We start from the raw sequence: 41,657 nt of genomic DNA on the forward strand, positions 1-41,657 counted from the left end.
AACCAGCGAGTCGCAGCGCGAACGAAGTGAGCGACCGTCTCGCGCGGTGAGTGGTGGCGCAGCCACCCGAACGCAAAAAAAGTGGGTGTTAGTCCAACAGTCCGAGTTCGGACAACCGGGAGACGATCTTGTCCACGGCCTCTTCGGCGTCTTGTGGCTGTTTGCCCCCCGTGATGACGAGCTTCCCCGAACCGAACAACAGCGCAACGACATCCGGATTGTCGAGCCGGTACACCAGCCCCGGGAACTGCTCGGGTTCGTACTCGATGTTCTCCAGTCCGAGACCGATCGCAATAGCATTGAGATTCAGCGTTCGACCGAGATCGGCACTAGTGACAATATTCTGAACAACGATCTCCGGATCCTCATCCACCTGAATGTTGAGATCACGAAGCTTATCGAAAACGATACGGAGACTCTCGTGAACGTCGTCGGTCGATTTCGCGCCCGTGCAGACGATCTTTCCCGACCGGAAGATGAGTGCTGCCGACTTCGGACTCTGTGTCCGGTACACCAGTCCCGGGAACTGCTCAGGATCGTAGTCCGCCCCCTCCAAATCCATGGCGACACTCTGCAGATCAAGCTCCTGGCCGATGCCCGTCGACGCAACGACGTTCTCGATATTGATTGTTTCCTTTGGATCGGTCATCGTTCGACTTAAAGAACGTATTTAAGGCTTATAAAGGTACGGGGGTTGTACTGATAGATCCAGTTGTCGAGAGATCGGTGTGCTCATGCGTTCGGAGCGGTGAGCATCCGTGTGTACGTCCTTGAGCTCGCCGGCGAAGACGACGCGTTAGCCGCTTGTGAGGCGGCGAGTGGCTGCTCCGGCGTTGCTCGACTGGCACCCGGATTGGCGAGTGCGACCAACATCGATCGGATCGAGTCGTTGGCGTTCACCCGTCGCGCGAGTGTGTTGTTGGGTCACACGGACGCCGCTGTCGAAGCTGCGCGGACACGCTTGACGGAGGCCGCCATCGATCGGCGCGGGACGGTTGCTGTTCGTGCGCGGGACGTTCGCGGAACGGCCGGCGTCGACACCCAGCGCGCAGAGCGCGAGTTGGGCGCTGTGCTCACCCGACGCGGGTTCGATGTCGACCTCGACGATCCCGACCACGAACTTCGAGCACTGTTTTCGGACGACAGCTGTGCGTTGGGGTGGCTCGTCGCGCGCAGCGTCCGCGACTTCGGGGACCGGATGCCGTCGAAGCGGCCGTTCTTCCAACCGGGCAGCATGGGACCGCTGCTCGCCCGTGCACTAGCTAACATTGCGGGAGCGCGTCCGGGTGCGCGGGTACTCGATCCGATGTGTGGCACCGGCGGGCTGCTCATCGAGTCCGGACTAGCCGGTGCGGACGTGATCGGACTCGACGCACAACCCAAGATGACGCAGGGAACTCGGGACAATCTCACAGAGTATCTCGGTCCCGACGCCGGAACGGTGCTCACCGGCACCGCGACGCGGTTGCCGTTCGAAGCTGATACGATCGACGGCGTCGTCTTCGACGCGCCGTACGGTCGCCAATCGAAGATCGTCGACGAACACTCCGACGGCAGTCTCTCCCGACTCGTCTCCGCCACGCTCGAAGAAGCCAATCGCGTCGCCCCCCGTGCGGTGCTCGTGGCCGATCGACCGTGGGAGGAGGCTGCCACGTCGGCGGGGTGGACTGTTGAAACCACGCTGACGCGGCGCGTTCACGCGTCGCTGACGCGCCGTATTCTCGTTCTTACAACAAACGATCGATCAGGCGAGTAACGGTTATATACGTTGAATTCATAGTTCAATTATGGTGGGTGTTCTCGTCCCGCAAGACGGGACGACCGTCTTGAGGCTAATTCGGTGATTTGGTAGTGTTTTCGTCGCTGTGCTCCCGTTTCGAAGCCGTTTTGTTCGGTGGTCGGGTGGAGGCAGATATGCAACCGTGGGAGGACTGGGATCACGTCGTCAAGATCGATCCCGACAAAACACTTCTCAATGATGAATCCGTTACGGATGTTGGCGAGACAGGGACTGACGCCATCATCGTCGGCGGGACGATGGGGATGACCGAAGAGAAGATGACTCGCGTCATCGAGGCGTGTCGCAACGTTTCCGTTCCGGTGTTCATCGAACCGAGCGGCACAGGTGTGGTCGTTCATTCGGACGCGCTCGATGGCTATCTCATTCCAGTGGTGATGAACGCCGGCGACATCTCCTGGTTAACTGGTATGCACAAAGAGTGGGTGCGCCTCGACGACAGCATCGACTGGACACACACGTTTCCGGAGGCGTACGTCGTGTTGAATCCCGACTCTTCAGTTGGAGAGTTGACAGCAGCCGACTGTGATCTCGATTCCGACGACATCGCTGCCTACGCAGAAGTCGCAGAGCAACTGTTCGGACAATCCATCATCTACCTTGAATATTCAGGAATGCTAGGCGAGCCATCGTTCGTGAAATCCACGGCTGACGCGCTCGATTCAGCGACCCTATTCTACGGCGGTGGGATCCACGATTACGACTCGGCCTACGAGATGGGACAGTACGCCGACACGATCATCGTTGGCGATCTCGTCCACGACGAAGGGATCGAGGCGGTCCGTGAGACCGTCCGCGGCGTTCACGACGCGAAATGACGAGTCCGTGATTCGTGGTTTTATCGTGGCCGTCGTTCCGGTGGATCGAAATTGACCGGGCTTAAGACGCCCGACCGCCAGATCCGGATATGGACGATCGAACGCACACAGCAGACGCCGAACCGGGCGAGCGCATCACGGTCGCCGGGTGGGTACACGAGGTCCGCGATCTCGGAGGGATCGCCTTTCTCATCGTCCGAGACCGGACTGGAAAGATTCAGGTAAAGTTTGCCACCGACGAGATGGACGAGTCGCTTGTCGAGACCGGAACGAACGTGAGTCGTGAGAGCGTCGTCAGCGTGACCGGCACCGTCGAGGAAGAGCCACGCGCACCGACTGGCGTTGAAATCGTGCCGGAATCGGTCGAGGTTCTGGCCCCGGCCGATCCGGAGTTGCCGCTCGATCCGACGGGAAAGGTCGACGCCGATCTTTCGACACGGCTGGACAACCGAACGCTCGATCTCCGAAGCGGGGAGAGCAAGGCGATCTTCGAGATCCGGTCTACGGTGCTGAAAGCCGTTCGAGACTACTTCCGGTCGGTCGGTTGCACCGAAATCAACACCCCGAAGATCGTCGCTACCGGAACAGAAGGCGGGACGGAGCTGTTCCCACTCACGTATTTCGGACAAGAGGCGTTCATGAACCAGTCGCCACAGCTATTCAAACAGCTGATGGTCGGCTCTGGACTCGAACGCGTCTTCGAGGTCGGCCCGATCTTCCGGGCTGAGGAGCACAACACCCCTCGGCACCTCAACGAGGCGACGATGATCGACTTCGAGAGCGCGTTCATCGACCATCACGAAGCGATGGACGTGTGTGAAGGAACGCTCCGGGCGGCGTATGAGGCCGTCGAAGCAAACTGTCACGAACAGCTCGAAACGCTTGATCTCACGGACGCGGTTACGGTCCCCCAACAGGAGTTTCCTCGGCTCACCTACGAGGAGGCGATCGAGCGCATCAACGCCACCGGCGAGCTCGACGAACAGCTGGTTTGGGGCGACGATCTCTCGACTGAGGCCGAGAAAGCCCTCGGGGATGACGTTGGTGGACACTACTTCATCACTGACTGGCCCAGCGAGATCAAGCCGTTCTACATTCAGGATTACGACGACGATCCCGACCTCTCGAAAGGGTTCGATCTCATGCATCCCCGAATGGAACTCGTCTCAGGCGGACAGCGCGAGCACCGCTACGACGAGCTCGTCGCCGGGTTCGAACAGCAAGGGCTGGATCCGGAGGCGTTCGAGTACTACACGAAGATGTTCAGGTACGGGATGCCGCCACACGCCGGCTGGGCTTACGGCGTCGAGCGCCTCGTCATGACGATGCTCGGGCTTCCGAACATTCGTGAAGCCGTTCTCTTCCCGCGGGATCGCCAACGGCTCTCGCCGTAGCGACAACAGGGGTTAGAAAAACGGCCGGGCGAGCCGACGAGCGGCACCCGTGACGATATTCCGAACGAACGCCACCAATCCCACATTCTCCTCTCGAAGCGCGTACCGATCGCCGTTGTGAGCGACGACGCCCGACCGTTCCATGTGATCGAGTGCCTCTTGGACGCGTGACTCCGTCAGATCACACTCGGTGGCGAGCTGTTCGACAGTGTGGGGTCCGTCTTCGAGCGCGGTCGCCACGAGGTGACTGTGGTTCGAAAGGAGCATCACGTCTGCTGAGGAGAGGTCCTCGGACTGCCCGGCGTTTACACCTTCGCCACGACGGAAATCGGCGTACACATCAGCGAGCAGCCACACGCCACCGATCCCCAGAAGCGCCGGAAACCACATCGGCCCGGAACCGCCAGCCACGAGGGAGTAGGCCATGACGGCGCTGCCGCCCGTCACGCCCATCCCGATCGCACCTTTCACGTACCGCTGATCGATCTTGGGCGTGTTCTGAAACACGGTGACGCATTCGGCCACGGTGAGCGCAATGGCAACCCCGATCAGCGTCTCCCGGGACGCGTCGAGAATGAAGGCGAACACCCCGAACAAAACGGCGATACCGAGGAGGTGTCTGAGCGTGAACTGCTCACGTGCAGTTCGATAGAGGGCCAAACGCATACCAGTACGTTGTAGTTGATTGACAATATATGTTACGTTGCTACAAGGATTAGCCCCCGGATGAGTGTCCAAAATGGCATTCGTCTGCCCCGCCCTGTCCGGTCGTGTCGTCCGGTCGATGGGTCGTGCGATATTGTAATAGGATGTAGATGTGTGCGATCAGTATGAGAACGACAAATAATATCACGGCTATCTCCGGAAAGTCTAGGGGTAAACTATTTTAAATGATATGTAATATTATATCATTGTTACAAAATTTTCTGTCACTGTCACCCGGCGGCGTAGTGGTACTACGATTGTTCGGGAACGGCGTTCGATGCATTCGCCACGAACTGTAACGTTCAAGGAAGTGACCCCCTGACTCAGGATCGATGTCAAGGAGTCCGAGCGCGTTCGTCCCTGGTCATATAACCGGCTTTTTCAGCACCCATCCGCACAAGAACCCTGAAAAGGCAGGATCGCGGGGGGCGGGACTCGCGCTCTCGGATGGTGTTTCCGTCAGTATCGAACGTGCTGCGGAGTCCGCTGTGGTGTTAAACGACGAGCAGGTGTCGATGGCTGCAGTCGAGGGTGTGCTTGACCGATTGGGAGTGACTGCGCGGGTGACCATCCGCACCGAGCTGCCGGTGAGTGCCGGCTTTGGCGTCTCCGGGGCGAGCGCGCTCGGAACGGCCCTGACCGCCAACACCATCACCGAAGACGACCGAACCGAAAACGAACTGATCGCGCTTGCTCACGCCGCAGAGGTCGAGGCCGGAACCGGTCTCGGCGACGTGGTCGGGCAGGCCCGTGGTGGCGTCCCGATCCGACGCGAACCCGGCGGACCCCCCCACGGACAGATCGACGGGCTTTTCGTCCGCGATCGGATCGAATACGTCTCCTTCGGCGGCCTGGATACGGCCGCAATCCTCGGTGGAGACACTGCTGCGCTCTCACGAGCCGGGGAGGACGCGCTCACTGGCCTGCTCGAACAGCCCACACTCGAACAGTTCATGGCCGAATCCCGTCGGTTCGCCCGCGAGGCTGGTCTCCTCACCGAGCGCGTCGAAGAGACCATCGCAGCCGTTCAAAACGTCGGTGGCGAGGCGTCGATGGCGATGCTTGGAGAAACGGTGTTCGCACTCGGGGAGGGGCTAACGAAAGCGGGGTACGACCCGACTGTCTGTCACATTGACGGTGGTCCTCGAAACGAATGCAGACAACGCACGACTTTTTTGGACGCTCGGTAAACCCGATTCATGAGCGACATCGAGGTGCCCGAGAGCCACCCCCGGTACCAGTCACTTCTCACCCGACACCGAATCGAAGACGGGGTAGAAAAGGGAATCACCAGTCCACAGGGTCTCATCGCCCAAGGACGCGGCGAAGCGTTCGATTATCTGCTCGGTGAGCGGACGCTACCCAGCGTCGACCGGGCCGAACGCGTCGCTGCTGCCCATCTCCTGCGTGCCCGTCATCCTGTTCTTTCGGTCAACGGTAACGTCGCCGCGCTCGTTCCAGACGAACTCGTCGCGCTCGCAGAGGCGACCGGTGCGGAACTCGAAGTGAATCTCTTCAACCGGACCGACGAGCGGATTCGCGCCATTGTGGATCACCTCCAGGAGCACGGCGCGGGTGCGGTGAAAGGGACCACTGCTGACGAGCGCATCCCCGGTCTCGATCACGAGCGGGCAAAAGTCGACGCTGATGGCATCTATGACGCCGATGTCGTGCTCGTTCCACTCGAAGATGGCGACCGTGCCCAAGCGCTCGCGGAGATGGGCAAAACCGAACTCGTCATCGATCTCAATCCGCTGTCGCGCTCGCCCCAGACCGCAGCCGTGCCGATCATCGACAACGTCATCCGGGCGCTTCCGAACATCACGACTCACGCGCACGATCTCGCTGACACGTCCACCGAGGAACTAACCGCCATCATCGACGCGTTCGATCCGGAAACGGTGTTGACCGAAACCGAACGGGCCATTCGAACCGGCGGTGACTGAGAGCGGTGTTCGATCGACGATACCGGCACAAATCCCTATCAAGCGGTGCTGTCCGTTCGGAACGGCGGTCGAACTCACGCTAAGGTTAACCAGCTGAACGCCGAAGTTCGAACGATATGGTTCCGACCGAGAACGACTCCAAACTCACACGTGAGCTCGGTCTCGCTGCGGTTTTTACCACTGCAGCGGGCACCATGATCGGGGCCGGGATCTTTGTCTTGCCGGGACCAGCTGCGGCAGAGGCGGGACCATCATCGGCGCTTGCGTTCGTGTTTGCAGGAATCATCGCTTTGGTCGCAACGATGTGCGCTGTCGAACTGGCGACAGCCATGCCGCGTGCCGGCGGCCCGTATTTCTTTGTGAGCCGTGCGATGGGTCCGCTGGTCGGAACCATCATCGGTCTAGGTGCCTGGCTCGCGCTCATTTTGAAAGGCTCGTTCGCCCTCGTCGGACTTGGCTGGTACATCACGTATTTCTCTTCCGTTTCCGTTCTCGCTGTCGCTGCCGTCGGTGGGATCTTCCTCATCATCGTCAACTGGCTCGGAGCCGAGCAAAGCGGCCGACTTCAGACGTTCGTGGTGTTGGGACTCCTTATGATCCTCGCGGTGTTCGTTGGTGGGGGAGTTCCCGTCATCGACACCAGCAACTTCGACCCGCTGTTAGAACACGGCTGGAATGGCGTTATCACTGCGACCGGCCTGGTGTTCATCTCCTATCTGGGCGTCGTCAAAGCGACCGCCGTCGCAGGCGAAGTCGAAGATCCGGGAACGACGTTCCCGCGGGCATTGATCGCTGCCGTCGTGTTCGTGACGCTGCTGTATGCAGGGATCATGCTGATCATCACCGGTGTGATGTCGCTCCCGGAAATCGAAGCGAGCACGGCACCGGTCGCTGATGCGGGCGAACTGTTTTTGGGTACCGTGGGTGGAGCCATCATAGCGCTTGCTGGCGTTTTTGCCACTGTCTCGACGGCGAACGCGGCGACGTTGTCGTCATCCCGGTTCCCGTTCGCCATGTCACAGGACGGACTCATGACCCCGAAACTCAGGAAATCTTCGACCCGGTTTGGAACACCGACCCGATCGATCTGGCTGACTGGGTTGATCATGATCGGCTTGGCGCTGCTGTTCGATGCCGAGGGACTGGCGAAACTCGGCGGAACGTTCGGCATTCTCGTGTTCGCGCTGTTGAACGTGACCGTCGTGTTGCTCCGCGGTGCACAGCCGGAGTGGTACGATCCGGACTTTCGGACGCCCTTCTCGCCGTGGCTTCCCCTTCTCGGAGCGACTGCCGCGTTGCTGTTGATTCCGTTCATGGGGTTGCTCTCGCAGGTGAGCGCCATCGTCCTGATCGTCCTCGGGATTGCGTGGTACTACGTCCAAACGCAGATCGGTGAGACGGTACAGCCGGACCACACCATCGGAGACCAACTCCAGCGGGTCCAGTACCGGCAAGCAATTGACGATAAAGCAGAACGTCTCGGCACCGAGGTCGACACCCACTCGAAGATCGTTGTCGAAGTTCTCCAAGAACGGCCAAACAGGGATCTGTTGGCGATCGTCGCCGCGTTCGCCCGACGGTACGACGCCACACTCGACGTTGTCGTGATCTCCGAAGTCCCTGCACAGCTTCCCCTGTCGGAGTACGACCCGCGTCTCGACCGGGCGTGGGTCGATACGCTCGAACGCCGATTAGAATCGACTGATTGTGATGTCAACTTCGAGCACGTCCTCGCCCGCGACCGCACCGACGCGCTGTTCGATCAGATCGACGACCGGACAGAACTAGTGGTCATCGATTGGTACGCGCCGATCGAGAAACAGTACCTTCGGGGGAGCCACGTCGATAAGATCCTCCATTCCGATATTCCCGTCCAGATCGCAGTGCTGAAACACCGGGGAATGGCGAAGTTGCAGGACATCGTTGTCGCCACCGAAGAGAAACCGTACGACCGTACCGAAGTCGAACTCGCTGATGCGATTGCTGCTTCAACGAATAGTTCGCTCACGCTGATGAAAGTCATCCCCGCGGACGCTTCCCAAGAGATGATCACCACGGCGAAGGAGTACTTAGACAATCTACAGGAGTTGGTGTCGAGTCCGACAGAAACCGAGATCGTCCTCGGAGACGATGTTCGAACGGCGCTGATCGAACGCGGCGACGCCGCTGACCTGTTGATTCTCGGATCCTCGTCTCACCCCGTCCCCGGCTTTTTCGGCCCAACCACCGACATCGTCGCCGCCGAGACGGAGTCGTCCGTCCTCCTCGCAAAAGATCCCGAAACGATGATCCCGTGGTATCGCCGGATAAAGCGCCGACTCTTCGACTGAATCCGAATCCGAACCCGCCTGTCTCGAACCGTTATCCGGTCCCGTGCCTACGAACACACAGATTAACATAATGAAAAATATGATTATATTCTATTTATGAACAACCGAAACATCCATCACCACTCGGAAATACCACTGTGTTGTATGTCCGAATCCGAGTTCGGCACGTTCAGTGAGGTTGGCGAGGCAGACGTGACGCGTGCGATCGGTCAGGAGTGGACCGACGAGTTCATGGATTTCTCCGACAGCGACGTGATCATCGTCGGTGGCGGTCCATCCGGCCTGATGGCGGCGACGGAGTTGGCGTCTCGCGGCGTGAAGACGATGATCGTCGAGAAGAACAACTATCTGGGTGGTGGCTTTTGGCTTGGCGGCTTCCTGATGAACAAGGTGACCGTCCGGTCGCCCGCCGAAGCGGTGTTCGACGAGTACGATGTCGATTACAAGCCAGCGGCCGACAGCGAGGGGTTGTACGTGGCAAACGGTCCACACGCCTGCTCCGCGATGATCAAGGCGGCGTGTGATGCAGGGGCGAAGATACAGAACATGACTGAGTTCACGGACATCGTGATCCGCGAGGACCATCGCATCGGTGGGATCGTGATGAACTGGACGCCGGTGCACGCGCTGCCCCGTGAACTGACGTGCGTGGATCCGATCGCTGTCGAATCGGATCTGGTGATTGACGCGACGGGCCACGACGCCATGGCAGTGAAAAAGCTCGATCAGCGTGGCGTATTGAACGCGCCCGGCATCGAGGACGCAAAGACGAACACAGGGATGGATCAAACCGAAGACGGACAGTACGGCGCGCCCGGACACGACTCGCCGGGACACGACTCGATGTGGGTCGGCAAGAGCGAGGACGCGGTTGTCGAACACACGGGACTGGTTCATGATGGACTCATCGCCACCGGGATGGCCGTCGCTACGACGTACGGCCTGCCGCGCATGGGTCCGACGTTCGGTGCCATGCTGCTCTCGGGCAAACGGGCGGCGCAGATCGCGCTCAAAGAGCTCGGCGTCGACGCCGAGCCGGTGGAACTGACCGCCAGAACGGCGTCTGCTGACGACTGAGGCCGCATGGTCGAGCAGATATCACTGTATCGCGCACCCACAACGGTCACAGACAGCGAGCGTCTCGCGGCGTGGCTCGATGAGCGCGTGGACGCCGACGTGACGGTTCGAGAGCGGTTTCTCGACCGGCACGCCGATGAGGCACTGCCGTCAGCGTTTGCCCAGGCGCGGGTCCGATCGCCGTACGAACCCGAGACCGGCTCGGAGATGTTCGGTGTCGTTCGGTATGAGAAGCGGGCGCTGTCACACCCCGAACGAGCCGGTGGGGTGCTGTACGACGGCCGATCGTTGCAGGACGCGCTTCGGAAGCGATTGCCGACCGGATCGCTCGATCACGCTCACGTCGTCCTGCTTGATCGGGTGCTCGGCACGTGGGGCGAGCACGACGGCCGCTGGCACAAGCGGGTGAGCGTGCTCGGACAGCCGGCGCTCATCTCCGTGCCCGGTTTGTACGAAGCACCAGCGAAACCCGAGAGCTACTACGAGGCACAACACCGCCACGCGCTACTCTCCGGTGACACCCCACCGCGTGAGGTACTCGAAAACGAGGTTGATGGTGACTTCCTCGTCGAAGACGATCCTCGCACGACTGCGGCGCTACAGGGGTACGTGTTGAGTGCGATCCATTATCTTGCCACTGGTGAAGCGTTCTGTGACGACGAACGATGTCGGCTTTCGAATCCGCACCGACACCCCGGTGTCATCGCTGCCCAACTTCGTGCGCCAGCGTTCTGTCCCGATCACGACGCAATGTACGGGAATAGACGCGAGTGATCGTCAGTTCGTGACAGTCCCGTTCTCATTGAGTGTGATAGTAGTCACTCGAACGGATCGAGATTAGAACAGTTCAGTGGTCGTCCTCTCGCCACCGGTGCTCGCATTCGGTGCAGATGAAAAACCGCGTTTCTGACTCGTCGGCCGATCTAATCTGTTGCATGTACCAGTACGCTCGATCGTTATCACAGTTCGGACAGATGACGGATGTCGTGGGAAGTCCTTTGTCCTCGGCGTCGCTCACGTCGACGATGCCACCGTCCTCTTGGGCTTGCGTGGTCACCATCGCCTCCTCGGCTTCGGCATCGCCCCCTGTTTCATATCCACAGGAGCGACACACCCACGTATCGTCCTCCTTGTGCATGATCGAACCACACTCGTCGCAGAACTTCATACATCCCCGGAATAGGTCAGACTGTATAAACGCCGGGATTGAACGCAAAACATCACAAGTGATATGGTCGTTACACAGCCAGCCTGCTGCCGCGTTATCCCGGGGTTTCTATGCTTCTTTTGTCGAGGATAGCTGTGACCACGATGAATATATAAAAAACAAATCAGCAATCGTCAATCGGGTATTTATGGGCCAAGGCCCTACCCATGATGGGTGGTACCAATGTCCGAGACGACAGACTTCGAATCGGAGTTAAGCCGGAGTGAGGTTGCAGAGTATCTCCACGAGCTCGCGAACGAGTTCGTTGATGAGGAGGCACCGATGACGGTGCCTGTCGGGAACAAGGAGGTAACGCTTCATCCGTCACCGACCGTTTCGTGTGAGACATCGGTGACCGAACGCTCACCAATGCTCGGAACCGACAAAGAGGAAGTGGTGGTGTCGTTGTCGTGGTCACCGTCCAACGAGTGAGCCACCCCGGTGTCGCTTCCGTTTTTCCTCCTGGTTTTTTATTATTCCGCTCATAGCCTGGTGTATGCCAGATCGAGACGACATGATACGTCCGAACAGCACGGTGACCACCATCTGTCAGTTTGTGATTGGATCGGTTGGGACGCTTCTTGTGGCTGCTGGGGGGGTGTTCCTGTTCGTCTGGCTTCCATCGGGAACGAGCGTCTTCGGTGTGTTGCTGGCGGTCATCACGACGGTGCTTGGTGCTCGGATTGCTGGTAGACTCGCAACAACGGTGCTCCCCACCTACAACGTCGCGGAGGTTGCCGTCACGGGACCGATCGCTCGTGATGGCGATTTCGGCCCGGTTCCGGGTCGGGGTCAGTCGATCCCTGTTGATGACATCGTTGAGCAGATCGAACGAGCCGAGGACGATCGCAACGCGGACGCGCTCGTCATGAAACTCAACACGCCCGGCGGCGAGGTTGTCCCGAGTGACGACATCCGAAACGCCGTGCTAGCGTTCGAGGGACCGACGATCGCCTACGCGACGGATACGTGCGCAAGCGGTGGCTACTGGATCGCCAGCGCGTGTGATGAGATCTGGGCGCGGGAGACGAGCGTCATCGGGAGTATCGGCGTGATCGGCTCCCGACTCAACGCGAGTACGCTCGCTGAGGAACTTGGTCTGTCGTACGAACGGTTTGCTGCCGGGCGGTACAAGGACGCCGGCGCGGCGCTAAAGGAGATCGACGACGACGAACGGGCGTATCTTCAGGGGTTGATTGACGACTACTACGAACACTTCATTGAGCGAGTCGCGGCGGGTCGTGATCTCGATCCGGACGCGATCCGTGATACCGAAGCGCGCGTCTATCTGGGTGACGAAGCACAGGATCTCGATCTCATCGACACGGTTGGCACCCATGAGGAGGTGCTTGATCACGTGACTGACCTGCTCGGCACCGAAGCGGTTCACACCGAATTCGAACCGAAACGGGGCTTCCGTCAACGCTTCCAACGCGGTGCGCACGGGCTTGCGTTCGCGTTCGGAGCTGGTGTACGGAGCCACGTGGACGAGCGATTCAACGTCCGACTATAGATTTTTATTTCGGTGGAACATCCGACCCACTGTGACCACGCTGGTACTGTGTGTCGATCGAGCCGGCGATTTCGACCACGGGACGCCAGTCGTCGGCGAAGCGGCGATCATCGATCTCATCACGTCGGCTGGCGTCACTGATCCCGAGGATAGCCGCGTTAACAGTCTCCTCGAAACGCTCCGGGTCGCGCGTAATCTCCGATCGGAGTGTACGGACGCGATCTCGGTGGTCGTCTCTGGATCGGGAGACACCGTCGACATCGATCGGGATATCGCTGCGCAGATCGATACACTGGTCGACGAATACGAGCCCCAGTCGGCGGTCGTCGTCGTCGATAGCGTCGCTGACGAGCAGGCTGTTCCGATCATCGAAAGTCGCCTCCGGGTTGACGCCGTCGATCGCGTCATCGTCCAGCAGGCACGAGACATTGAGTCGACGTACTACCTCCTGAAACGCCTCCTCGTTGATGAGGAGCTTCGTCGCACACTGTTCATTCCGTTGGGAACCGCGCTGCTCGCTATTCCCGTGATCGTCTCGCTCACTGACAACGTGACGGCTGTGGTGGCCGTCATGACTGCCGGCGTCGGGGCGTTCTTGCTGTACAAAGGTCTCGGAATCGACGACGCCGTTGAACAGTTCCCAAGTATCGTTCGGTCGGCGTTTTACTCCGGCCAAGTGTCGCTCGTCACCTACGTCGTTGGTGCCGGACTGGCGCTCAGCGGCGTGTTCGCCGGGGCGATCGGTGTCTCCGGGATGCAGCCTGGCGTGTTGATGGGCATCAAGTTCGTCTTCGTCAGCGTTCCGTGGTTCGCGCTCGCCGCGCTCACGGCTAGTACTGGCCGCCTGTTTGACAGGCTCCTCGCCGATGACCGAGTGCCGACTGCGCTTTTCAACGCTCCGTTCGGTATCGTCGCTTTGGGGCTCGTCGTCAGGGGCTTTGGCGCGTTCGTGCTTGAAAACGCAGCGGTTATCGAACCGATCGAACTCCCAGCGATATCGGTCGGTCCGATCGCTACCGAGGGACTGGTGTTGCTCACCGGCACTCGACTCCTCGCGTTCGTGATTTCTGGCGTGCTCGTCAGCCTGCTCGGTGTGGCGGTTACCTCCCGTATCCGAACGTCCACCGAGGACGCTTCGAATTAACAGTGAGCTGAGCACGGCGTGTGACCGTCGTGGCTGTACATCGATTGGCGTAATTAAAATCCCCCAAAGTCGCAGAATAGTGTAGAGGTACCGCATCGCTCCCTGCCGATCGAAGTATCGTGGATTACCCATCACTGATATTAGACATACTCAGTGACAGATCGGCGTCTGTGTTGCTACAGCGAGATGAATCGATGGACGAGATTATCCAGTACGGTATGAAGGGTAATCTTGAGAAAAACGCAAAGATCCTTACGGAACGCTCACCCAGTACGGTGAGATAACGAATGATCACTTCCTTGGTACGGGGATATGAGATGAAGGCAATTGACGACCGATTCATTATTTTCATATCTGTGACTGTTCGGATCGTAATCACTATCGCATTCAATCGCTGACTTCTTCCCCTTCCACTTCACGGAGGTGTGGACCACAGCCCCGGCCGAGCAGCGAGAAAATCACTATCAGGAGATAGAACGAGACGACCGACGCAATCGCCAGATACAGGATATACGCACCGGGTCCCGACACAAACGCTTGGAAGAGCTGAATGAGCCGGTAGCAAAACCACAGTGGTAGCGATAGGAGCACGGTCTTCACGTACGAGCGGGTCAACGCGGCTCCGACGATATCTCGAACGGCGAACGCTTCGCGCAGTTGGTTCGTGAGAGCGTAATTGGTCCACCCGACAGGAACGAAGAACACGATGACAAACGTGAGCAATCGAGCAACGATGTAGACGGTGGCTCCTGTTTCTGTCATCGTACCACCATCACCCGTGAGAAAAATCACTTCAGTGAAGATCAAAACGATCGGAACGGACAGATACCCGATTGTGATAGCAAAGAATTTGACCCCATTGACGCCCAACTCTTTCCAGTCATCGAACACCGGGAGCGTTGTCTTCTCAGTCGCTGTGGTACGCAGAACCCGGAGATAATACCCCCAGAAGACAGCCGTCAGCGACAGCGAAATGAGTGCGACGAGGACAAAGACCCCGACACTGAACAACGCACCGACGGTGAGAATGATTCCTGCGCTGAACTGCAACGCGCCACCGATCCCAATGGTTTTGAGCCGATGATCGGATTGCAACGGGTACGTCAGGGCTTCTCTCAACATACACCACCTTCTGGGCACCGACACTTGTTATTTTTGAGTTGTTTCTGTGACAGAGTTCTATCAAACCAAACGGCTCGATAGAGCTACTGTGTGAGTGAAATTTAAACTAAGATATCGATATATCAGGCCCCGCTCTGCGACCCTCATGTCACACAAGCTTATTGTATACGGCTACTACCTTCCTCTATGGATGACGGACCCACGCGCGATCGCAGCACGCAACTCGTCGAGGCGCTTACCGACGAGGAGCGCTATCAATTGCTCAGCGGCGATGCAGATCCAACTGGAACAGCGACGGGATATCTGCCGTCGATCGAGCGACTCGGCATCCCCGCCTTTCGTTTGGTTGATGGACCAGCCGGTGTACGGATTCCGGGTGAACCGGCAACGGCGTTTCCGGCCCCGATCGCACTGGCGGCCGCATGGGATCCATCGTTAGCCAACGAACAGGGGGCTGCAATCGCTCGGGAAGCCCTCGCTTACGGACAGGATGCCGTGTTGGGACCTGGCTTGAATCTCATTCGGACACCTCACTGTGGGCGCAACTTCGAGTACTACAGCGAAGATCCGTATCTCACGAGCCGTCTTGGCGTCGCCACTGTAGAGGGCATCCAGTCGGAGGGCGTGATCGCCACCGCGAAACACTACGTCGCCAACAATCAGGAGACAGAACGGTATTCGATCAACGCTGACGTCAGCGAGCGCGCGCTCCGAGAGTGTTACCTTCCGGCATTCCGCGCTGTCGTCGAGGAGGCTGATGTCGGGTCTATTATGACTGCCTATAATCGCGTCAACGATTCACACATGAGCGAACACCGTCGGCTGTTGACGGATGTTCTGCGTGATGAGTTCGGCTTTGAGGGGTACGTTGTCTCTGATTGGTTCGGAACCGAAAGCGCAGTCGACGCCGCTAACGCAGGTTTAGACGTTGAGATGCCCGGCGTGGATCCGGAGCTGTTTCTCTCCGCCGTTGAGGATGATTCGGCGTTGGAGGCAAACGCAGACCTCGACGACGCACTATCGACTGCGGCTCTGCCCACTATTCCCTCCGAACCGTGGTTCGGGGAGCCACTGCGCACAGCAGTGGCTGACGGCCGGATTGATTCAACGACAATCGATACAAAACTCCAGCGGTTGCTCGGAACGATGGAACGGTTCGGCGTGCTCGACGGAGACAGCGAGGGAGCACTCGACACCGCGGGCCACCGCGAGCTTGCTCGTCGTATCGCAACCGAGGGCTCGGTGTTGTTGAAAAACGAGGACGTGCTCCCGCTGTCGACTGCTTCGACGATTGCGCTCTGTGGTCCAAACGCCGACGAAACTAAGCGAGGTGGTGGGAGTTCGGAAGTCATTCCCACTGTCAAAACGTCCCCGCTTGATGGACTCAAAGCACGCGCACCGTCACTGACGTTTGAGCGTGGCGTTGATCCCGTGCCTGAAACCTCGTTGTTCGATGTCTTCAGCACTGCGGATTCTGCGGACACGACAGCACAAACGAGCATTCCAGCCGCAGTCGACGCCGCAACGGCGGCCGACTGTGCGGTCGTCGTCGTCCAAGACGACGCAACGGAAGGGCAAGACCGGGATGATCTCCGGTTGCCCGGCGACCAGAACGATCTCGTCGCGTCGGTGGCCGAGGCAGCGTCCCGGACGGTCGTCGTCGTGCGCGCGAGCGGGCCTGTGGAGTTGCCGTGGCTCGACACCGTCGACGCGGTGCTCGTGACGTGGTATCCCGGTCAAGCTGACGGGACAGCGCTCGCTGACGTGCTGTATGGCGACGCCGATCCTGGCGGGCGGCTTCCGGTCACATTCGCTGAGCAGGCACAGTATCCGACAGCACCCACCGAGCGGTTCCCTGGCAAGGAGGGAACTGTCGCGTACGGAGAGGATGTCTTCGTTGGCTATCCCCACTTCGATTGTGAGTCGATCGAACCATTGTTCCCGTTTGGTCACGGGTTGAGTTACGCCCGGTTCGAGTACGGCGACGTCACTCTCGACTCCGACGAGCACGACGCCAGTGGACAAACCGTGAGCGTCAGCGTACCCGTCGAGAACGTTTCCGACCGCGCTGGCACAGAGGTCGTCCAAGCGTATCTGGGGGGTGACACCCTCGATTCTACCGTCACCCGTCCCGAGCGCGAACTCGCTGCCTTCGAGAAGCTCCATCTCAATCCCGGCGAGCGTCGGATCGTTTCACTGTCGCTCGAAGAACGGTCGTTCGCTCATTACGAGGAATCCGATGGTTGGACAGTCCCGGCTGGCTCGTATACGATCTCAGTCGGGAGATCGTCACGGGATCTGCGCGCTCAAACTTCAGTTACGATCTCCTGACTGCGATGTCAACGGTTCATGGCTCGCACTTGAAACCGTTCGTAGCCGCCGTAGGCAATCGTGAGCGCGCCGATCCACCAGTTCCAGCGGTCAGCGAGCCGATCATCGGGAGCGTCCTGAAGGTTGTCGACGATCACATCGGCCGTGAGTTCGGTGCCCGCGTCTTTCTCGAACCGGTCCGAATCGTACAGGTCGATCGCCTGCCGGATGACGACCCGTCGCTCGTCGGGCGTCGAATCGAACACGTCGAGAGCAGTGTCGAGCCGTTCACGGTCCATACGACAGCTTAGCGTCCGTTGGCTTGGTTCTGTCGGCAGGGGTGGAACGTCGAGTGGCTCGTTTCAGTACGCTTTTGCCTGCTGACCGACTGACGAAGGATATGGCCGAGTTTCAGGTTGACGTTGCCGATCCCGAGGACGGGACGACGCACCAGTTCGAAGTCGATGGACAGACAGCGAACCGATTCGTCGGACGCGAAATCGGAGCCGAGATCGACGCTGGGGCGTTGGGTCTTTCTGGATACACGATCGAAATCACCGGTGGAACCGACAACGCTGGCCGACCGATGCGGTCGGATGTCGCTGGTCAGGATCTGTCGTCGGTGCTTCTCACTGGCGGTGTGGGCTTTAACCCCACCGTTGACGGCGAGCGAAAGCGTGTGACCGTTCGTGGCCGAGAAGTCGGGAGCGACGCCCGGCAGATCAACGCGAAGATCGTCGGTCGTGGCTCCCAGTCGGTTGAGGAACTGATCGAGACGGAGTAACACCGTTCGGCATTCACTCTTTCAGATCTGTGTCTGACCGTATTCCTCACGATCATCCGTCGATTGACACCGTCCGCGCAACGATCGATCGCGCGGGTTCGATGGCCCACCCAAAGCTCGTGCTCCCTGCGGAGCCGTCGCTGTTTCCTGCGGGTATCGTTCACATCACGTTAGACGGCCAGCAGTATCGCGCTCGCATCGAGCGGAGCTTCGATGACACGCCGGAGATCCGAAGCGTGTACGACAACGCTCGCCTCGTCCGTGATGGGGCGCGTGAACAGAGCGTGAACCGACTTCGGGAATGGTTCGACGAGGGCGATCTCGACTACGGTCGGTCGATTCACGTCGACATCATCGAACCCGGTCACCAGTACGCCGTCAGGCGACCAGGCGCGACTGCAGTGTACGCGGTCGTCCCACAACCCGATCAGTCGCTGTCCGATATCGCTGACAGCCTCGAAGATCACTGAGGCGCCACAGTTAGGAGTAGGTCGACTTTTCCGTTCACGGTCGCTATCCGGCGTATGGATCAACGACACCACGCGTTCCTTTCCGGAAAACGCCCGGACGACGTGCTCATCTACCTGAGCGACGCCGCCGTCTCTGACGGCGAGGCACTTGCCGAGCACGGCACTCGCGTTGACGGCGGTACGGTGCTCGTGCTTCCCGGGGATCAAGGACGAAGCGTGTTCGAACAGGCCGTTGGTGTGCCTCCCATGACGTTCGCGGGCACAGCCATGGAGACCGACGGAACCGTTCGCAACGACTGTACCGGTGGCGAGTGTCCCAACGCAGATCCGGAGACCGAGCACCGGGTGCGCGTGCTTCTCGCCTTCGCAGAGGAACAGAACGAGGACGCTGGCGGACTGTACGCCGAGGGCGACGTGATTCACGCTTACGCTGGCTGTACCTGTGACGCGACGTATTCCGACCGGTGGGTAGTCGAACAGTCGGAATCGTAGCGCCGCGTTCACCGAGCTACAGGCCACATTGCGCGCTGATCAGATCTCACAAGCCGACGAAGAACTCGAACAGCAGATACGCCGCGACTGCTGCAAACGAGGGCGTGAGCATCCAGAGAACGACCACCCGAGCGGTCGCTGACGGATCGAACAGCTCTCGGGCCGAAAACGTGTTCGGATCTTGCACGCCGATTTCGGGTACCCCGTCGCCGGTCTCTGCCTCTGCTGTCGACGCCGACGCTGATGGGTTCGAGCGATTCCTGCGGTCGGAACCGACGGCATCGACAGCCGCGTTTGCCAACGTCACGGACCGTGTCGCCCGTCCCCACCCAAGTCCGACGATACACATCGTCGCGCTGACCGCCAATGAGGCCGGGATCCCGAGCTGGGAGAGGAACGTGATGAGCGAGGCACTCACGATCTCGACGATCAAGGCGGCGAGAATCGGCAGATCAGTCAGGTCATTGCCGACCGTATCGAGCGTCCGACGGGCGATAGAGAACGCCCCGATTCCGATGGCGACGCTCGCCAATACGACTCCCGCGTTCATTCCGATGGCTTCGTTTCCAACGAGCGGCGCGACCGCATTCGCGGCGTTTGACGCCCCCGCCGCGAACGCCATATAGCACGCAACCACGATGACCAGCGCGCTCGCCAGTAGCTCTTTGGTCGTCGTTCCGTCTCCGATCGAGACGCGCGGATACGAACCGCTCCAGTCGATGTCGACCAACGATCCGTCGCTCTGATCGACCGGAAACCGAACGGCGAGGTGTGGATACAGATACCGACCGACGACGGCACAGATCCAGAAGGCGAGAATCGGAGCGATCAGCCACCAGACAACGATCCGGCCGAGGACATCCCATCGAAGTGTCCCCGACGCCACGCCCAATCCGGCGACGGCACCGACGGCCGTCATCGACGTTGAGGCCGGAACGCCCGACAGATTCGAGACGAGCAACGCCAACCCGACGAACAACAGAACGCCCGCTGCGGCTTCGAGGGTGTAAACGCTCTGTGGCACGACCTTGACGCTGATCGTTCTGATCACGTTTTTCCCCCACGTAAATCCGCCAGCGAACGCGAACACTGTCATCAGGGCTGCGGCACCGAGTTTCGAGATGGATCTGCTTCCGACTGCGGGACCGAAGGCGACGCCGGTTGATGAGCCGCCGATGTTGATACCAACGAACACCGCTGTTCCCATTGCAAAGAGGAGCAGAACACTCTCCATGTGATGACTACAGAACGCTATTACTTCCGTCGTTTGATAACAGCGGCGGCTTCTTCTGCGGCCTGTCGCCAGCCGTACCCCCGGGTGTAGACGTGGCGCTTATTGTCGACGACCGCCTCGGGATCCGCTTCCTCGAATCCCCCTCGATTCCACGCTCCGGACTCACGGAGCCAGTCCGCGACATACTCGCGCGTTTCGTTCCATGAGAGACCGACCATCTCATAATACGCGATGAGCGCGAAGACAGCGTGATCGTGACAGCCCGGAACGCTCCCTTGCTCGTAGATGAGTCCCAGCGGCTCTTGAGAGGGAACGGCGATCTGCTCTTTGAACTCCGACGGCGTAAGCAACTCCAGCGCACCGCCGGGCGTTTCACGGACGCGCTGGTCGTGCCGGAGCCGACTGAGTATGGCGGAATGCAAGCGATCCCACCGACCGGGTGACTCCTCGCGGAGCCTGCCCTCGCGTTGTGCTCCCTGTGCGAGCGTGCTCAGAATATCGATGTACGCCGCCTCGATGTCGGTCCACGGTGTCCCATCGAACCGACAGTCGGGCGTGTGGAGGTTCGTCGTTGTTCGACACTCCGGACACGGATACTGAAACTGCGCCACGAACGCTGCGTTTGCTCTCGGAGTACAATACCGTTCGGATCCCGACCGCCCAGACAGTGGTACCTTCTTGTCGACCGCCGTGTTTATTCGCTGGCACGGCGAAGCGGGGACATGGACGCCTACCACGCCCGCTACCCGTTTCTCGACGCGGCCCGCGACGCCGTTGCCAACGCGGACGTGGACCTCAGTTCGCTCGTGAGAACCGACAACGCAGTGGTCGAACGAGGCCGAGAACGGGTGATACGCGCGCTCACCGAGGGCACCGTCGAATCCGAGCGTCGTGTTTCGTCCCGAACTGAGCTGTTGTCATACCCCGTCGCGCGGATGCTGGTCTCCGTACTGGAAACCCCCGGTGCGGTGGAAAAATACGCGGCCATCGAGGCAGCGACCGCCCACACACGCATCAGCGAGGAGGTGACAACACGGACGGACCGGCGCACTGATCGGTCGTTCTCGCTTGAAACGGTGTTAGCGGAACTAGGATTGGACGACGATGTCCAGCAATTAGACCGTCGGAACCGCCGTGAGACGGCTGCGTATCGCATTTCTGTCGATCGGTATCTCCAGTTCGTGCCCGAGGAAGACGGATGGTCACTCGTCCAACGCGAACTAGCTGATGGTTCCGTCTCCGTGAGCCAGTCGGAACTCCTCGAACTTCTCCGGAAAGCCATTGAGGCGCGAGTGCTCGATGGACTCCCGTTCGATGTCCCCCCAGAAATCGCAGAACCGCTCCGCCCAGCCGTTCGGGAGATCCGAACTCAACTCGTCGGCGTCGAACATCCCGACGCAATCGATCGCTTCGAACCAGACGCGTTCCCCGACTGCATCGCCACGCTCCTCCGACGGGCCGGTGAGGAACCCCTCGATCAGGTAGAGCGGTTCACGCTCATCACATTCCTCTCCGGCGTCGGCCAGTCGCCCGAGACGATCCCCGAGATCTGTGGTATCGACGACGAACAGTTCCTTTACGCCTCACAACGGTTGGCAGGCCAAGCGATCCCCTTCTCGCCACCGAGCTTCGACACGATGCGCGCGCACGGCGTCTGTGAGGGCGACCACCCTGACTACGATCATCCACTCGAAGCCTACGTCGCAGCACTCCCGGCCGTCTCCGAAGACACCGAGTGATCCACCAGCGGGAACGGGCGTATGGTTCATACTGTTCCAACACCTACGTTTCGTGTGGAACTCAGTTCACGAAACATCATGACGCATCCAGAACACCCACCAGCGTCATCGGCGGTCGCTCTCGCTCCGGACACCCGTCGCCTCCCGCCGCGGGCGGCGCGGGCATGGACGGAAAAAATGCGCGTTAGAGCGCTTGGAGACGGAAGATACGTCGTCGTTGGTCAGAGTGATTCGGCGTACGAAGTCGATCTTCAGTCGGGGTGGTGTACGTGTCCCGACCACCAGTATCGAGGCGAGAGATGTAAGCATCTCCGACGGGTTGCACTCGAAATAACAGGGGGTCGTCTCCCAGATCCTGACCGCCGGGCCACCACCTGTATGGCCTGTGGCCGACGGGCGTTCGTCCGGTCTGAGGAGCCAGCAGTTTGTGAGTCGTGTCGGTTCACACCGGGAACGACCGTTCGTGATCGAGAAACCGACGACCTACTCGTCGTGGTCGAACAGACCGGGGACCGAACGGATTGCGTACTGATCGATGAAGGAACCGTTGCCGACTACCCGACAAACGTCGGGTATCCCCACGGAGATCCGGTCGTTATGTGTGTCTATCCCTTCTCCGGGCCCGCAGACGAACCGTTCGAACAGCAACAGCAGTACGCGTTTCCACACTCACGGCTCAAACGAGAATGGCGGCCCCAGCGGGACGAACGTGATTTTCCGGTAGTGCCCGCTAGTAGTCCGTAATCGTCGTTTTCGTGGATTCGCCCGTGAGTTCGGTGAGATCCGTCCCCGAAGAGAGTGCTGTCTCGCGTTTCACGCGGTAGTTTCCTCCGTCGGTGACGTGGAGATCCCCCGGATGAAAGAAGTACCAGTCTTCCCGGTCGAACCGCACGCCGATACGGGGTTTTGCACCAAAATTCTGCGCGAAGAAAACGAGGCTTTCCACTTCTTCTCCAGAAAGATAGATCGGATTGCCGGCACTCGATTTCGCCTCGATCGCGTAAAACGCCGATCCGTTGCCTGCGAGCACGTCCGGTAGCTCCCGCTCGGTCGCGCTCCCACTCGCGGGCGCGCGCATCACCGCGAATCCGCGCTCGTCGAGTCGGTTGACAAGCTCTCGTTCTCGCCGCTCACCCTTGCGATTCGCCATCATATCCGTCTCTTGGGGGGACACCTAAAGGGGTAGCGGTCGCTTCGAACTCCTTTCGCCCATCAACTCCGTTCCCGTTTCCTGATGATCCTTTAGGAACCTAAGCGAATTTAGTATTATTAATAATTATGTTTATAGTGAAGGGCGTCGTTGTACCGATACGCGCCACACGGTGCAGATCGATCATGACACGCTACACTGACATCGAGAACACAGGAACGCCGACGGTCCCGCTCCTCTACAGCAACGACAGCGCCGAAACGATGCAGGAGTTGGTTTGGAGCCACCGGTTGGAGTGAGTGTCTCCAGTCTGCGTTTCTATCCGCCACAACACAAAGGGCTTGAGCGTTGCGCTGCCAGTTCGGATATGGTATCGAAAGGGAGTGTGTATGCCTAATCCGTTCTCACAATCCCCAGAGTTCCGGAAGTTCGCGTTGTATCGCCACGAAGACGCCTCGGGTGTGTCCGGCACCGGAATCGTCGCTTACGGTGTGCAGTTTCCGCCACCCAACGGGAAATGTGTCGTCGCGTGGATCACTGATGTCGGCAGCGTCAGCGTCTACGACAATATGAATGACGTACAAGCTGTCCACGGCCACGAGGGCGATACCGACGTTATCTGGGAGTGATATTGCTGCCGTTTTAGTTGTGGCGCGCTTCTGGCCGGTCACGACCAGCTGACAGCCGATCGTTGAGTCTCACGCCGTAAACGACGTAGAGGAGCCAATGGTCGTTCACACTCGCTGTTTCTGGTGTGACTCAGTCGTCAGTTGCCATTCCCGAGTCCGAATCTGACCGCCGCTTGTGGGGCACGGTGGTAGTTGACTCGGCGTCGTCATCCTCATCCACATGCTGTTTGGCGATGCGGTAGCTGCCATAGAGGATCACGAGCAAGAACAGCGAGAACGGGAGCGCCATCGTCACGGACAGCGATTCGATGGCACTGAACTCTTCGAATTGGAGCGATATCATACCGAAGACCGCCAGCAGTGCGCCCCACCACGCGCGGTTTCGTGGGTTGGGGTTTTCGGTGCCGAGCGTGATTGCCGATAGCATGTACACGGCCGAATCGAGCGAGGTGATGATGTACCCCGCGATGACGAAGCAGAACAACACCGCCAACACCGTTCCGTACGGTGTGATGTTGAGTGCTGTAGCGATCGCGGCCGGCTCGCCGGCTTCTATTGCTTGCGCGATCGGTTGCTGGTTACCAGGTGCGAGCACCCACCCACCGATGAGCGAGTGCTGGATCCACGTGAACACTGTGGGGACGATCACGAGCACGGCGAACATCTCTCGGAGTGTTCGGCCTTTCGAGACGCGCGCGACGAAGCTCCCGACGAAGATGCTCCATGCAGCCCACCAAGCCCACCAGAATCCAGTCAGCCCGGCCGCGCCGTTGCCGCCGCCGTTCGGTGCGGTGTACAGCGTCAGCCGGAACATCTCGCTGAGCCAAACCCCTGTCGCGTCCAAGCCCAACTCGAACATGTAGAGGGTTGGTCCTACCACGACGAGCATCGCCATCGCAAGCGTGATGCACACGACAGTTGCGCGGGCAGCGTTGCGGATCCCTGAACGGAGTCCGAGCCAGACGTCTAGGAGGAAAATGACGCCGATGAGTCCGAAGACCGCGTAGGTCAGGATCGCCGCTTCGAACCCGAAGACGCGCCCGATGATGGCGGACATCGTCTGTGCGCTGAACCCGAGCGTCGTTGCGATCCCACCAATAATGGCGATGAGCGCCGCTGCGTCAACGATCCAGTAGAGAAGGGATTTCGATCCCTCCGCGTCAGCGAGCCAATCGGGCAGCCACTTCCAGCCACGAATGCCGGTGAGCATTGAGCTGATCTTGTACTCATCAACACCCCACGTGTAGATGGTGATCCCGAACGCCATCGCAACGGGAAGATACCACATCGCTAGCCCGGGAAACACCTCGTGGATGAACATGAACGCCAGCGCCATTGCTTCGGTAGACGCGCCTGAAACCGGTGCGGGTGAGGGTGGCGATTTGACGATCTGGATCGGCTCAGCAACACCCCAGATGAGAATCGACGCACCGAAACCCACCGTAAATACCATCGAAACCCACGAAAACAGCCCGAATTCCGGCTCAGTGTCCGGTCCACCGATCCGGATCTGGCCGTATTTCGAGACCATAAACAGCACTGTGCCGATCAGTAGCACGAATCCGAGCAGAATGAACCACCACTCGAAATACGTGAGTATCCAGCTCTGGGTAGCGGTGAGTGCGCTGCTCAGAAACGCCGGAGCCACAAGCCCAACCCCACCCAACGCGAGCATTATGGTCATCGTGACACCGAACAGTACGCGTTCAGATCTTGAGGTCCCTTCTAGACCCAAAATGTACCACGAGCCCATTATCGGTTATTCGTCGAAACCGCTCGCTCGCTGCTTCTTGAACGATCACGAACACTGCTGTCGCTACTGCTATCGGTGTTTCGGTTCATACACCAACGTACACCCAACCCAATCGATTGTCACTGAAAAGTTCGTTGCTCCCGTGATCCGAAGCAAGAGCTTTTCTCTCGACGGATGTCAACGTGTCACCAGATCGGTTCGATACGTGTGCGCTTACAGGCAAAGCGTCTCCTTCTTCACCGGATCGGAGCTGTGTCCTCCTCACCGATCAGATCAATGTTTGTCCCTTCGATGCGTTTTATACCCTCCTCGATGATGTACTCGATACTGGGGTATCGAACGATACGTCATTGAAACATACTAGTAGCTATGAAGTGTGTTGGTTCAGTGGATGGGGCACTACGGTGTGAAAACAGCGATACGGGCGTATGCATGCCTGTAAATAAGAAAAAGTGCCTCAGACAAATGTTGATTTGCTTGGTATAACACAATACTATGATATGGCGTATACGTTATTAAATTGATTATACTCCAGTAAAGACCAATCATGACATCGAAACTTAAAGCAGCATTGACCGCTGTCCTGTTGTTGAGTCTCGTCGCCGGTGGAATGGGTACCGCTGTGGCTGAAACGACCGATATCGACAGTGGGGAGACCACGATCGTCAACGACGACGATGCCGTCGACGCCGACGAGCTCCTCGACGACGTCAACCTGAACGTTCTGGGCGGTCTGACTGACGGTGACAGCGCAGTTCTCCTCCCCGCCCTCGCTTAATAGCGGCGCGAGCGTACCCATTTTTTATACGACGATCCGGTCGTTTAGCGCCGGTGCCCTCGCGGTATAGCCATCGGACTGGAGTTCGGTTGCAAACGAGACGCAGTCATCGCCGTGATTGACCAAGATCGCCGCGTCTCGATACGATTCGAGGAATTCGAACAGGCCGTTTCGATCCGCGTGGGCTGAGAAATCGAATGATTCGACGCGGGCGCTCACGGGCAGTACGCGCCCATCGATTTCCGCTCGTCCGGTTTCGAGTAGCTCTCGGCCCGGCGTTCCTTCGACTTGGTAACCGGTGAGCGCAACCGCGTTCGTGGGGTTCGATCGAATCGCGGGGAGGTACGTCATCACCGGGCCGCCGGTCACCATGCCAGCGGTCGTAAGTATTGTCGTGTTCGTGTCTGCGACGCGTCTGCGTCGTTCATCACCACCTGAGACGGTTCTGACGGCGGATTTTGCGCGTCGAAACGCGTCTGGATCACGGAGATAGCTCGGATACTGGCTGAGCAGTTCCGTCACGCGCGTGCCCATACCATCCACGTGGCAGTCGATGTCGTTAGCCGTACAGATCATGCTCAACTCCTGTGTCCGGCCAATCGCGAACACCGGAACGACAACCGTGCCACCGTTCCAGACGGTCGTTCGGACGGTTTCGACGAACTGGCGCTCCAGTTCGGAACGGTCGGTGTGTGCTACGTCGGCGTACGTGCTCTCACAGATCACCACGTCCGCCTCCGGCCGGGCGGTCGTGCCAGCAATAAGTCGTTGGTCGTCGGTGTGAAAATCGCCGGTGTACAGCAGGCGCGTCTCCCCGTCGTCGACCAGCACGTGGGCGCTGCCGGGGATGTGGCCCGCGTCGTACAGCGTGATCTCGTGGCCGGCTGCCTCGAACGGCTCCCCATACGCATGGGCGGTTGAGACCTCTCGCATCCGCCGGACCTCCTCTGCGGTGAATGGGCAGTCGTACGTCCCGCCGTGGAGTTTCAGCGTGTCTCGGGCGAGCAGGTGGGTCAGCTCGCGGGTGGGGGGCGTCCAGTGGATCGCAGGGCGGTCGGTGCCCGACAGCAGCGACGGCAGCGCCCCCACGTGGTCAAGGTGGCCGTGGGAGAGCACCACCGCCTCGGGTGTGACCGACCCGACTGGAAAGCGTGGCGGCGTGTCGTTCATCATTCCATAATCGAGCAACAGCGTGTCGTTGACGAGCACTGCGCTCCGTCCCACCTCACGAGCACCGCCCAGAAACCGGAGTTCCATCGTGCGGTGTATCGCGCTACAGCCGTTTGCCTCCACCGGCTCACGGTGCTCAATCGGTGACGCCGACGTAGTACCGCAGCCTATATCATGATCGCTCGAAACAGGTCGGATATGACTCTCTCATTGGATGAACTTGAATCTCATCTGTTCAAGTGTGCCGACATCATCCGGGACGCTGTCGATCCGACGGACTACAAGGAGTACATTCTGCCGCTGGTTTACTACAAGTAGATTATCTTGTCGTTCACGAACTCGCGCATCTAACTGAGCAGCATCACGGACGGGCGTTTTGGCAGCTCGTTGGGGAGTACGTTCCGGACTACAAAGCCACGGCCCACTGGCTCGAAGTGAACAGTGTACAGTTGATTTTTAGCGATGATGATCTATGAAAATCATTGTCAAACTACAGATAACGATCATCAAGGTAAGCGATTGAACGCAGACCTTGCAGGGTATATCGATTAGCGACTAGCTCAAGGGACTTCAGAGTAGTGTTTAACCTTGACTACCTCCTATAGAGATGAAACAACAATGGATGACAACAAAGAGACTGCTGACAAATCGACGGTAACAGTAAAACCGACAGGTTCCGCTGGAGCGTGGGATGCCTATCTCCGTAGAGATGAAACAGAAGCAATGGATGATATTGAGGCCGAACAACGTGATGATGGGCAGTGGCGTGGTCTTCTCGATGGCGAAGTTGTCACAGTTCAATCATCACGAGGAAAAGCCCTCGATATGACCCGAGTAACGAAAGAAGAAGGGAGTGAATAGCATCGGTTGGCTGTTGAATCGCCCAGCGTACAGACAGGTCGCTAAAGTTGCGGATTTTCCCGCCTGTTATCGTATAATAGTCACGATATCGCCAGTATCGCAACAATATTCTGTCAGATTGGTCTGCTCCTGATGACTCCAGTGGCTTAAAGAGCATTCAACAAGGAACTTTATTCATCTCTCATTGCAGGAATTCGGAGGGGTTGGGTCCCATGCTACATCTACTGCGAATAAAACATAGTGCCGCCTCCCGGATTTGAACCGGAGGAAGACGGTCTGGCTCGCTCACTCCGTTCGCTCGTCAGACCGTCTTCCAGGGTTCAGAATCCGCTCGGCGTCGTTTCTTCAGCTGTTCACTCCGTTCACAGCTTCAGAATATGCCGCCTCCCGGATTTGAACCGGGGACAGCTCGATCTTCAGTCGAGTGCTCTCCCAGTCTGAGCTAAGGCGGCTCATGCTGAGCAACGACGAGGAGTTGAAAAAGCGTTTCGAAACGCTCGGCCGAATCACGGGCGTGGACGGCGCTTCCTCCCTCGATGCTCATGGGTCCGGGCGGAGTCGAACCACCGATCTCGTCCTTGTAAGGGACGCGTCATAAACCACTAGACCACGGACCCACACCCGAACACACACCCCCGATCCGAATAACACTTTCCGTTCGTCGGTCGCTCGTTGTCCGCTACTGGCTCCCTGTCGGGACTGTTTAGTTCTCTCCCTTCTAACCGCAGACGAATGGTCTCCAAATGGGTTCGGACCTCTCTTGGCGTGGTTATCGCGTGGCTCATCCTCGTGCTCGTCCTCGTAGGCACGGGCGTGATCTCGCTTCCGATTCCGGCACCGTCGCCGGACAGCTACGATCACGCCACGGTGACGATCCACGACGAGAACGGGACCCGCCTCGGCAGCGTTGACGCCCGCGTTGCCGACACCACCCACAAACAGTACACCGGACTGAGCGACACGGAGCACCTTCCGAAAAACGACGGAATGCTGTTCACCTACGACACTGCCCAGAACCACACCTACGTGATGCGGGAGATGGATTTCGGTATCGACATCGTCTATATCGGACCGAACGAACGGATCACGTCGATCCACCACGCACCGAAACCCCCCGAGGGAACCGATGGGACCGACTACCGCTACCCTGGATACGGCCAGTACGTGCTGGAGGTGAACCACCACTGGACGACCGAACGGGGTATCGACGTCGGTGATCGTGTCCAGATCGAGAACGAATAGAACGGATCCACTACTCGCTGTGCATCGCGATCACGGTCAGACGTGATATGTTGACAGTTTCCACGAAGCCTTTTGCAGAATCCGATTGTATCGTAATGAATGGAACGTACCGTCGACGAAGATGACCCGTTTGAAGAGCAACGGGAGAACGCGACGAGTCCGATGCGGCGGTTGTTCTCGGAGTATGGCCGCAAGAACCCGGTCGCGTTCGTGAGTGGCGTGAGCGCGAGCATCGTTGCACGGATTCTCGATCTACTTCCGCCGTTGCTGCTCGGTCTCGCGGTCGATGCGATCTTCTACGGCGAGAAGGCGTTTTCCCTCTGGATCGTGCCCCAAGCGTGGTTGCCGACGAACGAATCCGATCAGCTCGTCCTGTTGGCGTCTCTCATCGCTGTCTCCTTTTTCGGGGGCGCGGCGTTTCACTGGACGCGCAACTGGGGATGGAACGTGTTCGCCCAGAACATCCAACACGATGTCCGGACGGACACTTACGACAACATGCAGCGGCTGAACATGGACTTTTTCGCGGACAAACAGACTGGCGAACTGATGTCCGTGCTCTCGAACGACGTAAACCGTCTTGAGAAGTTCCTCAACGACGGCATGAACTCCGTGTTTCGGCTGTCGGTGATGGTCGTTGGGATCGGCGTGATCCTCCTCGCCAGCAACTGGCAGCTCGCGCTGATTGCGCTGCTTCCGGTGCCCCTCATCGCCATCTTCACCTACAAGTTCGTGCAGACGATCCAACCAAAATACGCCGAGGTCCGTTCTTCGGTCGGGCAGGTCAACTCCCGACTCGAAAACAACCTCGGTGGCATTCAGGTGATCAAGACCGCCAACACGGAGGGGTATGAGTCCGATCGGGTTGATGACGTTTCACGGGACTACTTCGATGCGAACTGGGACGCCATCGAAACCCGAATCAAGTTCTTCCCCGGACTGCGGGTGATTGCCGGTATCGGGTTCGTGCTCACGTTCGCCATCGGGGGGTACTGGGTGTTCACGTACCAGACGATGGGGACTGCTCCCGGTCCCTTCACCGGTGAACTTCTGGCCGGCGAATTCGTCGTGTTCATCCTCTACACCCAGCGCTTTATCTGGCCGATGGCCCAGTTCGGACAGATAATCAACATGTACCAGCGCGCGTACGCCTCCGCGGCCCGGATCTTCGGGTTGATGGACGAGCCGAGCCGGATCGCTGAGAATCCCGATGCCGAGGAACTCGCCGTTTCTGACGGTGCTGTCGAATATGAGGATGTGACGTTCGGCTACGACGAGGAGACGATCGTCGAAGATGTTTCGTTCACGGTTGACGGTGGGGAGACGGTCGCGCTTGTCGGACCGACGGGTGCAGGGAAGTCAACCGTGTTGAAGCTCCTGCTCCGGATGTACGACGTGAACGAGGGTGCGATCCGGATCGACGGCGAGGACATTCGGAACGTAACCATCCCGAGTCTCCGCCGACACGTGGGCTATGTGAGTCAGGACACGTTCCTGTTCTACGGCTCAGTGGGAGAGAACATCGCGTATGGGGCGTTCGACGCCGACGAAGAAGAGATCGAGGCGGCCGCAAAGGCCGCGGAAGCCCATGAATTCATCACGAACCTTCCAGAGGGCTACGACACCATGGTCGGTGAACGCGGCGTGAAACTCTCGGGTGGCCAGCGCCAGCGCATCTCCATCGCACGGGCGATCCTCAAGGATCCGGAGATCCTCGTGCTTGATGAGGCGACGAGTGACGTTGACACCGAAACCGAGATGCTCATCCAGCGCAGCCTCGACCGACTCACAGCTGACCGAACCACGTTCGCCATCGCACACCGGCTCTCGACGATCAAAGACGCGGACGGCATTCTCGTCCTTGAAGACGGACAGATCGCTGAACGAGGCACACACGAGGACCTGATCGACACTGAGGGGCTGTACGCGCATCTCTGGGGCGTTCAAGCGGGCGAGATCGACGACCTCCCACAGGAATTTATCGATCGGGCCGCGGAGCGACAGGCCCAAACCGGAGCCGACGACTGAGTTGCCTTCACTGCAACGGCTGTTTGTACACGTAGCTCGCCCGCTCCATGTCAGCGCGTTCTTCGTAAAACCGATGGGCGTCCGTCCTCTGCACTCCCGAGGAGAGCGCAACGAGTTCACACCCCTGCTCGTCGGCCCACTCCGCAATGAACGTCAACAGCGCCAGTCCGTGTCCCGATGACCGACGCTCGGCGTCAGTAACCAACTCACACACCCATACGTGACGGCCATAATACATGTTTATTTGAATCTGAACCCCTGCGAGCGCGGCGATCTCGCCGTCTACTAGGCGGGCGAACAGCCGGTAGCCGTCCGCCGTCATCTGTCGCACGTAATCGAGATACGTCTCTTCATCGAGATGGGTCCGTAGTTGGCTCATGACCGGGAACGCCGATCGCCACTCCGCTTCGGTCACCAGCTCCTGAATGTCCGTTTCGGCCATCCGTTGTGCGGAGGAGGGATTGTCACTAACCGGTATCGATCCCAATAGCGACCGGCGAACAGTTTGACGCAGGCGAACAATCGATGCGTCACCACTCGTAGCAGATAACCGAAAGCTACTGTCGAAGAATGATCACTCTGAGAGACGGCCGTCCCATCTGCTTAAATCTATCGTGCCCCCTTGGGGTGATATGCAGCTTTCGGAGAGCACCTGGACAGATGTCGAGAACGCCGACACAGATCTCGCATTGCTTCCCGTCGGCTCGACGGAACAACACGGTCCACACGCCCCGCTCGGGACGGACACCGTGATCGCGTCTGCCGTCGCTGAGACCGCGGATGAGCGGTACGACGGTGATGTCGTCGTGGGACCGACGGTTCCGGTCGGGATAGCGGAGGAACACCGGCATTTCACCGGCACGCTGTGGGTTACCGAGGAGACGTTCCGGCGATACGTTCGAGAGACGATCGAGAGCCTCATCCATCACGGGTTCAACCGCGTCATCGTCGTCAACGGCCACGGGGGCAACGTAGACGCGCTTCGGGAGTGTTGTGCCACAATCTCACGACACGAAGCCGCGTATGCAGTGCCGTTCACGTGGTTCGAGGCCGTCTCCGGCCGAATGGGTCATGGTGGCACGCTCGAAACCTCGCTCATTAGTCACCTGCGCTCGGAACTCATACGCGATGACCGACTTGCGGAAGCAACGGAGAACGGGACCGACCACTGGGGCGAGTGGCAGTCCGGAACGAACCTCGCGTACGATTCTGCGGAGTTCACCGAGAACGGCGTCGTGGGCGATCCCTCACGAGGCGATGGCACGCTCGGCGCGGAGCTGCTGGACGAAGCTGCAGCCGCTCTCGTTGAGCTGATCGAAACGGTTTCGGCGCGAGGGCTGACGCCCCCCGAACGCTGGTGATGGATCGATCCACTCTGATCGGGTCTGTTGCCGTCGGATGCGGATCGAACACCGGACGCCTCTTCTAGTCCGACTCGTCGCGTTCCTCGGTGGTGTCGACTTCATCGAGCATGCTCCGTAGTTCCGGAACTGTGCGTGTGAGATCACCTACCTGCTCGTGTGCGGTTTCGAGATCTTCAACGATGGTTTCGAGCCGTTCGATCTCTGCATCAAGATCCTCGGCGTCATCGAACGCGTCTGCCCGTTTGCCCATCGTATACCACTTCTTGGCGTCCCGGAGGTGCGTCGCAGCGTCTCCCGTTTCAAGCGCCGAGTGGAGGGCGTTGAGCACTCCAAGGCTGTTGTCGGCCTCGACGGTCCAAATCGTCTCGGTGTCGGGGAGCGCCGCCCGGGTCGTCTCCAAACTCGATTCTACGTCGGTCCGGATCTCGTTCGCTGCCTCCCCAAACAGTTCGTCGTCGTCGAGGGTCGTTTGGCTCATGGTAGGCGGTTTATCCCGGGTGAGTATAAACGCCCGCCCGAGACCGAAAGTGAAATAAAGGGTTGTTCTATCCCTGTCGTTGGAGTAGTTTCGTGGCCGTGGCGACCAGCTACTCCTCAACAACGTCGACGACGCGCATGAGCGGATAGCCGTCTTCCATCCCCATCTCGGCGTGGACGATGCAGTCGGCGTACTCGATACGGAGCGTAACGTCCATGTACTCCCCCGTAAGTTCCGTGTACCCACGAGTGGTTTCGAGTTCGTCAGTGTGGATATCGACCGATACGTCGGTACAGCCGGGTTGGTTTTCGATGCTTTCCTCAATCGCGGCTTCGAGACTGTCCGCGTTATCGGCACTAACCGGGGTACCAGCAAACTGGTGATAGAGCGCCCCGAATTTCACGCCTGCCTCGAAACAGGCCGTTTCGCGGTCCGTCGGGTCCATAGGGGGGGTCGTATTCCCGTCACTAAATGCCGCCCGATTTTGATCCACCGGACACGCGCTTGATTCGAATCACGTCTCCCATGTGGCGGTGTATCTCGCAACGGGTTTACGGCTCAAGGTCCTTCTATCATGTATGGATTACGAATCGAGCCTCGACAGAGCCATGGATGCGGTTCCGGACATCCAATCGGAGGGTGAACGGCTTTCGGTACCCAATGCCAACGCACAGAAAGACGGTGCGTTCACCCGGTTGACGAACCTTGAAGACATCGCTGAGACGGTGTCTCGGTCGCCGGACCACCTCCACCGGTTCATCCAGCGCGATCTCGGGACGAACGGTAAGCTCGACGACGGTGTGGGTCGATACAACGGCACCTTCTCGGGGTCCGATTTCGATTCGGCTGTCGACTCCTACGTTGATGTGTACGTCCTCTGTGCGGAGTGTGGGCTGCCTGACACCCGTCTCGTGACTGAGGACGGCACGCCGATGCTCAGATGTGACGCCTGTGGCGCATTCCGTCCGGTTTCGAAACGCCGTCGGAGCACCACTCAAACCCAACAACGCGACGCGATCGAAGAGGGCAACACGTACACGCTTGAGATCGTCAGTACTGGCCGAAAGGGCGATGGGGTCGCTGAGCGCGGGGAGTATACGGTGTTCGTACCAGGGGCTAGCGAAGGTGATGTTGTTGATGCCTACATCGAGAACATCTCCGGCTCGCTCGCGTTCGCACGATTGGTATCGAACTGATACAGCTCGATTCGTTGCTCCCCGCTCGTGAATGTTTCACGTTCTATCGCGGTCATTCGAACCGCACGATTCTTACTGGTAACCCTCGTTTTGTCGTATGAATGGCTACGTCGGTGTTGCTCACGGGGGCCGCGGGGCGGGTCGGGGGTGCCATCCTCGGTGGTCTCGGACAGAAGTACGATTGGCGATTGCTCGATCGGGAGCCACCCCCAACAGAGACGGGCACAAGCTCGGATCTAGAGTACAACGTCACGAATCACGAGTATATCGCGGCCGATCTCTCCGATACCAGTCGTGTCCGTGAGTCGATGTCCGGTATCGATGTCGTGGTCCATCTCGCCGGTGATCCCCGTCCGGAAGCCGGGTGGGACAGCGTGTTGACGAACAATATCGATGGCACACACACCGTTTTCGAGGCTGCGCTTGACGCCGGCGTCGAGAAGGTCGTGTTCGCCTCGTCGAATCACGTCGTTGGACATTACGAAACCGAGCGCAAGCCCGATATATATCGGAGCAGTGATGATTATCGGCTCGATGGCACGGAGCTTCCACGGCCCTCGAACCGGTACGGCGTGAGCAAAGCCACAGGCGAGATCATCGGGCGGTATTTCCACGACGAGCACGATCTGAGCGTTATCTGTGTCCGTATCGGTAATCTCACCAAGGATCATCCTCCTATCGACTACGAGCGCGGACAGGCAATGTGGCTCTCTTACCGGGACTGCGCCCACCTCTTTGATTGTTGCATCACTGCTGATGTCGATTACGAGATCGTGTATGGCATTTCCGATAATGACCGCAAATACTACTCGATCGATCGCGCCCGCGAACGACTCGGCTACAATCCACAAGATAACTCCGCTGACTACGCCGAACTCGAACCTCGGAGCTGAGTCTCACCTGATCACTCGAACAGGCCTTTCACATCCGATTCTTGGGTTGTTCGTCGACGAACGTGGTCGGAAAGCCGTTGCCGTGCGGTGTCGCGTTCGACGCCATCACTCCGGAAGATATCGACGAGCAGCGTGACGAACGGACTCGTCGCCTGCCCTGCTTCGAGATCGGCACGGCCGTACTCGATTGCGCGATCGATGAGTGCCCGATCACCGCCGTGTTCTTCCGTGAGTACGCGGGCCGCGATGGCGATTGCTCCGAACGGGAGTTCCCCAAGGCGCACTCGTTCACCAGCCACGACGATCCCGACTGGCGGCTCGCGCTCGATGCGTGCCGGATCCCGTTCCAACGCTGTGAGATACCCGCGAAGCGGATCGAGAGACACCGCGCGGTGGGTCGAACCCAACCCGGAGAGATACTCCTGCCCGCTCCGTGCAAGCCCCGTTGTACCCGCCCAGTTGCGCTGGTCGGCGTGGTACACCGCTGCGGTGAACTGGATCAGTCCGTTGAGTAGCTCTCGGTCAGGTCCGTCCTTCAAGTCGAGCCACACCGATTCCCACGCGTCGTGGGCCGCGTGGAATTCGCCCGCATTATAGATTGCCGCACCGGCACGGAGATGTGCGCCGAAATCCTCCGCGAGTTCCGATTCCCTCTCCGTCTGTCCGTGCTCGTCGTCCACAGTTGAGTTGGAGTCCATACGATCGAGTTGTTTCTGTGTCCGCAAAACCATCTCGTCGAGGCGAGAGCAGTACGGCAGCGTTATCCTTCTCCTCACCGCAGACCCGGTATGCTGTCCGGTTATTATGAGGACATCGAGATCGGTACAACCCAGGAGTTCGGCAGCTACACCGTCGAGAAAGAGGAACTCGTCTCGTTTGCCGAGCAGTACGATCCCCAACCCTTCCATGTTGACGAATCGGCCGCCGAGGAATCGCTCTTTGGTGAACTCGTCGCCAGCGGGTGGCACACTGCAGCGATGACGATGCGGATGCTCGTCGACAACAGTTCAGCCGATTCGCGCGCGATGGGCGCTGTCGGCGTCGATGAACTGCGATGGAAAGAACCTGTTCGCCCAGGAGACACGCTTTCGGTACGGACCGAAGTCATAGACAAAGAGCCGTGGGATGATGCTCTCGGACTCATCTCCTCGCGTACGACTGTCTTCGCGGGAGATACCGAGGTCATGGCGATGACCGGACGCGTGCTCTATCAGAGGCGGGCGGAGTAGCGCTAGCACCGTAGCGTTAAAGACATCAGCCCGAAAAGAACTATCCAGCGGGCCCTTAGCTTAGTCTGGTCAAAGCGATCCGCTCATAACGGATTGATCGCTGGTTCGAATCCGGCAGGGCCCATCGACACTGACCACGGCCTACTATCAGAACTTATAAACGTACCGGCGAGTACGGTGGTGAACCGTATCTATTATGTTATCGGTTCAGGCGATAATCGGGGACACCGAATCGATACGTAGTGTAGTTTTCTATAAGGTTCTTTCAGCGTTCTCGCCCCGTTTTTGACTGGCAAAGCAACGATGCGCTGATACGGGATGAGTCCAAAAGGGAACCGAATGAGTCGACGACGAGGTCCACGGGGAAGAGAAAGAGACACCACGAGCAACCAGAGCCAACAGATATTACAAGTTGTGCTCATCGGTGCAGGGGTTCTGTTTCTGTTGATCGGGGCTGTCATCGCGGCAGGGATCAACCTCCCCGGCACTGGCGCGCTATCGAACACCGGTGACGACAGCAGCAGTGCATCCACTCCTGACCCGGAACAGACACCGACGGCGACCAGCGAGATGTCTTCTGACACCACGACGGAAGAGTCGACAGAGACAACCACAACGACAGAAGAGCCAACAGAGACAACCACGACGACGGAAGAGCCAACAGAGACAACCACAACGACAGAAGAGCCGACACAAACGTCGTCCCCCACGCAAACGACAACCGAAGCGACCCGAACGGCCACTTCCGGCGGATTGAGCATCGTGGACACCACTGATCAGAACGGCAACGGTTACGTTTCTGATTTCGACATCACGGTCAGGGCAGACACACGGCTGGCGGGCATGGATTCGGGGAAAAACGGCGATCCGTATCTTGCCGTCCAAATTAACGGCCAGCAGTTCGGACGGACGGATATACTGAAGCAACGAACTGCAGACGGCGTATTCTCGATCGATGTCAAGCCGTCGGACCTCGCGCGGTACGATCGGGGACAGTTACAGATAACCGTTCAACTGATGGACAGAGATCCCGGACAGGACGAACAGGTTGATTCGTGGACCCAGACTGTGAATTACGAACCAGAGTGAACGCGGGTTTCATTCCGTCCGAGTTCCGCCAGCAGTCGCGAGAGATGGAGTCGGTCGTTCGTTCCTTCAGTAAGCTCTGCGTCTACTTCCCCAGCGAGCCGGTGAATCTCGGCTCTCTTTTGTCCCGAGTACCGGGAGCGCGCGACCGATAGCACGTCCGACAGCACCTCACTGCCGCTGTAGCCGTCCTCAATGAGGAGATCGTCGAGCGTGTTTCGTGCGTCGGTGAACTGCCCGTCTTCGGCGTCACTGAGCATTTCTTCGACGGTGTCTGTGAGTAAGACGTCCCCGAGTGCTTCATAAGCAGCTGACATGGTTACTTCGCCGTGTTCCTCGAAGGTGGTTTGGGCACCGAGGATTGCCCGGCGGAGATCACCGCTGGCGTAGCCAGCGACGTACTCGACGCCGTCACTGTCGTATTCGACACCTTCGGCGTCGAGTATTTCGGACAGAACCGTCACGGTCTCGCCGTGTGTTGGCGCACGCACGGGGACGGTGAAACACCGCGATCGCAGCGGCCCGATCAGCGTTGCGGGTTGACGAGTGGTGATGACGAACTGGGTGGTGCGGTGGTGCTGTTCCATGATCCGGCGTAACGCCTGTTGGAAATCCTCGCGGATCGATTCGGCGTTGTCGAGGAGGATCGTCTTGTAGGTTCCCGTGACAGGGGCATACCCCGCCGATTCCTTGAGTACATGATTGATCATCTCCCGTTTCGAGAGCCGGCTCCGGCCCGTGAGAAACGGCGCGAACCGCGGATCGTTTTTGATCTCTGTTTTCGTCCGGGAGAACACGTCGTCGACGTTGATCTCGATCAAATCGTTGTCGGGATCCTCGTGAGTTTCGGTAGCGAGCGCCCGAACAGCAGCGGTCTTCCCGACTCCCTTTGGTCCAGCGAGAATGAGGTTCATCGGTTCGTCGACGGCACGAGTGAGTTCCTCGCGCACTCCCTGCTGTGGAAGCGATTCGATGGTGGGTTGGTGGGTCTCGATCCACAGCGGTGCGTCCATACCACTGTCTTGCTCCAAGTGGGTAAGAATCGGTCGATTCCTCGATCGGGCTGCTTTCGACTTTCGAAGCGGCTATCCGGCGGGCATGGCCAATAGATGTATGCACGTGACGTTTCTCGGGACGAGCGGGGCGATCCCGTCGGTCGAGCGCAACACCAGCGCGGTGCTGGTCCGACGCTCGGGCGAGCGGTTTCTCTTTGACTGTGGCGAGGGGACCCAGCGCCAGATGATGCGGTATGAAACCGGGTTCGACGTGTCCCATGTGTTTCTCACACACCTGCACGGCGACCATGTGCTCGGTCTTCCGGGGCTGTGTCAGACGTGGGATTTCAACGATCGAGAATCACCGCTCGCGATCCACACGCCGCCCGGAACGAAACCCGCTATCGAGTCGTTGCTCGGGGTTGCTGGCACGGATCCCGACTATCCGGTGTCCGTTCATGAATCTCGTCCGGGATCCGTCGCCGTACGTGGTGAGGAGTATGAGATCCGCGCGTTCAGAACGAATCATCACACCCAGTCGGTCGGCTACGCGCTCATCGAAGACGAGCGCAAGGGACGGTTTGACCGCGAAACTGCAGAAGCGCTCGGTGTCCCCGTCGGTCCGAAGTTCAGTGCCCTCCACCGTGGGGAATCGGTTGAACTGGAGGACGGAACGGTCGTTCATCCTGAACAGGTTGTTGGTCCGTCTCGGCCCGGCCGTCGGCTCGTCTACACGGGCGACACCCGACCGACTAATGTGACGGTCTCGGAGGCCAGAGACGCTGATCTGCTGATTCACGACGCGACGTTTGCTGACGACAACGCTGGCCGTGCGCGACAGACCGATCACGCCACTGCCCGAGAGGCAGCAGACATAGCTAACCGAGCTGGCGCGAAGCGGCTCGCACTCGTTCATGTCTCGACTCGCTATGGCGGGGCTGTCGATCGACTCGAACGCGAGGCCCGCGAGGCGTTCGACGGCACGGTGTTCGTTCCAGACGACGGCCAAGCGATCGATGTTCCGTTTCCCGAGGAGTGACGTCTGTCCGGTCGTGTGTCTCGACACCGTTCATCACCGGCCATCAATGCTTTTCGTGATCCGACGAGCAGCTTTCGTATGCGCTTTCATATCGTGGACGTGTTCACCCAGCGCCGATACGCCGGCAACCAACTCGCTGTCGTCGAAAGCCGTGGTGAGCTGTCCGATGACGAGATGCAACGGATTGCTGCGGAGATGGACTATTCGGAGACGACGTTCATCGAGTCGTTCGATCCCAGCGGTGGATACGACGTGCGCATTTTCACCCCTTCCGAGGAGATCCCCTTTGCCGGACACCCGACACTGGGCACGGCGGCTGTCCTCCGGGAGCGAACAGGTGCTGATGAGATCGATTTGGAGCTGCCGGTCGGAACGATCCCGGTTCGGACCGAGGGCGACGGTGAACAGGAGACGCTCTGGATGACGCAACGACAGCCCGAGTTCGGTGAGCGGTTGGAGCGGGAGCCGGTTGCGAGGGCGCTCTCGTTGTCGCCGGACGATCTGTCTGGGGACCATCCCGTTCAGATCGTCTCGACGGGGCTTCCGACGATCATTGTGCCGCTCACTGGTCGTGTTGCGCTTGAACGAGCAAGCATCGACCGAGCGGCCTACGACGCACTCGTCGAATCGAGAGACGCAAAGAACGTGTTTATCTTCTGTGCTGAACCGCGCAGCGACGACAACGACCTCGCGGCGCGGATGTTCGCGCCGTACCTCGGCGTGCCTGAAGATCCCGCTACAGGTAGTGCAAACGGCTGTCTCGCGGGTTATCTGGTCGAGCAGAGGGGCGACGACGTGGCGCTCCGGGTCGAACAGGGCTATGAGATGGGTCGTCCGTCGGTGCTCCATCTGCGCGCGGACGAACACAGTAACAGTATCGACGTCGGCGGCTCGGTCGTTCGGGTCGCCACCGGTGAGTTGCTCTAAACCCACCTTTTTTCCGCTCGGGTACGCTCCGCGTACCCTCACGCAAAAAATCTGGACCAAAAAAGGCCGCTCGCTGACGCTCGCGGTGCTGCGTCTTACCCGACCCGCTACCGCCTTTGTGTTCTCAATCGTCGGCGTGGACGACGGGAGCCTCGCTCACGACACGCGCCACCTCTGGATACTGCTGGCGCAACCCATCGAGATCGCCACGCTGGCGATAGTGGCAGTACTCCGCCAGCGTTGCGACCAGTGCAGCTGGGGCACTCATCGCCTCGGGCTGTTCGGTTATCTCGGTCGGGTCCTGACCGTCTTCCGGCGTGTACACTGACTGCACGACGGTGCCGTCACGCTGTTCGTGGTATCGCACCCGGCCGCCGTTCTCGAACCAGCCCGTGACGACCATTTCGCCCGTCGCTTCATAGCGCGTGATGTTCGCAATGCCGGGTAAATCGTCGTAGTTCACCTGTGATCGGCCGAGTCCGGCGGTTGCTAGAATCTCCTCGATCTGGGTGGCGTGGGCGCAGCCTGTACTCCGACACGGCTTGCACCACACTCCTGTGCCTACGTCCATCACGTAATACAGCTCCGCCTTCGAGATCTTTGATCGATCATCAAGAGTCGAGATGTTCACCGACTCACCAAGCCGATCCCAGAACTGAAACACTGGCAGCGTCATCTCCTTCCCCCCGCGAACGAAGTTCCCGTGAGCGCAGCGAGCGGGAGCCAACGAGTCGCAGCGCGAGCGGAGTGAGCGAC

General features: G+C 59.1%; 45 protein-coding genes, 3 tRNA genes and 2 pseudogenes. 32 read left to right on the forward strand and 18 right to left on the reverse strand.

All coding sequences use genetic code 11. The features are described from left to right. Window positions 1-88 precede the first annotated feature (88 nt). The gene (locus EIK79_RS15615) at window positions 89-649 is read right to left on the reverse strand and encodes a TATA-box-binding protein (protein WP_124956347.1); all 561 of its coding nucleotides are present in this window, start codon (window positions 647-649) and stop codon (window positions 89-91) included. A gap of 111 nt (window positions 650-760) precedes the next feature. On the opposite strand from EIK79_RS15615, the gene EIK79_RS15620 reads away from it, so the two are divergent. From EIK79_RS15620 to aspS, 3 genes are all read left to right on the forward strand, one after another. Further along, window positions 761-1,756 carry a methyltransferase domain-containing protein gene (locus EIK79_RS15620; protein ID WP_124956349.1) on the forward strand — a complete coding sequence of 332 codons (996 nt, stop codon included), beginning with the start codon at window positions 761-763 and terminating at the stop codon, window positions 1,754-1,756. 158 nt (window positions 1,757-1,914) lie between these two features. Further along, entirely contained in the window at window positions 1,915-2,616 is a 702-nt protein-coding gene (locus tag EIK79_RS15625) for a phosphoglycerol geranylgeranyltransferase (RefSeq protein ID WP_124956351.1), read from the forward strand. An 89-nt stretch (window positions 2,617-2,705) separates the two neighbouring features. Further along, complete coding sequence (gene aspS / locus EIK79_RS15630; protein WP_124956353.1) at window positions 2,706-4,010, forward strand: aspartate--tRNA(Asn) ligase; 1,305 nt, start codon at window positions 2,706-2,708, stop codon at window positions 4,008-4,010. Window positions 4,011-4,022: 12 nt separating this feature from the next. On the opposite strand, the gene EIK79_RS15635 is transcribed toward aspS, so the two are convergent. Further along, window positions 4,023-4,676, reverse strand: a complete 654-nt coding sequence (locus tag EIK79_RS15635; RefSeq protein WP_124956355.1) for a hypothetical protein — start codon at window positions 4,674-4,676, stop codon at window positions 4,023-4,025. 371 nt (window positions 4,677-5,047) lie between these two features. Between EIK79_RS15635 and EIK79_RS15640 the strand changes: the two genes are divergently transcribed. The 5 genes from EIK79_RS15640 to EIK79_RS15660 all read left to right on the forward strand — a co-directional run bounded on the left by EIK79_RS15640 (window position 5,048) and on the right by EIK79_RS15660 (window position 10,842). Beyond that, on the forward strand, window positions 5,048-5,905 hold the full coding sequence (locus tag EIK79_RS15640) for a pantoate kinase (protein ID WP_124956357.1): 858 nt from the start codon (window positions 5,048-5,050) through the stop codon (window positions 5,903-5,905). A 9-nt stretch (window positions 5,906-5,914) separates the two neighbouring features. After that, on the forward strand, window positions 5,915-6,661 hold the full coding sequence (locus EIK79_RS15645) for a 4-phosphopantoate--beta-alanine ligase (protein WP_124956359.1): 747 nt from the start codon (window positions 5,915-5,917) through the stop codon (window positions 6,659-6,661). A 116-nt stretch (window positions 6,662-6,777) separates the two neighbouring features. Beyond that, complete coding sequence (locus EIK79_RS15650) at window positions 6,778-8,991, forward strand: universal stress protein (protein WP_124956361.1); 2,214 nt, start codon at window positions 6,778-6,780, stop codon at window positions 8,989-8,991. Window positions 8,992-9,135: 144 nt separating this feature from the next. Then, window positions 9,136-10,068: a sulfide-dependent adenosine diphosphate thiazole synthase gene (locus tag EIK79_RS15655; RefSeq protein ID WP_124956363.1), complete on the forward strand. Its 933-nt coding sequence runs from the start codon at window positions 9,136-9,138 to the stop codon at window positions 10,066-10,068. A gap of 6 nt (window positions 10,069-10,074) precedes the next feature. Continuing rightward, window positions 10,075-10,842, forward strand: a complete 768-nt coding sequence (locus tag EIK79_RS15660; RefSeq protein ID WP_124956365.1) for a DUF7001 family protein — start codon at window positions 10,075-10,077, stop codon at window positions 10,840-10,842. 73 nt (window positions 10,843-10,915) lie between these two features. On the opposite strand, the gene EIK79_RS15665 is transcribed toward EIK79_RS15660, so the two are convergent. Next, window positions 10,916-11,236 carry a transcription factor S gene (locus tag EIK79_RS15665; RefSeq protein ID WP_124956367.1) on the reverse strand — a complete coding sequence of 107 codons (321 nt, stop codon included), beginning with the start codon at window positions 11,234-11,236 and terminating at the stop codon, window positions 10,916-10,918. A 222-nt stretch (window positions 11,237-11,458) separates the two neighbouring features. Between EIK79_RS15665 and EIK79_RS15670 the strand changes: the two genes are divergently transcribed. The 3 genes from EIK79_RS15670 (at window position 11,459) to EIK79_RS15680 (ending at window position 13,932) form a co-directional block, all read left to right on the forward strand. Continuing rightward, window positions 11,459-11,707 carry an amphi-Trp domain-containing protein gene (locus EIK79_RS15670; RefSeq protein WP_124956369.1) on the forward strand — a complete coding sequence of 83 codons (249 nt, stop codon included), beginning with the start codon at window positions 11,459-11,461 and terminating at the stop codon, window positions 11,705-11,707. Between the two features lie 64 nt (window positions 11,708-11,771). Further along, window positions 11,772-12,788: a signal peptide peptidase SppA gene (gene sppA / locus EIK79_RS15675; protein WP_233738214.1), complete on the forward strand. Its 1,017-nt coding sequence runs from the start codon at window positions 11,772-11,774 to the stop codon at window positions 12,786-12,788. Between the two features lie 31 nt (window positions 12,789-12,819). Then, on the forward strand, window positions 12,820-13,932 hold the full coding sequence (locus EIK79_RS15680) for a DUF373 family protein (RefSeq protein WP_124956371.1): 1,113 nt from the start codon (window positions 12,820-12,822) through the stop codon (window positions 13,930-13,932). A 387-nt stretch (window positions 13,933-14,319) separates the two neighbouring features. Here the strand turns inward: EIK79_RS15680 and EIK79_RS15685 are convergent, their stop codons facing one another. Then, window positions 14,320-15,054 carry a DUF4013 domain-containing protein gene (locus EIK79_RS15685; protein ID WP_124956373.1) on the reverse strand — a complete coding sequence of 245 codons (735 nt, stop codon included), beginning with the start codon at window positions 15,052-15,054 and terminating at the stop codon, window positions 14,320-14,322. Window positions 15,055-15,240: 186 nt separating this feature from the next. Between EIK79_RS15685 and EIK79_RS15690 the strand changes: the two genes are divergently transcribed. Beyond that, window positions 15,241-17,385: a beta-glucosidase gene (locus tag EIK79_RS15690; protein WP_124956375.1), complete on the forward strand. Its 2,145-nt coding sequence runs from the start codon at window positions 15,241-15,243 to the stop codon at window positions 17,383-17,385. 8 nt (window positions 17,386-17,393) lie between these two features. Here EIK79_RS15690 and EIK79_RS15695 read toward each other — a convergent pair whose 3' ends face one another. Further along, on the reverse strand, window positions 17,394-17,663 hold the full coding sequence (locus EIK79_RS15695) for a hypothetical protein (RefSeq protein WP_124956377.1): 270 nt from the start codon (window positions 17,661-17,663) through the stop codon (window positions 17,394-17,396). A 101-nt stretch (window positions 17,664-17,764) separates the two neighbouring features. Between EIK79_RS15695 and EIK79_RS15700 the strand changes: the two genes are divergently transcribed. Genes EIK79_RS15700 through EIK79_RS15710 form a run of 3 tightly spaced genes read left to right on the forward strand, consistent with a single transcriptional unit; the run spans window position 17,765 to window position 19,110 of the window. Next, window positions 17,765-18,148 (forward strand): 30S ribosomal protein S6e, encoded by a 384-nt coding sequence (locus EIK79_RS15700; protein ID WP_124956379.1) that lies wholly within the window; start codon window positions 17,765-17,767, stop codon window positions 18,146-18,148. A 29-nt stretch (window positions 18,149-18,177) separates the two neighbouring features. Continuing rightward, complete coding sequence (locus tag EIK79_RS15705; protein ID WP_124956381.1) at window positions 18,178-18,618, forward strand: DUF7112 family protein; 441 nt, start codon at window positions 18,178-18,180, stop codon at window positions 18,616-18,618. A 54-nt stretch (window positions 18,619-18,672) separates the two neighbouring features. After that, window positions 18,673-19,110, forward strand: a complete 438-nt coding sequence (locus EIK79_RS15710) for a DUF5807 family protein (protein ID WP_124956383.1) — start codon at window positions 18,673-18,675, stop codon at window positions 19,108-19,110. Window positions 19,111-19,156: 46 nt separating this feature from the next. Here the strand turns inward: EIK79_RS15710 and EIK79_RS15715 are convergent, their stop codons facing one another. Continuing rightward, window positions 19,157-20,344, reverse strand: a complete 1,188-nt coding sequence (locus EIK79_RS15715) for an inorganic phosphate transporter (RefSeq protein WP_124956385.1) — start codon at window positions 20,342-20,344, stop codon at window positions 19,157-19,159. Between the two features lie 20 nt (window positions 20,345-20,364). Further along, window positions 20,365-20,955, reverse strand: a complete 591-nt coding sequence (locus tag EIK79_RS15720; protein ID WP_124956387.1) for a DUF7474 family protein — start codon at window positions 20,953-20,955, stop codon at window positions 20,365-20,367. A 111-nt stretch (window positions 20,956-21,066) separates the two neighbouring features. On the opposite strand from EIK79_RS15720, the gene EIK79_RS15725 reads away from it, so the two are divergent. Continuing rightward, window positions 21,067-22,083 (forward strand): hypothetical protein, encoded by a 1,017-nt coding sequence (locus EIK79_RS15725; protein ID WP_124956389.1) that lies wholly within the window; start codon window positions 21,067-21,069, stop codon window positions 22,081-22,083. 54 nt (window positions 22,084-22,137) lie between these two features. Further along, complete coding sequence (locus EIK79_RS15730) at window positions 22,138-22,827, forward strand: SWIM zinc finger family protein (protein WP_233738215.1); 690 nt, start codon at window positions 22,138-22,140, stop codon at window positions 22,825-22,827. Here EIK79_RS15730 and hjc read toward each other — a convergent pair. Next, window positions 22,814-23,236 (reverse strand): Holliday junction resolvase Hjc, encoded by a 423-nt coding sequence (gene hjc, locus EIK79_RS15735; RefSeq protein WP_233738217.1) that lies wholly within the window; start codon window positions 23,234-23,236, stop codon window positions 22,814-22,816. The two genes, EIK79_RS15730 and hjc, sit on opposite strands and share 14 nt — an antisense overlap. A 386-nt stretch (window positions 23,237-23,622) precedes the next feature. Here hjc and EIK79_RS15740 point away from each other — a divergent pair, with 386 nt between their 5' ends. Continuing rightward, a complete protein-coding gene (locus EIK79_RS15740) occupies window positions 23,623-23,862 on the forward strand; it encodes a hypothetical protein (protein ID WP_124956393.1) in 240 nt (79 codons plus the stop codon). Between the two features lie 130 nt (window positions 23,863-23,992). Here the strand turns inward: EIK79_RS15740 and EIK79_RS15745 are convergent, their stop codons facing one another. After that, entirely contained in the window at window positions 23,993-25,615 is a 1,623-nt protein-coding gene (locus EIK79_RS15745; protein ID WP_124956395.1) for a BCCT family transporter, read from the reverse strand. A 547-nt stretch (window positions 25,616-26,162) separates the two neighbouring features. On the opposite strand from EIK79_RS15745, the gene EIK79_RS15750 reads away from it, so the two are divergent. Beyond that, the gene (locus EIK79_RS15750) at window positions 26,163-26,393 is read left to right on the forward strand and encodes a hypothetical protein (protein ID WP_124956397.1); all 231 of its coding nucleotides are present in this window, start codon (window positions 26,163-26,165) and stop codon (window positions 26,391-26,393) included. 24 nt (window positions 26,394-26,417) lie between these two features. Here EIK79_RS15750 and EIK79_RS15755 read toward each other — a convergent pair whose 3' ends face one another. Then, window positions 26,418-27,650: an MBL fold metallo-hydrolase gene (locus EIK79_RS15755; RefSeq protein WP_124956436.1), complete on the reverse strand. Its 1,233-nt coding sequence runs from the start codon at window positions 27,648-27,650 to the stop codon at window positions 26,418-26,420. Between the two features lie 111 nt (window positions 27,651-27,761). On the opposite strand from EIK79_RS15755, the pseudogene EIK79_RS18845 reads away from it, so the two are divergent. The 3 genes and pseudogenes from EIK79_RS18845 to EIK79_RS15765 all read left to right on the forward strand — a co-directional run. After that, window positions 27,762-27,878: pseudogene (locus tag EIK79_RS18845) on the forward strand (type I restriction-modification system subunit M N-terminal domain-containing protein); the annotation flags it as partial. A 56-nt stretch (window positions 27,879-27,934) separates the two neighbouring features. After that, window positions 27,935-28,039, forward strand: a pseudogene (locus EIK79_RS18850) (metal-dependent hydrolase); the annotation flags it as partial. A 142-nt stretch (window positions 28,040-28,181) separates the two neighbouring features. Beyond that, complete coding sequence (locus EIK79_RS15765) at window positions 28,182-28,424, forward strand: hypothetical protein (protein WP_124956399.1); 243 nt, start codon at window positions 28,182-28,184, stop codon at window positions 28,422-28,424. Between the two features lie 378 nt (window positions 28,425-28,802). On the opposite strand, the gene EIK79_RS15770 is transcribed toward EIK79_RS15765, so the two are convergent. Continuing rightward, a tRNA-Phe gene (locus tag EIK79_RS15770) sits at window positions 28,803-28,876 on the reverse strand. 91 nt (window positions 28,877-28,967) lie between these two features. After that, window positions 28,968-29,041, reverse strand: a tRNA-Val gene (locus tag EIK79_RS15775). Window positions 29,042-29,156: 115 nt separating this feature from the next. On the opposite strand from EIK79_RS15775, the gene EIK79_RS15780 reads away from it, so the two are divergent. Then, window positions 29,157-29,666, forward strand: coding sequence for a DUF192 domain-containing protein (locus EIK79_RS15780; RefSeq protein ID WP_124956401.1), 510 nt, complete (start codon window positions 29,157-29,159; stop codon window positions 29,664-29,666). A gap of 99 nt (window positions 29,667-29,765) precedes the next feature. Beyond that, window positions 29,766-31,694, forward strand: coding sequence for an ABC transporter ATP-binding protein (locus tag EIK79_RS15785; RefSeq protein WP_124956403.1), 1,929 nt, complete (start codon window positions 29,766-29,768; stop codon window positions 31,692-31,694). Window positions 31,695-31,701: 7 nt separating this feature from the next. On the opposite strand, the gene EIK79_RS15790 is transcribed toward EIK79_RS15785, so the two are convergent. Then, a complete protein-coding gene (locus EIK79_RS15790; protein WP_124956405.1) occupies window positions 31,702-32,136 on the reverse strand; it encodes a GNAT family N-acetyltransferase in 435 nt (144 codons plus the stop codon). Window positions 32,137-32,326: 190 nt separating this feature from the next. Here EIK79_RS15790 and EIK79_RS15795 point away from each other — a divergent pair, with 190 nt between their 5' ends. After that, window positions 32,327-33,055 carry a creatininase family protein gene (locus EIK79_RS15795; RefSeq protein WP_124956407.1) on the forward strand — a complete coding sequence of 243 codons (729 nt, stop codon included), beginning with the start codon at window positions 32,327-32,329 and terminating at the stop codon, window positions 33,053-33,055. 64 nt (window positions 33,056-33,119) lie between these two features. On the opposite strand, the gene EIK79_RS15800 is transcribed toward EIK79_RS15795, so the two are convergent. Together EIK79_RS15800 and EIK79_RS15805 are read right to left on the reverse strand one after the other, a co-directional pair. After that, on the reverse strand, window positions 33,120-33,536 hold the full coding sequence (locus EIK79_RS15800; protein WP_124956409.1) for a DUF5790 family protein: 417 nt from the start codon (window positions 33,534-33,536) through the stop codon (window positions 33,120-33,122). A 109-nt stretch (window positions 33,537-33,645) separates the two neighbouring features. Next, window positions 33,646-33,981 (reverse strand): dihydroneopterin aldolase family protein, encoded by a 336-nt coding sequence (locus EIK79_RS15805; RefSeq protein ID WP_124956412.1) that lies wholly within the window; start codon window positions 33,979-33,981, stop codon window positions 33,646-33,648. Window positions 33,982-34,114: 133 nt separating this feature from the next. On the opposite strand from EIK79_RS15805, the gene EIK79_RS15810 reads away from it, so the two are divergent. Together EIK79_RS15810 and azf are read left to right on the forward strand one after the other, a co-directional pair. Then, window positions 34,115-34,732 carry a translation initiation factor IF-2 subunit beta gene (locus tag EIK79_RS15810; protein ID WP_124956414.1) on the forward strand — a complete coding sequence of 206 codons (618 nt, stop codon included), beginning with the start codon at window positions 34,115-34,117 and terminating at the stop codon, window positions 34,730-34,732. A 101-nt stretch (window positions 34,733-34,833) separates the two neighbouring features. Beyond that, window positions 34,834-35,625 (forward strand): NAD-dependent glucose-6-phosphate dehydrogenase Azf, encoded by a 792-nt coding sequence (azf, locus tag EIK79_RS15815; RefSeq protein WP_124956416.1) that lies wholly within the window; start codon window positions 34,834-34,836, stop codon window positions 35,623-35,625. Window positions 35,626-35,636: 11 nt separating this feature from the next. On the opposite strand, the gene EIK79_RS15820 is transcribed toward azf, so the two are convergent. Then, on the reverse strand, window positions 35,637-36,323 hold the full coding sequence (locus EIK79_RS15820; protein ID WP_124956418.1) for a DUF309 domain-containing protein: 687 nt from the start codon (window positions 36,321-36,323) through the stop codon (window positions 35,637-35,639). A 90-nt stretch (window positions 36,324-36,413) separates the two neighbouring features. Between EIK79_RS15820 and EIK79_RS15825 the strand changes: the two genes are divergently transcribed. From EIK79_RS15825 to EIK79_RS15835, 3 genes are all read left to right on the forward strand, one after another. Next, window positions 36,414-36,854, forward strand: a complete 441-nt coding sequence (locus EIK79_RS15825) for a MaoC family dehydratase (protein WP_124956420.1) — start codon at window positions 36,414-36,416, stop codon at window positions 36,852-36,854. A gap of 49 nt (window positions 36,855-36,903) precedes the next feature. Next, window positions 36,904-36,978, forward strand: a tRNA-Ile gene (locus tag EIK79_RS15830). A gap of 215 nt (window positions 36,979-37,193) precedes the next feature. Next, entirely contained in the window at window positions 37,194-37,943 is a 750-nt protein-coding gene (locus tag EIK79_RS15835; RefSeq protein ID WP_124956422.1) for a C2 domain-containing protein, read from the forward strand. On the opposite strand, the gene EIK79_RS15840 is transcribed toward EIK79_RS15835, so the two are convergent. Further along, window positions 37,928-38,953, reverse strand: coding sequence for an AAA family ATPase (locus EIK79_RS15840; protein ID WP_124956424.1), 1,026 nt, complete (start codon window positions 38,951-38,953; stop codon window positions 37,928-37,930). The two genes, EIK79_RS15835 and EIK79_RS15840, sit on opposite strands and share 16 nt — an antisense overlap. Window positions 38,954-39,053: 100 nt before the next feature. Here EIK79_RS15840 and rnz point away from each other — a divergent pair, with 100 nt between their 5' ends. Further along, window positions 39,054-39,974, forward strand: a complete 921-nt coding sequence (gene rnz, locus EIK79_RS15845; protein WP_124956426.1) for a ribonuclease Z — start codon at window positions 39,054-39,056, stop codon at window positions 39,972-39,974. A gap of 78 nt (window positions 39,975-40,052) precedes the next feature. Continuing rightward, the gene (locus EIK79_RS15850; protein ID WP_124956428.1) at window positions 40,053-40,901 is read left to right on the forward strand and encodes a PhzF family phenazine biosynthesis protein; all 849 of its coding nucleotides are present in this window, start codon (window positions 40,053-40,055) and stop codon (window positions 40,899-40,901) included. A gap of 124 nt (window positions 40,902-41,025) precedes the next feature. On the opposite strand, the gene EIK79_RS15855 is transcribed toward EIK79_RS15850, so the two are convergent. Further along, the coding region (locus EIK79_RS15855; RefSeq protein ID WP_185715676.1) for a hypothetical protein at window positions 41,026-41,657 on the reverse strand (632 nt) is incomplete at its 5' end.

It is taken from the genome of Halocatena pleomorpha (assembly GCF_003862495.1).
Lineage (GTDB): Archaea > Halobacteriota > Halobacteria > Halobacteriales > Haloarculaceae > Halocatena > Halocatena pleomorpha.

What these genes read in the sequence shown, in the direction of transcription:
- EIK79_RS15615 (WP_124956347.1), bottom strand. Translation starts at nt 649, where the DNA reads ATGACCGATCCAAAGGAAACAATCAATATCGAGAACGTCGTTGCGTCG.
- EIK79_RS15625 (WP_124956351.1), top strand. Translation starts at nt 1,915, where the DNA reads ATGCAACCGTGGGAGGACTGGGATCACGTCGTCAAGATCGATCCCGAC.
- aspS (WP_124956353.1), top strand. Translation starts at nt 2,706, where the DNA reads ATGGACGATCGAACGCACACAGCAGACGCCGAACCGGGCGAGCGCATC.
- EIK79_RS15635 (WP_124956355.1), bottom strand. Translation starts at nt 4,676, where the DNA reads ATGCGTTTGGCCCTCTATCGAACTGCACGTGAGCAGTTCACGCTCAGA.
- EIK79_RS15640 (WP_124956357.1), top strand. Translation starts at nt 5,048, where the DNA reads ATGTCAAGGAGTCCGAGCGCGTTCGTCCCTGGTCATATAACCGGCTTT.
- EIK79_RS15645 (WP_124956359.1), top strand. Translation starts at nt 5,915, where the DNA reads ATGAGCGACATCGAGGTGCCCGAGAGCCACCCCCGGTACCAGTCACTT.
- EIK79_RS15650 (WP_124956361.1), top strand. Translation starts at nt 6,778, where the DNA reads ATGGTTCCGACCGAGAACGACTCCAAACTCACACGTGAGCTCGGTCTC.
- EIK79_RS15655 (WP_124956363.1), top strand. Translation starts at nt 9,136, where the DNA reads ATGTCCGAATCCGAGTTCGGCACGTTCAGTGAGGTTGGCGAGGCAGAC.
- EIK79_RS15660 (WP_124956365.1), top strand. Translation starts at nt 10,075, where the DNA reads ATGGTCGAGCAGATATCACTGTATCGCGCACCCACAACGGTCACAGAC.
- EIK79_RS15665 (WP_124956367.1), bottom strand. Translation starts at nt 11,236, where the DNA reads ATGAAGTTCTGCGACGAGTGTGGTTCGATCATGCACAAGGAGGACGAT.
- EIK79_RS15670 (WP_124956369.1), top strand. Translation starts at nt 11,459, where the DNA reads ATGTCCGAGACGACAGACTTCGAATCGGAGTTAAGCCGGAGTGAGGTT.
- sppA (WP_233738214.1), top strand. Translation starts at nt 11,772, where the DNA reads ATGCCAGATCGAGACGACATGATACGTCCGAACAGCACGGTGACCACC.
- EIK79_RS15685 (WP_124956373.1), bottom strand. Translation starts at nt 15,054, where the DNA reads ATGTTGAGAGAAGCCCTGACGTACCCGTTGCAATCCGATCATCGGCTC.
- EIK79_RS15690 (WP_124956375.1), top strand. Translation starts at nt 15,241, where the DNA reads ATGGATGACGGACCCACGCGCGATCGCAGCACGCAACTCGTCGAGGCG.
- EIK79_RS15695 (WP_124956377.1), bottom strand. Translation starts at nt 17,663, where the DNA reads ATGGACCGTGAACGGCTCGACACTGCTCTCGACGTGTTCGATTCGACG.
- EIK79_RS15700 (WP_124956379.1), top strand. Translation starts at nt 17,765, where the DNA reads ATGGCCGAGTTTCAGGTTGACGTTGCCGATCCCGAGGACGGGACGACG.
- EIK79_RS15710 (WP_124956383.1), top strand. Translation starts at nt 18,673, where the DNA reads ATGGATCAACGACACCACGCGTTCCTTTCCGGAAAACGCCCGGACGAC.
- EIK79_RS15715 (WP_124956385.1), bottom strand. Translation starts at nt 20,344, where the DNA reads ATGGAGAGTGTTCTGCTCCTCTTTGCAATGGGAACAGCGGTGTTCGTT.
- EIK79_RS15725 (WP_124956389.1), top strand. Translation starts at nt 21,067, where the DNA reads ATGGACGCCTACCACGCCCGCTACCCGTTTCTCGACGCGGCCCGCGAC.
- hjc (WP_233738217.1), bottom strand. Translation starts at nt 23,236, where the DNA reads ATGATGGCGAATCGCAAGGGTGAGCGGCGAGAACGAGAGCTTGTCAAC.
- EIK79_RS15740 (WP_124956393.1), top strand. Translation starts at nt 23,623, where the DNA reads ATGCCTAATCCGTTCTCACAATCCCCAGAGTTCCGGAAGTTCGCGTTG.
- EIK79_RS15745 (WP_124956395.1), bottom strand. Translation starts at nt 25,615, where the DNA reads ATGGGCTCGTGGTACATTTTGGGTCTAGAAGGGACCTCAAGATCTGAA.
- EIK79_RS15750 (WP_124956397.1), top strand. Translation starts at nt 26,163, where the DNA reads ATGACATCGAAACTTAAAGCAGCATTGACCGCTGTCCTGTTGTTGAGT.
- EIK79_RS15755 (WP_124956436.1), bottom strand. Translation starts at nt 27,650, where the DNA reads ATGGAACTCCGGTTTCTGGGCGGTGCTCGTGAGGTGGGACGGAGCGCA.
- EIK79_RS15765 (WP_124956399.1), top strand. Translation starts at nt 28,182, where the DNA reads ATGGATGACAACAAAGAGACTGCTGACAAATCGACGGTAACAGTAAAA.
- EIK79_RS15780 (WP_124956401.1), top strand. Translation starts at nt 29,157, where the DNA reads ATGGTCTCCAAATGGGTTCGGACCTCTCTTGGCGTGGTTATCGCGTGG.
- EIK79_RS15785 (WP_124956403.1), top strand. Translation starts at nt 29,766, where the DNA reads ATGGAACGTACCGTCGACGAAGATGACCCGTTTGAAGAGCAACGGGAG.
- EIK79_RS15790 (WP_124956405.1), bottom strand. Translation starts at nt 32,136, where the DNA reads ATGGCCGAAACGGACATTCAGGAGCTGGTGACCGAAGCGGAGTGGCGA.
- EIK79_RS15795 (WP_124956407.1), top strand. Translation starts at nt 32,327, where the DNA reads ATGCAGCTTTCGGAGAGCACCTGGACAGATGTCGAGAACGCCGACACA.
- EIK79_RS15800 (WP_124956409.1), bottom strand. Translation starts at nt 33,536, where the DNA reads ATGAGCCAAACGACCCTCGACGACGACGAACTGTTTGGGGAGGCAGCG.
- EIK79_RS15805 (WP_124956412.1), bottom strand. Translation starts at nt 33,981, where the DNA reads ATGGACCCGACGGACCGCGAAACGGCCTGTTTCGAGGCAGGCGTGAAA.
- EIK79_RS15810 (WP_124956414.1), top strand. Translation starts at nt 34,115, where the DNA reads ATGGATTACGAATCGAGCCTCGACAGAGCCATGGATGCGGTTCCGGAC.
- azf (WP_124956416.1), top strand. Translation starts at nt 34,834, where the DNA reads ATGGCTACGTCGGTGTTGCTCACGGGGGCCGCGGGGCGGGTCGGGGGT.
- EIK79_RS15820 (WP_124956418.1), bottom strand. Translation starts at nt 36,323, where the DNA reads ATGGACTCCAACTCAACTGTGGACGACGAGCACGGACAGACGGAGAGG.
- EIK79_RS15825 (WP_124956420.1), top strand. Translation starts at nt 36,414, where the DNA reads ATGCTGTCCGGTTATTATGAGGACATCGAGATCGGTACAACCCAGGAG.
- EIK79_RS15835 (WP_124956422.1), top strand. Translation starts at nt 37,194, where the DNA reads ATGAGTCGACGACGAGGTCCACGGGGAAGAGAAAGAGACACCACGAGC.
- EIK79_RS15840 (WP_124956424.1), bottom strand. Translation starts at nt 38,953, where the DNA reads ATGGACGCACCGCTGTGGATCGAGACCCACCAACCCACCATCGAATCG.
- rnz (WP_124956426.1), top strand. Translation starts at nt 39,054, where the DNA reads ATGCACGTGACGTTTCTCGGGACGAGCGGGGCGATCCCGTCGGTCGAG.
- EIK79_RS15850 (WP_124956428.1), top strand. Translation starts at nt 40,053, where the DNA reads ATGCGCTTTCATATCGTGGACGTGTTCACCCAGCGCCGATACGCCGGC.